Source organism: Pseudomonas monteilii NBRC 103158 = DSM 14164, from assembly GCF_000730605.1.
Taxonomy (GTDB): domain Bacteria; phylum Pseudomonadota; class Gammaproteobacteria; order Pseudomonadales; family Pseudomonadaceae; genus Aquipseudomonas; species Aquipseudomonas monteilii.
Genome location: NZ_BBIS01000052.1, coordinates 1 through 57,154, shown reverse-complemented (window position 1 = coordinate 57,154; position 57,154 = coordinate 1). Strand labels below are relative to the sequence as shown.

At 59.9% G+C, this 57,154-nt stretch carries 51 protein-coding genes and 5 pseudogenes (1 of these 56 cut by a window edge); 20 read left to right on the top strand and 36 right to left on the bottom strand.

What is annotated here, in order from left to right:
* The 4 genes from PM2_RS24470 to PM2_RS24455 all read right to left on the bottom strand — a co-directional run.
* On the bottom strand, positions 1 to 1,123 hold the 5' portion of the coding sequence (locus tag PM2_RS24470) for an aminopeptidase P family protein (RefSeq protein WP_028699814.1). 263 nt of this gene lie to the left of the window's left edge; only the first 1,123 of its 1,386 coding nucleotides appear in the window; its start codon is at positions 1,121 to 1,123; its stop codon lies off the left edge, out of view.
* Positions 1,124 to 1,150: 27 nt separating this feature from the next.
* The gene (locus tag PM2_RS24465; RefSeq protein ID WP_028699813.1) at positions 1,151 to 2,809 is read right to left on the bottom strand and encodes a hydantoinase B/oxoprolinase family protein; all 1,659 of its coding nucleotides are present in this window, start codon (positions 2,807 to 2,809) and stop codon (positions 1,151 to 1,153) included.
* A 13-nt stretch (positions 2,810 to 2,822) separates the two neighbouring features.
* Positions 2,823 to 4,901, bottom strand: a complete 2,079-nt coding sequence (locus tag PM2_RS24460; protein ID WP_028699812.1) for a hydantoinase/oxoprolinase family protein — start codon at positions 4,899 to 4,901, stop codon at positions 2,823 to 2,825.
* 182 nt (positions 4,902 to 5,083) lie between these two features.
* Positions 5,084 to 7,723, bottom strand: coding sequence for a winged helix-turn-helix domain-containing protein (locus PM2_RS24455; RefSeq protein WP_028699811.1), 2,640 nt, complete (start codon positions 7,721 to 7,723; stop codon positions 5,084 to 5,086).
* A 355-nt stretch (positions 7,724 to 8,078) separates the two neighbouring features.
* Here PM2_RS24455 and PM2_RS30315 point away from each other — a divergent pair, with 355 nt between their 5' ends.
* The 4 genes from PM2_RS30315 to PM2_RS24440 all read left to right on the top strand — a co-directional run bounded on the left by PM2_RS30315 (position 8,079) and on the right by PM2_RS24440 (position 10,611).
* On the top strand, positions 8,079 to 8,402 hold the full coding sequence (locus tag PM2_RS30315) for a hypothetical protein (protein WP_071557913.1): 324 nt from the start codon (positions 8,079 to 8,081) through the stop codon (positions 8,400 to 8,402).
* A 92-nt stretch (positions 8,403 to 8,494) separates the two neighbouring features.
* Positions 8,495 to 9,463: a DUF932 domain-containing protein gene (locus PM2_RS24450; RefSeq protein WP_028699810.1), complete on the top strand. Its 969-nt coding sequence runs from the start codon at positions 8,495 to 8,497 to the stop codon at positions 9,461 to 9,463.
* Between the two features lie 30 nt (positions 9,464 to 9,493).
* Positions 9,494 to 10,366 (top strand): recombination directionality factor, encoded by an 873-nt coding sequence (locus tag PM2_RS24445; protein ID WP_028699809.1) that lies wholly within the window; start codon positions 9,494 to 9,496, stop codon positions 10,364 to 10,366.
* 56 nt (positions 10,367 to 10,422) lie between these two features.
* Positions 10,423 to 10,611: a hypothetical protein gene (locus PM2_RS24440; RefSeq protein WP_009683519.1), complete on the top strand. Its 189-nt coding sequence runs from the start codon at positions 10,423 to 10,425 to the stop codon at positions 10,609 to 10,611.
* Positions 10,612 to 10,940: 329 nt separating this feature from the next.
* On the opposite strand, the pseudogene PM2_RS32160 reads toward PM2_RS24440, so the two are convergent.
* Together PM2_RS32160 and PM2_RS24430 are read right to left on the bottom strand one after the other, a co-directional pair.
* Positions 10,941 to 11,125: pseudogene (locus tag PM2_RS32160) on the bottom strand (helix-turn-helix domain-containing protein); the annotation flags it as partial.
* A gap of 151 nt (positions 11,126 to 11,276) precedes the next feature.
* Complete coding sequence (locus tag PM2_RS24430; protein WP_009683518.1) at positions 11,277 to 11,966, bottom strand: isochorismatase family protein; 690 nt, start codon at positions 11,964 to 11,966, stop codon at positions 11,277 to 11,279.
* Between the two features lie 124 nt (positions 11,967 to 12,090).
* Between PM2_RS24430 and PM2_RS24425 the strand changes: the two genes are divergently transcribed.
* Complete coding sequence (locus tag PM2_RS24425) at positions 12,091 to 13,002, top strand: LysR family transcriptional regulator (protein WP_009683517.1); 912 nt, start codon at positions 12,091 to 12,093, stop codon at positions 13,000 to 13,002.
* Here the strand turns inward: PM2_RS24425 and PM2_RS24420 are convergent.
* The 11 genes from PM2_RS24420 to PM2_RS24370 form a co-directional block, all read right to left on the bottom strand.
* Positions 12,993 to 14,474 (bottom strand): NCS1 family transporter, encoded by a 1,482-nt coding sequence (locus PM2_RS24420; RefSeq protein WP_023101486.1) that lies wholly within the window; start codon positions 14,472 to 14,474, stop codon positions 12,993 to 12,995. The genes PM2_RS24425 and PM2_RS24420 overlap by 10 nt on opposite strands.
* Positions 14,475 to 14,616: 142 nt before the next feature.
* Positions 14,617 to 16,377, bottom strand: coding sequence for a hydantoinase B/oxoprolinase family protein (locus PM2_RS24415; RefSeq protein WP_009683515.1), 1,761 nt, complete (start codon positions 16,375 to 16,377; stop codon positions 14,617 to 14,619).
* Between the two features lie 17 nt (positions 16,378 to 16,394).
* Positions 16,395 to 18,485 (bottom strand): hydantoinase/oxoprolinase family protein, encoded by a 2,091-nt coding sequence (locus PM2_RS24410; RefSeq protein WP_023101487.1) that lies wholly within the window; start codon positions 18,483 to 18,485, stop codon positions 16,395 to 16,397.
* Positions 18,486 to 18,602: 117 nt separating this feature from the next.
* Entirely contained in the window at positions 18,603 to 19,928 is a 1,326-nt protein-coding gene (locus PM2_RS24405) for an MFS transporter (protein WP_009683512.1), read from the bottom strand.
* Between the two features lie 120 nt (positions 19,929 to 20,048).
* Positions 20,049 to 21,305: a beta-ketoacyl synthase N-terminal-like domain-containing protein gene (locus tag PM2_RS24400; RefSeq protein WP_009683511.1), complete on the bottom strand. Its 1,257-nt coding sequence runs from the start codon at positions 21,303 to 21,305 to the stop codon at positions 20,049 to 20,051.
* Between the two features lie 210 nt (positions 21,306 to 21,515).
* Complete coding sequence (codA, locus tag PM2_RS24395; RefSeq protein ID WP_023101488.1) at positions 21,516 to 22,757, bottom strand: cytosine deaminase; 1,242 nt, start codon at positions 22,755 to 22,757, stop codon at positions 21,516 to 21,518.
* A gap of 4 nt (positions 22,758 to 22,761) precedes the next feature.
* Positions 22,762 to 23,979, bottom strand: coding sequence for a PucR family transcriptional regulator (locus tag PM2_RS24390; protein ID WP_023101489.1), 1,218 nt, complete (start codon positions 23,977 to 23,979; stop codon positions 22,762 to 22,764).
* The gene (gene codB / locus PM2_RS24385; RefSeq protein ID WP_023101490.1) at positions 23,976 to 25,241 is read right to left on the bottom strand and encodes a cytosine permease; all 1,266 of its coding nucleotides are present in this window, start codon (positions 25,239 to 25,241) and stop codon (positions 23,976 to 23,978) included. The genes PM2_RS24390 and codB overlap by 4 nt, the downstream gene beginning before the upstream one ends.
* A gap of 141 nt (positions 25,242 to 25,382) precedes the next feature.
* Complete coding sequence (locus tag PM2_RS24380; protein ID WP_079279884.1) at positions 25,383 to 26,222, bottom strand: DUF2950 family protein; 840 nt, start codon at positions 26,220 to 26,222, stop codon at positions 25,383 to 25,385.
* Positions 26,223 to 26,289: 67 nt separating this feature from the next.
* Complete coding sequence (locus tag PM2_RS24375) at positions 26,290 to 27,300, bottom strand: YagK/YfjJ domain-containing protein (protein ID WP_028699807.1); 1,011 nt, start codon at positions 27,298 to 27,300, stop codon at positions 26,290 to 26,292.
* A 335-nt stretch (positions 27,301 to 27,635) separates the two neighbouring features.
* Positions 27,636 to 27,869, bottom strand: coding sequence for a helix-turn-helix transcriptional regulator (locus tag PM2_RS24370; protein WP_028699806.1), 234 nt, complete (start codon positions 27,867 to 27,869; stop codon positions 27,636 to 27,638).
* An 814-nt stretch (positions 27,870 to 28,683) separates the two neighbouring features.
* On the opposite strand from PM2_RS24370, the pseudogene PM2_RS30840 reads away from it, so the two are divergent.
* From PM2_RS30840 to PM2_RS31640, 4 genes and pseudogenes are all read left to right on the top strand, one after another.
* Positions 28,684 to 28,818 (top strand): annotated as a pseudogene (locus PM2_RS30840) (IS5/IS1182 family transposase); the annotation flags it as partial.
* Between the two features lie 24 nt (positions 28,819 to 28,842).
* Entirely contained in the window at positions 28,843 to 29,094 is a 252-nt protein-coding gene (locus PM2_RS32180) for a RepB family protein (RefSeq protein WP_500797382.1), read from the top strand.
* 154 nt (positions 29,095 to 29,248) lie between these two features.
* Positions 29,249 to 30,052 (top strand): annotated as a pseudogene (locus tag PM2_RS24360) (tyrosine-type recombinase/integrase); the annotation flags it as partial.
* Between the two features lie 50 nt (positions 30,053 to 30,102).
* A pseudogene (locus PM2_RS31640) lies at positions 30,103 to 30,255 on the top strand (integrase); the annotation flags it as partial.
* Positions 30,256 to 30,370: 115 nt separating this feature from the next.
* On the opposite strand, the gene PM2_RS24355 reads toward PM2_RS31640, so the two are convergent.
* Positions 30,371 to 31,360: a zinc-dependent alcohol dehydrogenase family protein gene (locus tag PM2_RS24355; protein ID WP_028699804.1), complete on the bottom strand. Its 990-nt coding sequence runs from the start codon at positions 31,358 to 31,360 to the stop codon at positions 30,371 to 30,373.
* A gap of 140 nt (positions 31,361 to 31,500) precedes the next feature.
* Here PM2_RS24355 and PM2_RS24350 point away from each other — a divergent pair, with 140 nt between their 5' ends.
* The gene (locus PM2_RS24350; protein ID WP_013970892.1) at positions 31,501 to 32,397 is read left to right on the top strand and encodes a LysR family transcriptional regulator; all 897 of its coding nucleotides are present in this window, start codon (positions 31,501 to 31,503) and stop codon (positions 32,395 to 32,397) included.
* 176 nt (positions 32,398 to 32,573) lie between these two features.
* Positions 32,574 to 32,771, top strand: coding sequence for a hypothetical protein (locus PM2_RS31400; protein ID WP_013970891.1), 198 nt, complete (start codon positions 32,574 to 32,576; stop codon positions 32,769 to 32,771).
* A 620-nt stretch (positions 32,772 to 33,391) separates the two neighbouring features.
* Here the strand turns inward: PM2_RS31400 and PM2_RS24340 are convergent.
* Positions 33,392 to 33,694 (bottom strand): putative quinol monooxygenase, encoded by a 303-nt coding sequence (locus PM2_RS24340; RefSeq protein ID WP_028699803.1) that lies wholly within the window; start codon positions 33,692 to 33,694, stop codon positions 33,392 to 33,394.
* Between the two features lie 63 nt (positions 33,695 to 33,757).
* On the opposite strand from PM2_RS24340, the gene PM2_RS24335 reads away from it, so the two are divergent.
* Complete coding sequence (locus PM2_RS24335; protein ID WP_028699802.1) at positions 33,758 to 34,771, top strand: GlxA family transcriptional regulator; 1,014 nt, start codon at positions 33,758 to 33,760, stop codon at positions 34,769 to 34,771.
* A 274-nt stretch (positions 34,772 to 35,045) separates the two neighbouring features.
* Here the strand turns inward: PM2_RS24335 and PM2_RS24330 are convergent, their stop codons facing one another.
* From PM2_RS24330 to PM2_RS24320, 3 genes are all read right to left on the bottom strand, one after another.
* On the bottom strand, positions 35,046 to 36,158 hold the full coding sequence (locus PM2_RS24330) for an S-(hydroxymethyl)glutathione dehydrogenase/class III alcohol dehydrogenase (RefSeq protein WP_426761253.1): 1,113 nt from the start codon (positions 36,156 to 36,158) through the stop codon (positions 35,046 to 35,048).
* 56 nt (positions 36,159 to 36,214) lie between these two features.
* A complete protein-coding gene (locus tag PM2_RS24325; RefSeq protein ID WP_231098875.1) occupies positions 36,215 to 36,379 on the bottom strand; it encodes a metal-sensing transcriptional repressor in 165 nt (54 codons plus the stop codon).
* A gap of 120 nt (positions 36,380 to 36,499) precedes the next feature.
* The gene (locus PM2_RS24320; protein WP_028699800.1) at positions 36,500 to 37,243 is read right to left on the bottom strand and encodes an SDR family oxidoreductase; all 744 of its coding nucleotides are present in this window, start codon (positions 37,241 to 37,243) and stop codon (positions 36,500 to 36,502) included.
* Positions 37,244 to 37,386: 143 nt separating this feature from the next.
* Between PM2_RS24320 and PM2_RS24315 the strand changes: the two genes are divergently transcribed.
* The 6 genes and pseudogenes from PM2_RS24315 (at position 37,387) to PM2_RS24290 (ending at position 42,488) form a co-directional block, all read left to right on the top strand.
* Positions 37,387 to 38,301 (top strand): LysR family transcriptional regulator, encoded by a 915-nt coding sequence (locus tag PM2_RS24315; protein WP_028699799.1) that lies wholly within the window; start codon positions 37,387 to 37,389, stop codon positions 38,299 to 38,301.
* Positions 38,302 to 38,408: 107 nt separating this feature from the next.
* Positions 38,409 to 38,534, top strand: a pseudogene (locus PM2_RS31635) (hypothetical protein); the annotation flags it as partial.
* Between the two features lie 453 nt (positions 38,535 to 38,987).
* Positions 38,988 to 40,112: an alkene reductase gene (locus PM2_RS24305; protein WP_028699798.1), complete on the top strand. Its 1,125-nt coding sequence runs from the start codon at positions 38,988 to 38,990 to the stop codon at positions 40,110 to 40,112.
* A 66-nt stretch (positions 40,113 to 40,178) separates the two neighbouring features.
* Positions 40,179 to 41,162, top strand: coding sequence for an LLM class oxidoreductase (locus PM2_RS24300; protein ID WP_028699797.1), 984 nt, complete (start codon positions 40,179 to 40,181; stop codon positions 41,160 to 41,162).
* A 138-nt stretch (positions 41,163 to 41,300) separates the two neighbouring features.
* Positions 41,301 to 41,606, top strand: coding sequence for an ArsR/SmtB family transcription factor (locus PM2_RS24295; protein ID WP_010953420.1), 306 nt, complete (start codon positions 41,301 to 41,303; stop codon positions 41,604 to 41,606).
* A 282-nt stretch (positions 41,607 to 41,888) separates the two neighbouring features.
* A complete protein-coding gene (locus PM2_RS24290) occupies positions 41,889 to 42,488 on the top strand; it encodes a nucleotidyltransferase family protein (RefSeq protein WP_028699796.1) in 600 nt (199 codons plus the stop codon).
* On the opposite strand, the gene PM2_RS24285 is transcribed toward PM2_RS24290, so the two are convergent.
* The 9 genes from PM2_RS24285 to curR all read right to left on the bottom strand — a co-directional run bounded on the left by PM2_RS24285 (position 42,466) and on the right by curR (position 51,109).
* Positions 42,466 to 43,434, bottom strand: a complete 969-nt coding sequence (locus PM2_RS24285) for a GTP 3',8-cyclase MoaA (protein WP_028699795.1) — start codon at positions 43,432 to 43,434, stop codon at positions 42,466 to 42,468. The two genes, PM2_RS24290 and PM2_RS24285, sit on opposite strands and share 23 nt — an antisense overlap.
* A complete protein-coding gene (locus PM2_RS24280) occupies positions 43,431 to 43,769 on the bottom strand; it encodes a putative quinol monooxygenase (protein ID WP_004574290.1) in 339 nt (112 codons plus the stop codon). Before PM2_RS24280 ends, PM2_RS24285 begins: the two co-directional genes overlap by 4 nt.
* Positions 43,770 to 43,797: 28 nt before the next feature.
* Positions 43,798 to 45,006, bottom strand: a complete 1,209-nt coding sequence (locus tag PM2_RS24275; RefSeq protein WP_010953417.1) for an XdhC family protein — start codon at positions 45,004 to 45,006, stop codon at positions 43,798 to 43,800.
* 13 nt (positions 45,007 to 45,019) lie between these two features.
* Positions 45,020 to 46,240, bottom strand: coding sequence for a cytochrome c (locus PM2_RS24270; protein ID WP_023464840.1), 1,221 nt, complete (start codon positions 46,238 to 46,240; stop codon positions 45,020 to 45,022).
* A gap of 10 nt (positions 46,241 to 46,250) precedes the next feature.
* Entirely contained in the window at positions 46,251 to 48,443 is a 2,193-nt protein-coding gene (locus tag PM2_RS24265; RefSeq protein WP_028699794.1) for a xanthine dehydrogenase family protein molybdopterin-binding subunit, read from the bottom strand.
* Position 48,444: 1 nt separating this feature from the next.
* Positions 48,445 to 48,906 (bottom strand): (2Fe-2S)-binding protein, encoded by a 462-nt coding sequence (locus PM2_RS24260; protein ID WP_010953414.1) that lies wholly within the window; start codon positions 48,904 to 48,906, stop codon positions 48,445 to 48,447.
* 99 nt (positions 48,907 to 49,005) lie between these two features.
* Positions 49,006 to 49,248 (bottom strand): hypothetical protein, encoded by a 243-nt coding sequence (locus tag PM2_RS30300; RefSeq protein WP_004574300.1) that lies wholly within the window; start codon positions 49,246 to 49,248, stop codon positions 49,006 to 49,008.
* A gap of 120 nt (positions 49,249 to 49,368) precedes the next feature.
* The gene (gene curA / locus PM2_RS24255) at positions 49,369 to 50,403 is read right to left on the bottom strand and encodes an NADPH-dependent curcumin/dihydrocurcumin reductase (protein WP_010953413.1); all 1,035 of its coding nucleotides are present in this window, start codon (positions 50,401 to 50,403) and stop codon (positions 49,369 to 49,371) included.
* 112 nt (positions 50,404 to 50,515) lie between these two features.
* Complete coding sequence (gene curR / locus PM2_RS24250; protein WP_028699793.1) at positions 50,516 to 51,109, bottom strand: TetR family transcriptional repressor CurR; 594 nt, start codon at positions 51,107 to 51,109, stop codon at positions 50,516 to 50,518.
* 388 nt (positions 51,110 to 51,497) lie between these two features.
* Between curR and PM2_RS24245 the strand changes: the two genes are divergently transcribed.
* Entirely contained in the window at positions 51,498 to 52,118 is a 621-nt protein-coding gene (locus PM2_RS24245; protein ID WP_010487132.1) for a glutathione S-transferase family protein, read from the top strand.
* Positions 52,119 to 52,630: 512 nt separating this feature from the next.
* On the opposite strand, the gene PM2_RS24240 is transcribed toward PM2_RS24245, so the two are convergent.
* Positions 52,631 to 53,599, bottom strand: a complete 969-nt coding sequence (locus PM2_RS24240) for a YagK/YfjJ domain-containing protein (RefSeq protein ID WP_028699792.1) — start codon at positions 53,597 to 53,599, stop codon at positions 52,631 to 52,633.
* 326 nt (positions 53,600 to 53,925) lie between these two features.
* Entirely contained in the window at positions 53,926 to 54,180 is a 255-nt protein-coding gene (locus PM2_RS24235) for a helix-turn-helix transcriptional regulator (protein WP_023464843.1), read from the bottom strand.
* 604 nt (positions 54,181 to 54,784) lie between these two features.
* Between PM2_RS24235 and PM2_RS24230 the strand changes: the two genes are divergently transcribed.
* Positions 54,785 to 55,627: a hypothetical protein gene (locus PM2_RS24230; RefSeq protein ID WP_023464844.1), complete on the top strand. Its 843-nt coding sequence runs from the start codon at positions 54,785 to 54,787 to the stop codon at positions 55,625 to 55,627.
* 336 nt (positions 55,628 to 55,963) lie between these two features.
* Here the strand turns inward: PM2_RS24230 and PM2_RS24225 are convergent, their stop codons facing one another.
* From PM2_RS24225 to PM2_RS24215, 3 genes are read right to left on the bottom strand one after another with little or no spacing between them, the layout of a single operon-like run.
* Positions 55,964 to 56,482 carry a DUF2514 family protein gene (locus tag PM2_RS24225; RefSeq protein ID WP_028699791.1) on the bottom strand — a complete coding sequence of 173 codons (519 nt, stop codon included), beginning with the start codon at positions 56,480 to 56,482 and terminating at the stop codon, positions 55,964 to 55,966.
* Complete coding sequence (locus tag PM2_RS24220; protein ID WP_028699790.1) at positions 56,479 to 56,925, bottom strand: structural protein P5; 447 nt, start codon at positions 56,923 to 56,925, stop codon at positions 56,479 to 56,481. The genes PM2_RS24225 and PM2_RS24220 overlap by 4 nt, the downstream gene beginning before the upstream one ends.
* On the bottom strand, positions 56,922 to 57,140 hold the full coding sequence (locus PM2_RS24215) for a hypothetical protein (RefSeq protein WP_028699789.1): 219 nt from the start codon (positions 57,138 to 57,140) through the stop codon (positions 56,922 to 56,924). Before PM2_RS24215 ends, PM2_RS24220 begins: the two co-directional genes overlap by 4 nt.
* Positions 57,141 to 57,154 lie beyond the last annotated feature (14 nt).

The following is a 57,154-nucleotide window of genomic DNA, read 5'->3' as shown; positions in this document are numbered from 1 at the left end:
ACAGACCGAAAAGACGGCTGCGCGAAACGGCCTTGTCATAGCCCACGCAGTCTTCGCCCAAGGCTTCCATGTCATGGACATCCAACCCCAGCTGGTGCCCCAGTCCATGGGGAAAGCACAGAGCGTAAGCGCCCGATTCCACCACCTGCGCCGCGTCGCCCTTGAAGAAGCCCAGCTCGGTCATACCCTCGACCATGCGCAGCGCTGCAAGCCGGTGCACCTCTGCAAACGCAATACCCGGGCGCATCGTCGCAATGGCATCTTCCTGGACCCGTACCAGCAGTTCGTACAACTCACGCTGGTGCGGGAGGAACCGCCCGCTCACCGGCAGTGTGCGGGTAACGTCGCTGGCATAGCCCAGCAAGCTGGATGCCCCGGCATCGTTCACCACCAGGTCGCCGGCCTCCAGACGATTGCCGTACTCAAGGTTATGCAGAATCTCGCCATGTCGGGTGAACACGGGTTGATAGGCCTCCTGCAACCCGTGACGTCCTAACACGCCACGCATTGCCGCAACGATTTCACGCTCCAACACCCCAGGTCGGGTCGTCCTCATCGCGGCCAGGTGCATTTCGTTGGCCACCCCCAGGGCTCGATCGATCTGCTCGATTTCACCGGCGTCCTTGATTTCACGCAGGCCAACCACCGCCGCGATCAACGTTGGCGAGGCGTGGGCGGCGACTTCATCGGCTGAGAGCCCCAGCAGCCGGGCCAGCAACACGGTGGTTTCAGCACGATATGGCGGTAGGTAATGAACGTTGCGACCTTGCTTAAGTGCCTTGCCGACAACCGCCTGCAAGTCGGCCGAGGGTTGCAAGGTACTGCAACCCGCCGCCGCACATTGCTGGGCCAGGGAGATTCCAGTGCCTACCCAAATACTGTCATCAAGGCTGACCTCGTCGGCAAAAACACTTTCGCCACCGTCATCAAGGTCGATGAGCCCATTGAGCCCTGGTCTGCTGACACCAAAAAAGTACGCAAAACTGCTGTCCTGGCGAAACGGATAGACGTTATGGGCGAAGTTGATCGGCGCATCGAGGTTGCCGGGGAGCAACACAAGGCCACCGCTCAAGCGCTCGCGCAACGCTTGCCGACGCTGAATGTAGGTGTGTTTCGAAAACATGGTTCAGGTCTCCCGACTCAAGCCTTTTCAAGCCCGCACGCCATAAACGGCACTGGCGGTCTCGGTGCTGAGGTAGCCGTTCTTCAGATCCTCGATAACCGCCTCGCGACTGCGCAACGCCGGATCGCCATAGCCTCCGCCTGCCCCCGTGCGAACACGAACGATGTCACCGGCGCTCAACATCACCCCGCTGGCCATGGCGTGTCGTTCGCTGCGGCCGTCTTTGCGCACCACTTCGATATAGTTGGGCGAACCCTCGGCGCCCCCTTCAAGTCCCCACGGGGCTACAACGGAGCGGGTGTAACCACAGGTGAGGAATGTCCCCTCGGAACGCACCCGGTAATCGATGCGGATGCCCTGGCCGCCTCGGTACTGGCCATGCCCTCCCGGCTCATCGTTCAGGGTCATGCACTCAACGTACAGTCCATAGCGCGCTTCGCAGACTTCGACCGGACAGTTATAGGTTTCGCCGTGCAGGCCCGAATAAACCGCATTGTTACCATCACGCCCCTGCTCTGCCCCCCAGCCGCCAATCTCCGGTTCAACCAAAGTGAACGTGCGCCCCGTGTCGGGGTGCACACCGCCAATGATGGTGGCGCAAACCGAAGCGAAATTACCCGCCGGCAAGCGCTCAGGCATCTGCCGGGCCAGGCAGCGCAGGATCAGATCATGCACGCGGATCAGGTTCTCGAAGTAAAAACCTTCGGCCGCAGGGGCCTGGGCATCGAACAGCGAACCTGGCCGGGTCAACACCTGCAGCGGGCGGAATGTACCGCCGTTGGTCACGCCCTGCGGTGCTGTGACCGCCTTGAAGGCCATCTGTGCCGCAACCACGGTGCCGTCGCGACTCAAGTTGGTAGGGCCAACCGCCTGCGCCGGGTTGTCACGCAGATCGACGGTCATCTGCGTCTCGGTGATGTCCACCACGACCTTAAATACCTGGCCATCATCCTGGACTTCTTCCATGCTGAAGCGGCCACGCGGCGCGTCCAGCAATGCCCTGAGCGAGACCTTCTCACCCAGAGTCATGAAGTCCTCGACCGCGCTTAGGAACAACTGCGTGCCGTACTTTTTACTCAACTCGACAATCCGCGCAGCGCCACCCCGCGCTGCCGCGATGGCCGCCCACAGATCGCCTTCCATAAAGTCGGGCATACGCGTGTTGGCCCGCAGAATCTGCAGGACCGATCGGATCGGTTGGCCTTTGCCAATCAGTTTCACCGAGGCCAGACGCAAGCCCTCCTGGAAAATCTCCGTCGCCTCGGTGGACAACGAGCCAGGCACCATACCGCCGACATCGTTCCAATGGGCGATGTTCGCGGTCCAGGCAATGATCTGACCGTCGGCGAACACCGGCATGGCCAGCACCACATCGTTGAGGTGAGTGACCCCACCGCTGTGCGGATCGTTGGTGATAAAGACATCGCCGTCCTCGATATCACCCGGCTCGGCGTGCTCGTTGAGGATCTGCCGTACCGCCTTGTCGAGCACCCCGACAAAGGCCGGGATGCCCGCGCCGGAACTCGCGATGTTGCCCTGGGCGTCGGTGATGCCGGTGCCCATATCGAGCACTTCGTAGATCACCGGGCTCATGGCCGCCTTGCGCATGGCCGCAAACATCTCATCAGCAATTGCTTGAAGCGAGTTCTGGATGATCTCCAGGGTAAAAATATCAACGCTGCTCATCGCCCTGCTCCCGTTAGTTGCCGATCGTGATGTGGATGTTGCCGAGGTTGTCGACGCGCACGCTGTTGCGTGGATGCACGACAATCGTCGTCCCCGCATCCTCGATCACCGCTGGGCCGTCAAAGGTCATGCCCGGCTCCAGTTTGGCGTTGTCATAGATGCACGCTTCATGACGGCCTTCCAGTGCATAGTCGACCAGGCGCCGACCTTTGAGGGCTGCTGTCAGCGTCGCACCGGTTACCGGCAGTTCGTCCAGATCAAGCTTGCCGATCTGGGCCACTGCGACGATGTGGAAGCCGACGATTTCCAATGGCGCGTCCAGGCGGTAGCTGTAGTGCTGCTCGTGCAACCCGTGGAAGCGCTGGGCAATGTCCTCCCCGTGCAGCGCGATCTGTTCGTTGGCCAGCAATGGCACTTCGACTGAGTGCTCCTGGTTCTGGTAGCGCAACTTGCAGTGAACCGAGAGCTCGACCTGATCCGCCGCAACCGCCTGCTCTGCAAATTGTTCACGGGCACTCAGTAGCAACTGGTCCAGGAAGGCTTGAGCTTCGGCCAGCGCGCCTTCACGGTTGCACTCAAAGAAGCGGTTGACGAACATGTCCCGGCGCAAGTCCGACATGGTCATGCCCCACGCAGAGAACACCGGGGCACCACGCGGGATGATCACCTTCTTCACGCCCAGTTCCTGGCCGAGCGCCACAGCGTGCATGGCACCACCGCCACCAAAGGCGATCAGGGTGAATTCGCGCGGGTCGTAGCCGCGATTGAGGGACACCAGCTTCAGGGCATTGACCATGTTGTCGTTAGCGATACGCACGATGCCGCGGGCGATTTCGACGCTCGACAACCCCAGCTCTTCGCCCAGCACACCCAGCGCGCGCTCCACCGCTGGCATGTCAGCTTGCAGCTCTCCGCCACAGAAGTAGTCCTTGTTGATGCGCCCCAGCACCAGGTTGGCGTCAGTGGTGGTGGCGCGGGTGCCGCCATTGCCATACGCGGCCGGGCCGGGCTGCGCACCCGCCGATTGCGGGCCAACGTGCAACTTGTCGAACTCGTCGACCCAGGCGATCGAACCACCGCCGTTGCCGATTTCGACCAGGTCCACCACCGGCACCATGATCGGATAGCCGGCGCTGACGCGATCACGCTCGATCCAATAGTCGGTTTTGATCGTGACCTGACCCTCGCGAATCAGCGAGCACTTGGCCGTGGTGCCGCCGATGTCCAAGGCGAGCAAGTTAGGCTCATTGATCAATCGACCCAGTTCGGCGGCGGCCCAAAAGCCGCTGGCCGGGCCGGATTCAACCATGGTGATCGGTATTTCACGGGCGTGGGCGACCGTGTCGACGCCACAGTTCGATTGCATGACGTAGAGCGGTGCCTTGTAACCGCCATCCCGCAGGCTGTGCTCAAGTTCGCTGAGGTAGCGTGCGGCGATGGGCTGCACGTAGGCCGACAGGACCGTCGTGCTGGTGCGCTCATACTCCCGCCATTCGCGGGTGATCTGGTGCGACGCCACGACGGAGACTTCAGGCCATAGACGCCGCACTCGCGCCAGCACGGCCAACTCGTGCTCGGGGTTGGCGTAGGCATGCAGCAGGCACACCGCGATTGCCTCGACCCCTTCGCGGCGGAAATCGTCGAGCAGTTGGGCAAGCCCGCTCAGATCCAGCGGTTCGCGTTCCTGCCCATCGCAATGCATGCGTCCGGCAATTTCACGACGCAGGTGACGCGGCACAAAAGGCTCAGGTTTCACCCATTTCAGATTGAAGAAATCCGGGCGGTTGGCGCGGGCGATTTCGAGGATGTCGCGAAAGCCTTGGGTGGTGATCAAGCCGGTGCGCACACCGCGACGCTCGGTCAAGGCATTGATGACGACGGTCGTGCCATGAGCAAGGAAATCCACCTCGTCCAGGCGCACATCCGCCTTGTTCAGCACATTGATAATGCCCTGCTCGAAATTGGGCGGCGTGGTGTCTGATTTTGCCGTGCGGATCGTCTGCCGGCCGCTGACCGGATCTGTCTCGAAATAGACCAGGTCGGTAAAGGTGCCCCCGACATCGGTCGCTACGCGCACGGTCTTGCCGTTCATACCCACAGTGCATCTCCTAGCATGATTGTTTTTATTGGCAACAGGAGCGTCGAACCCCTTGCCGCTTGGACAACGAATCGCTGTTGAAATCGATGCTAAGAACCCCGCAGGCAGGCTTCAATGCTGCCGAAGGGTAGGTATGGGATGGGTAGCGAGGTTGCCTACCCATATGGGTAGGCGGGTCACCTGCGGGCGTCGAGCAGCCCTTCGCGCAGGGCGGCACTGATGGCCGCTGCACGGTTGTCGACCTCAAGTTTGCGGAAAATCTGCTTGAGGTGGAACTTGACGGTATTTTCAGAAATGTCCAATGCCAGCGCGATGGCCTTGTTGGATTGACCGCCAGCCAACAGCGCCAACAACTGCATCTCCTTGGCACTCAGATGAGCCCGCGGACGTACCGGATGGGCCCGCCAACCGCGCAAGCGGGTGATCACCGTCGACATGCCAGCGAAGGCCTCAGGTAAGCCGTCCAGCAATGGCAGGATCGCCGGCCCCACCTCTAGCAACAGCCCCATCAAGCCCTGGCGTACAACCGGCAACAGCGTGTCACTCACCTCTTGGTGGTCCACTTCACCGCGCAGCTTGAAACGAGCGAGCATGGCCATGATGCGCAAGCGCAACACCGGCAACAGCAGGCCTTTTTCCTGCAACGCCTCGATATCACGCTGCAAGCGCGCAAGCGCCGCAGCCGAAGCACCGCTGGCCAACATCAAGCGCGCGAGGGCCAAACCGACGGCCTCACGATTACGCCAATCCAGTGCTTCGGCAGGCTGGCTGTCGAGGCCATGCAGTTGCAGCTCCTGACGGGCCTGGGACACCTGACCCGACTGCACCAGCAAGTCGATCCGCCAGGCGTACACCAGGCGCACCAGTCGATCAAGCAGCCTGTCGTTGGCGATGCGGGCGAGTTTTTCCAGCTCGGCCAGTGCCGGTTGCACACCCAGCGTACGCAGGGCGGTACGCCAGGACACTTCCGCGGTAGCGGCAAACACGTCAAGCCAGCCGTCGGTATGCTCAAGCGAGTCCCAACCTTCGCGGATCCACGGCTGCGCCTCGGCCCACGCACCTTGCCAATACAAGTGTTGAGCCTTGAAGCAGCCAACCACGGCCTTGAGCGAACTTTCACTGCCGAAGTTTTCCTGGGCCATGTCCAGGGCCTCGTCAATCAGTTGCCCCGCGCCGGCCACCTCCCCGCTCAGCGCCAACGCTTGTGCTTCATGAATCAGGCAATAATTCTCACCCAGCGGGCTTACCACCATCTGCATCTGCAACCGCGCTGCGCGAGCTCCGCGCAAGGCTTGGGGTAAATCGCCATGGGCCAGACAACCTATCGTCTCCACGCATTGCAAGGTCGCCAGAGACAGCGCACTGCCGGACCAGCCTGCGCCGTCCAGCCACCCCTGCATATCGACGAACTGATCGAAATAGGTCTGGGCCAACGCATGGATGACGGCGAAATCACGCTCCAGGCGCTCATCACCCGCTACCGCGACCTGGGCCAAACGCAACAGCTCAGTCGACAGTGCCCGGTTGCCCAGCTTGGCGTGGAGATACGCCTGCATCAGCAACAGATCCGGCTCACTGCTGCGCGCCTGCTCATCGAACTGTTGCAGCAGGCTTTGCGCGTAACTGATGCCCTTGCGCAACACCAACTCCCAGCCCCCGGCACGCACCACCAGATTGACTGCCAACACGGTATCTTTGGCCCGTAAGGCATGGGAGACCGCCAACACCCAGTCGGTTTGCACGGCCAGCCACTGCGCTGCGGCCTGATGGATGCGCTGCGCGCGCGCGCCGTCCAGTCGCGGGCGCAGGAAATCGGCCAACAGCATGTGGTAGCGAAACCAGCTGCGACTGGAGTCCAGCGGTACCAGCAAGGCATCGAATGCTGACAGTTGTGCCAACAGCGCGGCACTGTCCTCGCGTCCACGGACAACATCGGCCAACTCAGCGTTAAAACGCTCCAGCAATGACGTGTCCAGCAAAAAGGCGCGACATTCCTCAGGCAGGTTTTCAAAGATTTGCTCGGTCAAATACTCGGCGACGTCGGCCACACGACCGGAGAACGACTGCAAGCCATACAGCGAGCCATGGGCCCCGGCAAGCCAGTGGTGGGCCAGTTGCACCGCCACGGCCCAGCCTTCTGTCTGCTGGTGCAGACTGGCCAGTGCCGGTTCGCCCAAGTCTGCGCCGAAAATGTGCGCCGTTTCAGCCTGTGACAACGTCAGATCGCCCGCACCCAGTTCATAGACCAGGCCTTGCGATTTGAGCCGCGCCAGCGGCCAGGCGGGACGGGTGCGACTGGCGACGACAAGATGCAGCCATTGGCTACCGCGCTCCAGCAGCGTCAACACCACCTCATCGACGGCACTGCTGGCCGCCCGATGATAGTCATCCATCATCAGCGTCACCCGACGCCCGTCGCGCGCCAGCACCTGCAGCAACGCCGCCACCGTGCGCTGCGGCCGCACATCCAGCGCTTGCGCCTGCGCCAATGCCGCCAGACCACCGACATCCAGCCCTGCCGCCTCCAGCGCCCAGATCAGATAAGCGAGAAAACGGTTTGCCTCGGCATCGGCTTCGTCCAACGACAACCAGGCGGTAGGCGCAGCGGTGTGCTGTTGCAACAGACACGCTCGCCATTGCGCCAACAAAGTCGTCTTGCCGAACCCCGGAGCAGAGGCGACAAGTGTCAAGGGTTTGTGTTGGTTGCACTGTAACGCCGCCAGCAAATCCTTACGGGGCACCGCCTCTAGCTGGGCTTGGGGCGGCGCAAGCTTGCCCATCCACATCCAGACACTGTGGAACTCTGAGTCGTTCATGCTACGAAGCCGAGTGGAATATGGCCGTAAAGATGTTGAATGCCTCAAGCAAAGTCAAGCGACACCGACGATCTACCCTGCTGCTGCCAATTGGTGTTTGCGCAGGCTGGGCCCTCAATGATCGGGGGGCAGCAAGTCGTAAAAGGCGGAGGGCATGAACAAGGTACCGACAAGAACTCCACAGCCGCTCTTTCTTTGCTCAACAGTTGTGGCGACCCAAAACGGAACGCCTACCTGATCATCTTTTAAGAATGCTTAAAATCTACTGAAAGATATTTCAAACCTATATCACCTTCTTGAAGACCTAGCGATAGGTCGGCTCTGTCCATTTACACAGGTTGATATAGGAACTCGCATGAACTGTCCCGCATGTAAATCTGCAAAAATCGTCACGCTCGATATCGGTAAGAAAGCCGGTGGCATTCTTGGTTCTATTGGTGGCGCTGCCAGCGGCGCCTCCAGTGCTTTAACCGGTGCAGAAGTTGGCGCTGCAATTGGCGCATTTGGCGGCCCACTTGGCATCACTCTCGGTTCCGTGTCAGGCGCCGTCCTCGGCGGACTGGCCGGCGGCGTAGGCGGCTGCGCGCTCGGAGCGCAGCTCGGCGAGTCGCTAGATCGCCACGTTCTGGCTCACAACCTCTGTCTGCTCTGCGGTCATCGCTTCAACCTGCCGACTTAATCCGGCTCCTCTCTCCTCATCTCACAACGTCCCGACGGTGCTGCGCCTAGCGCAGCGCTTTAAGCCCTTTTGCACCCAAAGGAATCATTCACATGGCACATCTCGTCGAAACCATGGCCTACGCCGGCGCCACTCCATGGCACGGTCTGGGCAATCAACTCACTCAAAAACAACCCATCGAAGTTTGGCAACGTGAAGCGGGCATGGAGTGGCAGATCCTCGAAAGCCCCGTGCATTTCAAATCAGAGGTCACGGGCCACCTGGGCGCGATCCACTCTTTCCCGGAACAGAAAGTGCTCTACCGCTCAGACACCAAGGCACCACTATCAGTGGTATCCCAGCGTTACCACACCGTGCAGCCTCAAGAAGTTTTGGAGTTCTACCGCGACCTCACCGAAGTTTCCGGATACGAGCTGGAAACTGCTGGCGTGCTCAAAGGAGGTCGCAAGCTCTGGGCACTGGCGCGTACAGGACAAGGCGTCGCGCTCAGGGGCAACGACCAGGTAAATGGGTATCTGCTGCTGGCCACGTCCTGCGACGGCACCCTGGCCACCACGGCAACCCCGACTACCGTGCGCGTGGTCTGCAACAACACCCTGACCATAGCCCTGAACGGCACCAGCCGAGCGATTAAGGTGCCGCACAGCACTCGCTTCGATCCCATGATGGTAAAAAAGCAGCTAGGGATCGCCGTCTCGCAGTGGGATGACTTTATGTACCGTATGCGTGCACTAGCCGAACGCAAGGTTCAGTGGCATGAGGCATTGGGTTTCTTCATGTCCGTGCTATGCGATACCAGACCGACCGGCGTGTTGCCGGAGCAACTGCCCAACGAGCGTGCTCTGCGCAAAGTCCAGGAGCTGTACGAGGGGCGTGGCCAAGGCAGCCAGCTCGAATCGGCGCGCGGCACCGCTTGGGGTTTGCTCAATGCTGTGACGGAATACGTCGATCACGAGCGCCGTGCGCGTAGCAATGAGTACCGTATGGATTCGGCCTGGTTCGGCCAGGGGGCGCTGATTAAGCAACGCGCCTTGGATGCCGCGCTTCAGCTCGCCGCTTAACCCTCGCTTACCTCACCCTCGCGCCCGGTCATCCCTCCCGCACTCGGTCGCATCTCCATTGGCAAGGTCGTCGAGAAAAACGGTAAGCGTCTTCCGGAGAAGGATGACCAGTTCACCATCACGTCCCAAGTGCAGGGCCGGGATGGCTGGCTGTTGCACCCGCTCAACGATGAACTGCGTCAGGGCAAGGACGACAAGCTGCGTAGCATCCCGGTACGTCTGCTGTTCAACGAACCGGAATTGAACTTTCGCGCCGACTACACCCTGTTCGACCGGCAGTCGGGACGGCCACTGTGCGTCGGTAATGGCGAAACCTGCAAGCGCGTCACTCAGGACGGTATGCAATCGCTGCCCTGCCCTTCGCCGGATGCCTGCCCGCTGGCCAAGGGTAATGCCTGCAGGCCCTATGGCCGGCTGAACGTGGTCATTGGCGAGGAGGATGCGCTGGGCACCTTCGTGTTCCGCACCACCGGCTTCAACAGCATCCGCACCCTGGCAGCCCGGCTACATTACTTCCAGGCCATTTCCGGCAATCGCTTGGCCTGCCTGCCGCTGGAGCTGCGCCTACGCGGCAAGTCGACGCGCCAGAGCCACGGCACCCCGATCTTCTACGTCGACCTCACGGTACGCAACGGCATGGGCATGGCTGAAGCTCTGCAGCAGGCGGGCGAGCTCGCGGCGCAACGGCAAACCGCCGGCTTCGATCAAGGGGCGCTGGATGAGGCAGCCCGCCGGGGCTTCGGCAATGGCGCCTTTGAGGACAGCGAAGAAGACAGTCACGCCGTGATCGAGGAGTTCTTCACCGCCCCAGAGCCAGCCAGCTCGACCGCCCCCGTTGATTCACAGGCGGCGCCCAAATTCCTCGCAGACAAACTGGAAGCCCTCGCCTCACAGCCCCACTGAATCCCACCTGCCTGCGCTGCCGTCATCGGCCAGGCAGGTTTTCTTGGAGACTCACTATGCTTCTACTTCGATTTCTACTCCACCTGCTCATCTTCATCGGCGCGCTCGCGGCCGCTGCTACGGTGGTGCTGAGCATCTTGCTCATGCTGCGCTTCCCGCCGCTGCTGCTCGCCGTGGTCCTGGCCTGCTGGATGCTGAATCGCCTGCTCAGATTGCTCTGCCCACGCCCGGGCAATCCCTGCTGAAAACCCCCAGCGACAACCGCCAACCAGTCATCACCAGCGGCTGTGCATTCGGCCGTTATTACCACGAGGAACCATGATCAGATGCTTAATCTGCGAGTCCAAGGCCATTCTGACGCGGGACGTTGCCAAGGGCATCGCCCTGCTGGTCAGCCTGGCCGACAGTGCATTGCAGGGGGCTCAGGAGGCGGACACAGATACCCCAACCCTGGGGTCGCCAAATATCACTTCGGAGGGTTCAGGTATTTGTGCCTGCGCTGTGGATCGCTGTTCGATGAGCCGGGTACAGAGGAGGCGTCCGAGCCCGCCATGTAGTCGCCATGATTCAGCGCTCAGTCCTGGCCGAGCCGGGCAACCAGGCGCTCCACCATGTCCATGACAAGCTCACGGTCTGCCGCTGTCAGCCGGGAAAGAAGGTCATGGAGCCTGCGGGCCTGGTCCTCCGGGCGGGAGCTCCCTCGGTCAGCAGGTCGGCTGTTTCGCAGTTGAAGATAGTTGCCAGCTCGACCAGACGCTCATGATGATTCTTGGGAGGACCGACCTTAACAATCGCTTAGCTTGCAATCAATGAGCCTGGCGTACAGGTGTGTTTCAGCCATGCGGCTGGACAAACGCAACGCGCCATGCTGAAGCCCGGCTTCAGCATGGCGCGGGTCACACCCGGGCGGTCAACGTTTGCCAATGCTAGCCAGGTAATCCAGGCAGCTGTCGACGGTTTCCACGTCGGCGAACTTGGCATCAATGTCAAACAGGTTCCAGGCCACCGCGCCCGGTACCCGGTCGCCGATGCACTCTTTCACGGCGATGGTGCGGAAGCCTTCGGCCAGGCCGTCGCACAGGGTGGTACGCACGCAAGCCGAGGCCGTCACGCCGGTCACCAGGATGGTGTCGACCCCTGCCGAGCGCAGGTACCCGGCCAGCGAGGTGCCGCTGAACGAACTGGCGCGCTTCTTCACCAGCACGAACTCGCCATCGACTGGCGCGATGCGCGAGTCGATCGCCCAGAGGTTCTCATCGGCCTGGTTGACCACGTCCACCGGGATCTTGTTGTGCCACTGGCCCATGTCGGTGTTGGGGTCATGGCGGTCGGTGTTCTGGTAGCAGGTGGTGACGTGGACGATCGGGAAGTGGTTGGCACGGAACACCTTCATCAGGCGCTGCACGCCGGGGATGATTTCGTCGTCGATCTTTTCGCAGGTGAACGGGTTGCCTGGGCGGGTCCAGGCGTTGGCCAGGTCGACGTTGATCAGCGCCGGGCGCTTGCCGAAGCCGATACGGCGCTGGAAGCCACGCTCCTTGTAGAGCTTGGTCGATTCTTCGAAGGCGCGTTCGAGCATGGTCATCAGGTCTTGCGACATAGTGAATCTCCCCAGTGGGTCGTTGTGAGCGGTTCGGCAAGGAAGGTTTGCCTTGACCTGGAACTCACGATAATCTCGGCCACTGATGACATCCAATTCATTGTTGTCGAGCATTGATACCAAAATGAGCATTAATATCCGCTTTGATCTCAAGCAGATAAAAGCCTTCGTCCGCGTCGCGCAACTGCTGCATTTCAAGCGCGCCGCCGATGCCCTGTTCATCACCCAGCCGGCTTTGAGCCGCCTGATCAAGGCGCTGGAAAGCGAGCTGGGGGCGGAGTTGTTCATGCGCACCACGCGCCATGTGGCGCTGACCGAGGCCGGTCGGCTGTTCTTGCAGGAATGCCAGCAGGTGTTCCGCCATATCGAACGCGGTATCGACCTGGCGCGTAGCGCCGCGGCGGGGGACATCGGCCACCTGACCGTGGCCTACAACGACTTCGCCATCAACGGCGCGCTGCCGGGCATTCTCGAGCGCTTCAAGGACCTGCACCCGGATGTGACCGTGGAGTTGCTGTACATGCCCTCTCACGAGCAGTACAAGGCGATCCGCGATTGCCTGATCGACGTGGGGTTCCTGCTGGGGCCAATGACCGAGCCGGACATCGCCTCATTGCCGGTGAACCAGGAACGCATGGTGGCAATTCTGCCGTCACGGCACCCGCTGGCCGGACAGGCCACTTTGCGCATCGAACAGTTGCGCGACGAGCGCTTCATCTTCGGTGCGCCCAGTGGCTGGAGCCTGTTCCGCGACCAGGCGTTTCAGCTGTGCCAGCGCGCCGGTTTCAGCCCGAACATTCACCAGGAGGCCACCACCAGCATCGGTATCCTCGGGCTGGTGGCGGCCAACATGGGGGTGTCGCTGTATTCGGAATGCGCCTACCGGATCCAGCGCGAAGGCGTGGTCATCGTGCCGCTGCAGGACGAGCATGCCCAGGTGCAGACCATCGCCGCGTGGAACGAGGAATACCAGAGCCCTACCGCCGCGCGTTTCAAAGCCCTACTAGGGCACCGAGCTGCGGAGCTTCACGCCTGATCTGATGGCGTAAGGCCGAAGCGATCGGTACTGGCATCGTAGCGCCAGTCGTGGCCGACACTGCTGGCCAGCCACTGCGCGCCATTGCCGGTGAGCTCTTGCTGGGGATAGCGCCGAACGATCCAGAACTTCATCAGCATGGCATGGATCACCAAACCGCTGACGAAACCGACTACAAATGCCCAGTCACCGGAACAGTACGCCAACACGCTGGCCGCAGCCCACGCTAACAAGCCGGCAGGGTTGAAACCGCGCCAATAGTGGAATTGCCCTTGCAGCTCATACAACTGCGGCACGTTCAACCGGCGTCGCCGAATCAGGTAATAGTCAGCCACCATGATCCCGCCAATTGCCGAGAGGAACGATCCATACGAAAACAGGAAGGCGAACAGGTTATCGAGGATGGCCCACGGCATCGAAAGTGTACCGATGACTCCCGCGATCATCACTGCAGTCGGGTATCTGACTCGTGGTGCTCCAGCATTGACGAAGGTCAGCGCCGCCGGGATCAGGTTGGCTGCAGTATTGGTCGACCACTGTGCCAGCACCACCAGGACCATCAGCACGACCAGGCTCAGCCCGGTGCTCTGGGCCTGGATGACATTGATTGGATTCCAGTCTCCGGCGGCGACGAAAGATGCCGCGCCAATGACCGCGATCCAGGTCTGAGTCAGCGGTAATGCGACCAGTTGAGCAAGAAAGATATGCCGGTTACGAGACAGGAACCCCCGAGCATTGACTGGTGTCCGCACGTAACGGGTGATATTGGGAATGTCGATGGCCAAGGTCGACCAGAAAGCCACGTTAGCCAGGAACAGGGTAATGATGGTCAGCTGCTTGTCGCCGACGAACGTCCAGATATTGACCCCTTTGGTGACTGCCAGCACATCGAGGGTCAGGTACATCCAAACCGAGATGGCAATGATCGCCGGCGCTGCGATGGACGAGAGAAACTCTACCGCCTTGATACCCAGCGCGGTATTGATGATTTGCACCACTGCGAAGATCACATACCACAAGGCCCAGTTGTCGAACCCGGTCAAGTACTCGACGATACCGCTCAGGGCCAGGGCGCCGAGGTAGGTCTGGATACCGAACCAGATCGCCGCGACCAGGCCGCGAAACAATGACGGAATGTGTGTGCCATGCACGCCGAACGGCGCTCGCAAATACACCGCGAAAGACAAACCATGTTCGGTACCGATGTCCGCGGTCAGGGTCATCAGTAGCGCCAGGACGATGTTGGCCAGCAGAATGATCGCTACGACCTGTGGCAGCGGCAGGCCGGCAACACCCGTAGCACCCAGCTGGAAGGTGGCGATCATGAACGCGATACCGATCCAGATCCAGGTGAAACCCAGGGTACCGATCGAGCGATGTCGTCGTTGTACCGGAAGAATCGACGGTTCCAACAGGTTGTGACGGGAGACGGCCGGAGTCGGTGAGACAGAAGTCAATTCGGGGCTGTTCATCGAAGCACCTGTGCATGAATGGAAGGCGCAACCTACCTGCCATGGCGATGGCCGCAGGCTCTTGGGGAAAGGAACGAACGTGGGCAACGGCCTTTGCTGGCGAATAGCAACCCAGCAAAGGCTGCGGCGGGCAGACCTGTGGTCAGCCCTGCAGTTGCTGGCGCCGGGCGCGGGTGGCCTCGATGTCCAGGCGCACCTGCTCGTCGAGCACCACTCCGTACACCTCAAAGGCCTGTTCGAGGCTGCAGAAGTCATCCAGCACGTCTTCGCGCACCTGCTCGGCACTGCGTTCTAGCGGGTTGCCATAGCCACCGCCACAGGGCGAGTAGTAGGCCATCACATCCCCCGCCTTGGACGCGTACCCGGAGAACTTCGACGGCATCGACACCACCTGCCCGGGGCTGGCGACATTGTAGATCTCGGTCTTGCCTACCACCCCGTCGCAGCCACCGAACACCCCCCAGGGCACATCGAAATGCCGTTCGCTTTCGTGGGTGATGAAGCCCGCCGTGAGCACCCGCTGGGCCTTTACCACACCGATGCCACCGCGGTACTTGCCAGCGCCTGGCTGCACATCGTCACGCAGCTCGTAGCGGTCGCAGATCATCGGCAGGTGCATCCCCAGGTCTTCGATGGGGTTGTTGCGGGTGTTGGCCATCAGGTTGTCGATGGCATCGGGCCCGTCGGATTTCGGCCGCCCGCCGTATGCCCCTTCGTTGACTTCGAGGAATACCCAATAGTCGCCATCGGCCTTCACCCCGGAATAGGCAGCGAAGGAGATCGACGCCGAGCTGCCGGCGATCACCCGCTCCGGCAGCACCGGGGCCAGGGCCTTGATGATGAGATCGATCATCCGGTTGCACTGGGTGAAGCGCGCCTCGGCAGCGGCTGGGAACACTGGGTTGAAAATCGTGCCCAGCGGCGCCACGACGCTGATCGGGCGGAACGACCCCTCGTTGGACGGCACCGGGCTGGGCAGCGTGGCAGCGTCGAGCAGCAGCTTGCGGAAGGCGGCGTAGGCGGCCACCTTGCACGAACCTTCGAACGGCACGTTATAGGCGGTTTCGGTTTGCAACGCCGAACCGGTCAGGTCCACCTCCAGGGCATCACCGCTCACTTTTACCGTGACCACCACCGGCAGGCGCCGCTCGCGGTTGCGGCCGTCGTCGTCGAGGAAGCCTTCGGCGCGGTAGTCGCCATCGGGAATCTGCGCGATCTGCTGGCGCATGATGGTTTCGGCGTAGTCGATCAACTGGTTGATCGCGGTAAAGCTGAAGTCCTTGCCGTAGCGGGTCAGTAGTTCCTTGAAGCGCCGGGCGCCCAGCTGCGCCGAGGCCACCTGGGCTTCGATGTCGCGAATCAGCTGGTCGGATGCACGGCTGTTGTAACGGAACATCTGCACCAGCGCTTCGTTGCGCACACCGCGCTCATAGAGCTTGAGCCCGGCCATCAGCATGCCTTCGGCGTACACGTCGCCTACGTCGATGATCAACCCCGGCGTAGCTGCGCCGATGTCGATGTGGTGCGCGGTGTTGCCGGAAAAGCCCACCAGCTCGCCTTCATGGAAAATCGGCACGATCACCGCCAGGTCCGGGCTGTGGCTGGAGCCGTGATAGGGATGGTTGTGCACCACCACATCGCCCTCGTGCCAGGCGCCACCTTGCAGGGTGGCCTCGATGCCGCGCAGGTAGGCCGGGATCGAGCCGATGTGCATCGGCGTGGATTCGGACTCGCAGATGGTCTGGTAGCGGGTGTCGAACAGCCCGGCGCCCATGTCCTGGGACTCGCGGATGATCGATGAGAACGACATGCGGTACAGCACGTGGCCCATCTCTTCGGCGATGGTCTTCAAGGCGCCGCTGATGACTTGCAGGGTGATCGGATCGACCGGTTGCGTATTCATGGCTGTGTCCTCTGGCGTTACTGGCGGGAGATGATCAGGTTGCCGTGGGCGCTCACCCTGGCCACCCAACCCGGCGGCACCAGCGAGGTGGAGTCGTGCTGCATGAGCATGGCCGGGCCTTCGATGTACTGGCCGGCGTGCAGCTTGCTGCGGTCATAGCGTGGCGTGGGCAGGCACTGGCCATCGTCGAACCAGGTGTCGCGCTCGTAAAGGAAGGCCTGGCCGGTGTCGCTGTCGACCGCCGCCGGCAGCGGCTGCCAGGCCAGCTTCTCGGACTGGGAATGGCCGATGACACGCAGGCTGACGACTTCCACCGGGGCATCGGCGTAGCAATAGCCGTAGTCCTGCTCATGCACTTGGTGGAAATGCGCCATGACCTGGGCAATGGCCTGGTGGTCCACCCTGCCGCCAGGGATCAGGGCACGCAACTCGAAGCCCTGACCGTCGTAGCGGCATTCGGCGATGCGGGTCAGCTGCATGCAGGCATCGTCCACGCCATCGTTGCGCAGTTGTTGCCGAACATTGGCTTCCAGTTCCTGCAAGGCGCTTTCGAGCCGATTCAATTGCGTGTCGTCGATGGTATTCAGGGTGCACAGCAACGAGCGCAGGGCCTCGTACTGCAGGTCGGTGGTCAGCAGGCCTGCGGCGGCGGTGATGCCCGGCGCTGGCGGGATGAGCACCGACTTGGCATTGACCTCATCGGCCAGCGCCGGACCATGCACCGGCCCTGCCCCGCCGAACGGCATCAGCACGAAATCGCGGGGGTCGATACCACGGGCCACCGAGTTGGAACGAATGGCCAGGGCCATGTTGTTGTTGACCACCCGCAGGATGCCCAGGGCCGCCCGGTGCACGCTAAGGCCCAACGGCTTGGCGATCTTCGCCTCGATGGCCTGGAACGACAGCGCCGGGTCGATCTTCAGGTCGCCGCCCAGCATCTGGTCCGGGTCCAGACGGCCCAACACGATGTTGGCGTCGGTCACGGTGGGCTCCTCGCCACCGCGGCCGTAACAGGCCGGGCCGGGGTTGGAACCGGCCGAGCGTGGGCCGACCTGGAAGCCACCGGCCGGGTCGATGAAGGCCACCGATCCGCCACCGGCACCGATGGTGATCAGGTCGATCATCGGCACCAGCACCGGGTGCCCGGACACGTAGGAGTCGCGCGGGTTCATCACCTTGATCTGGCCATCGACCAAGGTCGAGATGTCCGCCGAGGTACCACCAATGTCGACGGTGATGATGTTGCGCTCACCGTCGAGCCCAGCGAAGTAATGCCCGCCCATCACGCCACCGGCGGGGCCGGACATGAGGATGTTCACCGGCCGCTCGCAGCAGCTTTCAACGGTGGCCACACCGCCGTTGGACTGCATGATGCGCAGGTCGGCCTGGATGCCGTTTTCACGCAGCTGGCTGGCCAGGTGGGTCAGGTAGTGGGCGGTGCGCGGTCCGACGTAGGCGTTCATGGCCGTGGTGGAAAAGCGCTCGTACTCGCGCATCACGTCCACCACATCGGTGGAGCAGCAGACGAACGCCTCGGGCATCACCTTCTGCACGATGGCCTTGGCGCGCAGCTCATGGGAGCGGTCGAGGAAGGCGTACATGAAGCCGATGATTACGGCCTGCACGCCACGGGCCTTGAGCAACTGCGCGGCCTCGCGGACTTCCTGCTCGTCCAGCGGCGTCTCGACCTGGCCATGGGGCGGTAGGATGCGCTCGTTGATGGCGATGCGGTTACGCCGACGCACCAGCGGTGTGCTCTGCCATGGCACATCGAACTGCAGCGAGAAGTTGTAGGGCCGTTTGTGCCGGCCAATGTGCAGAATGTCGCGGAAGCCCCTGGTGGTGAGCATGCCCACCTCGGCGCCATTGTGTTCGATGGAAATGTTGGTCGCCACCGTAGTGCCATGGACGATCAGGTCCACTTCTTCGGCGCCGATTCCGGCCTTGGCACACAGCTCGAGAATCCCGCGCATCACAGCGATGGACTGGTCTTCGAGGGTGGTGGGGACCTTGTGGGAAAAGATCCGCCGGCCGATGGAGTCGCGCTCCGTGGTTTCCAGGATCAGGTCTGTGTTGGTACCGCCGACATCTACGCCTATACGGGCCATTCTGCGTCACTCCTGGTGATCGCGAATGCACTCGGCAACTGCGCCGCCGAGCCGATTCGCACGTGGGTCTTATGGTTGTTGTTGAGGTGCGGGGGCCCCAAGCGGGGCCTGTTTTTTTTATGCCAAGGGGTTGGCGGGTTGATCGGCGGCGTGGCTCAAGGGGCGCCCCGCCGTCTCCGGCAACGACAGCCCGCCCGCCAGGGCGAACAGGGCGATACCGGCCAGGTAATAGGCCGGCGACAGCGGGTCACCGCTGCGCTCGATCAGCCAGGTGGCGATCAGCGGCGCGGTACCGCCGAACAGCGTGTAGGCCATGTTGTAGGTGATGGCCGAGGCGGTGTAGCGACTGCGGGTGGGGAACACTTCCGACAACAGCACGGCCGTGACCACACCGCACAGCACCGCGCCGATGGCCAACAGGAATGCCCCCGCCAATGCTGGGTAGAACAACCCGGAGCGCGCCAGCAGAAACGCCGGGTAAATGGTCAGCACCAGCCAGGCGGCAGCCGTGACCATGGTCGGGCGCCGGCCAACGCGGTCGGAAAAGCGTCCGGCAAAGGGGCAGCAGGCTGCGGCGAACAGCAAGGTCAGCAAAGAGATCAACAGCGCTGTGGGCTGCGGCTGGCCGCCTTGCAGTTGCAGGTAGGTCACGAAGTAGGTGGTGCACATGTAGAACGACAGCGCGGTCAGCGAGATGAACGCCGCCAGGCAGCACATCGCCCCGCCCTGCTCGCGCAATGTCTGGCCCAGCGGTGCATGCACGGCACGCTCGGCGCTAGCCAGCGCCTTGAACGCCGGCGTCTCGTCCAGGCGCCAGCGCAGGTACAGGCCCACCAGCCCGAGGGGCGCGGCGATCAGAAAGGGCAGGCGCCAACCGAAGGTTGCCATCTGCTCGGCTGTCAGCCAGCGGTTCAGGGCATAGGTGACGATGGCGGCGGCCGCGAACGAGGCGAAGGTCGACACCAGCGCGGCACTGCCATAGCGGGCGCGCTGCCCGGCCGGGGCGTGCTCGATGAGGTAAATGCAGGCGCCGGCGTATTCGCCACCGGCGGAAAAACCCTGCACACAGCGGATCAGCGTCAACAGCAACGGGGCGGCCAGGCCGATGCTGGCATAGGTCGGCAGCAGCCCGATCAGGGTGGTGGCTGCGGCCATCAGCAGGATCGTGATCGACAACACCCGGCGCCGCCCGAAATGGTCCCCCAGCATGCCGAACACCAGCCCGCCGAGCGGGCGGAAAGCAAAGGCAACGGCGAACACGGCAAAGGTCTTGAGCAGCGCCGTGGTGCTGTCACCCGAGGGGAAGAACAACTGGGCGATGGTGGTCGCCAGAAAACCATACAGGGCAAAGTCGAACCACTCGACGAAGTTGCCGATGGACGCGGCCCAGACCACGCGTTTCAATTGCTCCGGCGCGACCGGCTGCTGCGACGTACCCGACATATCCACCTCACTGTCTGTTGGAGAACAAGCGATTGGCAGTTCGAAACCTTCACGCAGCGAGTGGGCTGCAGGCGCAGCCCTCAAGCTCAGTCCGGGCGGGCCTCTGGTGGGCCGTCACCGTCAATGTGCGCCCTGCGCCTCCAGCCCCCGACGGCTGAACACCAGCGAGGCATTGGCCCCGCCGAAACCGAAGCTGTTGGACATCACGCAATTCACCTGCTGCCCTTCGCGCACGCTGCGTACCAAGGGCAGCCCCTCGACCTGCGGGTCGAGCTGTTCGATGTTGTGCGAAGCCGCCATGAAACCGTGGCGCATCATCAGCAACGCATAGATCGCCTCGTGCACCCCGGCCGCCCCCAGCGCGTGCCCGCTCAGCGACTTGGTCGAGCTGAACGGCGGCAGTTCACCGTCGAAGGCAGCCAGTGCCGCCTGCAGTTCCACCAGGTCGCCGGCCTGGGTGCTGGTGCCATGGGTATTGAGGTAATCCACCGGTTCGGCGCAACTGGCCAGGGCCATCTGCATGGCGCGCAGTGCGCCGTCGCCGCTGGGGGAAACCATGTCCTGGCCATCGGAGGCAGTGCCATAGCCGATCACTTCGGCGAGGATGGTCGCCCCGCGCGCCTGGGCATGCTCCAGCGCCTCCAGCACCAGCACCCCTGCCCCGCCGCTGATAACGAAGCCATCACGGGCCACGTCATAAGGGCGGCTGGCAGTGGCCGGCCGGTCGTTGTAGCCGGTGGAAAACGCGCCCATGGCGTCGAACATGCAGCTCTGGCTGAAGTGCTCGGCTTCGGCACCGCCAGCAAACACCACATCCTGTTTGCCGAACTGGATCTGCTCGAAGGCGTGGCCGATGCAATGGGCGCTGGTGGCGCAGGCCGAGGCGATGGAATAGTTGAGGCCCTTGATGCCGAAGAAACTGGCCAGGCACGCTGAGACCGTACTGGTCATGGTACGGGGTACACGGTACGGCCCCACCTTGCGTACGCCCTGGCTGTGCAGCAGCTGGTTGGCCTCGACGATGTCTTCGCTGGAGCCGCCACCCGAGCCCATCACGCAGCCGGTGCGGGTGTCGGCCACCTGCTCGGGCGTCAGCCGTGCATCGGCGATGGCATCGGCCATGGCCAGGTAGCCATAGGCTGCGGCATCGCCCATGAAGCGCCGGTGGCGCCGGTCGATGCGCTGAAAGTCGACCTCCAGCCGGCCGCTGACATGGCTGCGCAGCCCCGCTTGCGCATAGGCCAGGTTGAAGGCGATTCCCGAGCGCCCCTGGCGCAATGCCTGGAGGACCTGCGCAGGGCTGTTGCCCAGACATGAGACGATGCCCATGCCGGTCACGACCACGCGGCGTAGCCCGATTGTCTGCTTCGATAACATGCACTGACTCCACAGGTTCAGAACTGTCCGGGCAACCTGGCTGGGTTGCCATGGACTCGAGTCTAAGGGGCGGCTTTGATTCTGATAATTCGTATTTCGTTAGCCATTGATACCGAATTTGGCATCAGTAATTATCCTGCGCCCATGGCAAAGCACCCCGCCCGGCCAAAGCCGGCGGGGCATGATGAATGCCGTTGCTGGAGGGTGGCGTCAGGCAAAGCGTTCGACCTGCGCCGACGTGCGGCGCATCAACACCTTGCCGTTGCGCACCGAAACCAGTGCGTGGCCCTGGCTGCGGACCATCTCGTAATCATCCGGCGCCGACAGCAGCAGCAAGTTGGCCGGCCGCCCGACCTCGATGCCATAACGCTCCCCAAGGTTGAGGGTGCGGGCACTGTTGTCGGTGATCAGATCCAGGCTGCGTTGCAGGTCTTCGTAGCCGAGCATGTGGCAGATGTGCAGCCCGGCTTCGAGAATGCGCAGGATGTTGCCGTTGCCCAGCGGGTACCACGGGTCGACGATGGAGTCCTGGCCGAAGCACACGTTCATCCCGGCGCGGTCGATCTCGGCCACGCGGGTCAGCCCGCGGCGCTTGGGGTAAGTGTCGAAGCGCCCTTGCAGGTGAATGCTCTCGGTCGGGCACGAGATGAAGTTGATGCCCGACATTTTCAGCAGGCGGAACAGCTTGTAGCAGTAAGCGTTGTCATAAGAGCCCATGGCCGTGGTGTGGCTCGCCGTGACCCGAGCGCCCATGCCACGTACCCGGGCCTCTTCGGCCAGCACCTCGAGGAAGCGCGACTGTGGGTCGTCGGTTTCGTCACAGTGCACGTCCACCAGGCAACCGGTGCGCTCAGCCAGCTCCATCAGGAACTTCACCGACGACACACCCTGATCGCGAGTGTTCTCGAAATGCGGAATGCCACCGACCACATCGGCGCCCATGGCCACCGCTTCGGTCATCAGGGCCCGGCCATTGGCGAACGACTCGATGCCCTCCTGGGGGAAGGCGACGATTTGCAGGTCAACCAGGTGGCGTACTTCCTCGCGCACCTCGACCATGGCCTTGAGCGCGGTGAGCTTGGGGTCGGTCACATCCACATGGGTTCGCACGTGCTGAATGCCATGGTCCACCAGCATGTCGATGGTCTTCTTCGAGCGCTGCTTGATGTCGTCGTGGGTGGTGATTTCCTTGCGCTCGGCCCAGCGTTCGATGCCTTCGAACAAGGTGCCGCTCATGTTCCACTTCGGCTCGCCGGCGGTGAGGGTGGCGTCCAGGTGAATGTGCGGCTCGACGAAGGGCGCCACCACCAGGTTCTGTTGGGCGTCCAGGTCGTCGGGGTTGGCCAGCACCGCCACATCGGCCTGGGGCTCGATGGCGGCGATACGGTCGCCGTTCAGTTCGATACGAAACAGGCCCGACTTGCCACGCAGACGGGCGTTGATGATGTTCATGCTGTTACTCCTTGCATTGGGCTTCGCTCATGCGCCATACCAGCATGGCGACCGAAGCGTTCATACGAAATAGCGGGTCGTCGAGTGACTGCCCACTCAGTTGTTCGATACGTTGAATACGTTGGTTGATGGTGTTGCGGTGCAGGCCCAGACGCTGGGCGGCCTTCAGGCCATTGCCGTTTTCCTTGAGCAGGGCGTCGAGGGTATGCACCAGCACATGGGGGTGCTTGCGGCCGGGCGCGATCAGTGGGCCAAGGGTTTCGGCGACGAAGTCGTCGATCAGCGAGCGATCGACGATGCCTTGCAGCAGGCGCAGCACGCCCAACTCGCTGAAGTCGCAGAAACCGGTGGCCGGGCGCAGGTTCTGCGCCACTTCCAAGGCCTGGCGCGCTTCATTGAGCGCCTGGCGGTAGTGGGCGCAATCCTCGGCCAGGCGCGACAGGCCCATGAACAGGCCCAGTTCACCGACCACGCCCGCCAACTGCCGGTGCAGCGCGGCCAGGGTGGCGTGCAGGCCGTGGGCATCGGCCAGTAACAACACGAACAGGTCACCCGGCAATTGCGCGGTCACAGTCCCCGGCCTGCCACGACACCAGGCCTCAAGCTGATCTTCCAGCGCCTGGCGAATGCCCTGCCACACGCGCTCGCCCTGGGCCAGCCCATGGCGCTCGAACAATCCATCGACGCCAGACAGCCGCAGTGTCACCAGGCGCCGTGGCTCGTCCAGCGCCAGCTCAAGGTGCGCGGCCCGCTGCCGAGCGATGGCCAGGCTCGGGTAGTCGCCGGTCAGCAACTGGCCGAGGATGTCATTGCGCGAGCGCCGCACCTGGGTCATCTGCACCAGGGCCGTACCGATCAGGTGAGTGACGACCACCATTTTCAGCGCATACGGCTGCTCGATCAGCGGCAGCCCCAGTTGCTCGGCGCGCTCGATCACTACAGGCGGAATGCCGTGGATGAACGTGCCGCCGGTGAGGATCACCATGCCGGCAATGCCCACGGCGTCGCCATCTTCCACCAGGCTCAGCAGGTTGGCCTCGCCGCGTGGGTGGTTGATGCCGGTGACGAACACCAGCTCGCCGCCCATCACCCACTCGGCAATGCCTTCGTTCTCGGCCACATACGGCCAGCGCACCCGCCGCTGCAGGTTGCGCGCGCCGGCCCGGACGGTCATGTCCTGCAGGCCGGGCAGGTGCAGGATTTCGTCCAGCGCCAGGCTCACGGTTCGACACCCGCCTGGCCCAGCGCCCGGCGCCGGCCGCTCAGTTCAAGCATGACGATGTAGCACAGGGCCGAGGCGCCAATGCCCACCAGCGGCGCGACCCACGGCGAGGCGTAGGCCAGCACCGCACCCAGCGCATAGGACCCGAGGCCCAAGAAGTTGTAGCGCGGCAGCTGCACCGAGGCCAGCGCCGGGTACTTGCCGCGGTGGCGGTACCAGAAGTCGGCCATGATCACCCCACCCACTGGCGGAATGATCGAGCCCAGCAGCACCAGGAACGGGATCAGCATTTCATACATCCCGCCAATCGCCAGCACGATGCCCACCGCTGCCGCGACCAGCGTGGCGATGCGTCGACGCTCGCTGCGCAGCAAGTGGCAGGCCGCTGCCGAGACGTTGTAGATGGTCGGTCCCTGGATGGTCCAGAGGTTCAGGCAGAGCATCACCACCGCCGCGAACGACAGGCCTTGCAGCATCATCACTTCGACGATGTCGGCCTGCTGGTAGACCATCGCGCACCAGGCCCCGGCCACCACCATCAGGCCGTTGCCGAGCAGGAAGGCGACGATGCTGGCCACCACCGCCACCCGCCCGCTGCTCGACAACCGGGTCCAGTTGGTGGCCTGGGTGGCACCGCTGGCGAAGGTGCCGAAGACCATGGTCACCGCTGCCGAGAAGGTCATGGTTTCATGCGGCACCACCGCCGCCAGGCCGGCAAAGCCCCCGGCATCGGCGGTGGCGATATACATCGAAACCAGCAGCAGCGCGAACATCAGCGGCACCGACACCCGCGACAGCAGGTCCAGGCCCTTGAAGCCGATGATCGCGGTAATGCTGAAACCCAGGCCGAACAGCACCATCAGCGGCACGGTGAAACCACCCGCCAGGCCCAGCAACTTGACCAGCACGATCGCCACGGTCGCGGTGCCCCAGGCGTACCAGCCAAGTTCGGCGAAGCCCAGGATGAAGTCGGAAAGCCGGCTGCCCGCCTCGCCGAAACAGAAGCGCCCCATCAGCACGCTGTTCAAGCCGCTGCGCGAGGCGATGAAGGCCAAGGCCGCCGCGTACAACGCCAGCAGCGTGTTGCCGATGGCGGCGACCCACAGCATGTCGACGAAGTTGAAGGCCATGCCCAGCTTGCCACCGGCGAACATGGTGCCGGTGAAGAAGGTAAAGCTGAACAACACCATGGCAATGGGCAGCAGCCCTTTGCGCGAGGATGGCGGGGCTTCGCAAAGCGGGAATTCGGTAGGTGAGCTCATGGCACGGTGCTCCGGGTTGTCGTTGCGACTAGGGGAGCAATATGCGGGCCGCTTTTGCCAAGCGCGAAAAACAGGAAATTTGCGGGCAATCGGCACAACTTTACCTGTTCACCTTGCACACTATTTTGCCGAATTGATGAATTAAACCTGTGCGTTAAGACCTGTTTTGATGCGGGCGCGCACCAACGCGGAACAGCACTGGATAGTTTCCACGCAGCCTGCCGTCGGCGGTGCGCGCCGGCCGTCATTCGCTGGCGCTGACATCCACCTCTTCCAGCTGTCATCCGGATCGAAGCGTTTCATGGCCTTGGCAATCTTGTCGCCCTGTGGCCCCAGATCCTTCTCGAACACCTGGTCGTCGTGGCTGATCATGAAGCTCATGACACCGCTATCGTTGTATTTCGCCGGCCAGGCGACCAGGGCGAAGCCGCGGCTCATCTGGTTGCCGATCAGGTAGCTGTAGGCGCCGCCCGGGGCCGACGAGCCTTGGCCATCAAGGATGCGGAAGTGGTAGCCGTACCAGGCATCGCCCACCACATCCTTGCCGAACAGCGGCCCCAGCGGGCTGATCTCGCCGCCCTCTTCGTCCTCCCAGAACAGGCCGTCATGCTTGCCGGGCGTGCTGAAGATCTGCTGGGCATATTCCAGCGCGCCGTTGCTGTTGCGGTCCTTCGAGGCGTAGTCCATCTGCGCGTCGTGATAGGCTAGGACCGACTGCAATGCAGCCAGCTCGTTACGGCCGATGCGCCGGGCGTGGATTTCGGCGCTGCCGGCCTTGCGGTCGAAGCGCCAGCCGTTGGTAGCCTTGGTCAGCCGAACCAGTTCTGCATCAGATGCACGCTCAGCTAGCTTCCCGACCGTAGCATCCAGTAGCGGCCGAATGCGGCCGACAGTACTTGCCTCAGCGCGAATCGTCTCCAATGACCGTTTCAAAGCGAGTGCAGCCACTGTCCCAGCATCTGTGTCGGACACCTTGCGCATGTCGCGACCATTTAGGCCAGGGTTCAGGTTGGTTTCGCTGAACGGGTGATCGGCCGGCAGGCTGGGCTCATCGACATGTTTGTTCGGCACCTCGCAGGGGAATGGATCGATTAGGAATCCCGGAAACCTTCCTTGCCTGCCCCTTGCGCAAGCAACGAGCTCCTACCGGTTTGAGCCGCAGATGTTGATCATTCTTGACCAGGTAACGCATGGCGCAAAGCACGTTAGCCCGCCCATTCAGGTCCCGCCTGTGGATCAGGCCAAGCCCCAGCCTGTCTTGGTATTTATCTTTTTCGAGGTTGCAGTTGTGGTAGCAGCCCTGACCAAGAGTGATGTGCTCCCACAGCTCGCCAATCTGCTGCGCTCTGTAGATGTCCGCACCCACCTCTGAGCCGTTGAAGAAAAAGGCCGCATGGATGTGGTAGCCACGATCCTCACCCTGCTCAACACTGCAGATGTAGCCGGTCTCATGATCGAAAATCGGGTTGCGTTCACGCCCCTTAATCAACCGCCTCAGATCATCGAACACACGCTCCACACGCAACCTGGCCTGAGCCTCTTTCCGGTAATACAGATCGACCCTGACCACGCAGGTACGGGCGTAACGATCAAGCACAGCATCCACGTAGCGAGTGATCTCAGTCTCCTGCTGAATGGCCTGGTAGCGCTGATCATGATGCTCACGCTGCTTGAACTCCTTCTGGGTAAAGAGGCTACGGATGCATTGGGTTAGCTCGTTCAGTGTCTCGCTGGTGCTCAGGTAGCGAGTTTCATCCTCGCTCAGGCAGGTAATGCCACATGGGCTGAGTTCAACCCCGATGATCTGGCAGGCTTGCTGAAAGAGGCTCAACTGCCAGCTGTACTGATACTCCACATCGCCTTCGAACAGCATGATCATCTGTTCGACACCATTGAAGTACCTGGACAGCCTGGTATCACTGACCAGTTCATATCCCTGCTTCGAGTAGGTGATTCGGTAGGCTTGGCTATCGGTACGCTGGATGGCATTGATGAGACGTTCAATCCGGATGGCGGTATCGGACTGGGATAGATAGGTGTTTGTGCTTCGCTTGGTCATGGGTATGTACCTGTTGATGGTTTCTCATACCAGGTACGCAATGTGTGTTTTTTTAACCTATGACCTACTCACTTACTGGGATATAGGACTGGTGTTGCTATCCATGCCTATACCTATTAAATAGATAGATATTGATAGTCTGTAGCTATATAACTAGATCCCGATCCAGTCTCATGTAGCCTTCCTAGGCTGGCCCGACAATGGGGAGCAGCATTGCCGAGCCAGCCGTCAGATTCGCCGAGGCGCATCTTGGGAGAGTTAGCTGAGAACGATTTTTCCCAGACGGCATAAGCGCCATGACCAGCCGAAGCCAGTCATGGCGCTTATGGTCATGGCTAGCTGGCCACACTCAGGTGGCCGACTGAACGTAGCGCAGCGCCACCCTCTGCAAGGTCGCGCTCCTCAATCCTTGCCAGGATCCAGTCGTGCACTTCACTGTCGACCCAGCCGACGCAGCGATCGCCCAGCGAGACCGGTTTCGGGAAGGTGCCTTCCCCGATGTACTTGTAGATGGTCGACCGAGCAAGACCGGTCGAGTCGATGACTTCTTTCAGTCGGATGATTCGCATGAGCAGGCTCCTCTGTGGCTCAGAGGATCTGCAAGCACCGTTTAAAAAAACTAACCGGCCACAACACTGACCTACCCCGACCAAACCGAACACCCTCTCCCCGCCAGGTCACCCGCCAGCCAGACGCTTGAACTCCTGAGGTGAACAGCATGTCAGCCCTCCGTGCGGATGCTCCTCGCCGTAATCCTTGAAGAGTGACCTAGGCTCAGTCGATAGGGAAACGTGGCACATACAGCCCCGCCTCGCGGCCTTTACGAGGCTCTCCCCTATGCGTTGTTCTGCGTGCTGGCACCACGGATTACCAGCGGTGGTAGGTCGATATTCCAGACAACAAGTCGAGGGCTGGCCGAAGGCATCGATCGAACCGTCATCACTCAGCGATTGCACCGACAGAATGAACCTGCCGCTCACCACAGCGGTGTTTCTTGATCGGCTACAGCATCACTTCACAACACCACCTCCACTGCACCCGCTTGAAGCTGAGGGCCTCGTGAGTGCGGCGGCCAGACCGAAAGACAGACGCAGTTTTTCCACCGCCCTCGTCACTGAACTCGAAACCATTCGAACACCATCAGGAGCTAATCACCTCCACAGCGACACGACCCCGCTACGCCGGCCCAACTACTTGCTCAACGCGCCAGCAACGAGCCGTGGTCGCCCATGACACAGAAAATTCATTCACGGTTACCATCAACTAGATCTGCTGCTAATGCGGATTCTGAAATAGCAGCCCCCTGCAAACCCTTTAAGGAAGGTCTGAAAAAGACTTCCCGCATCTGGTGAAATACGCCGATCCCGCCAGCCGAGTTTTTCCATGAAGCAGATGACCTTCGCCGACGCCGAGTACGCCGGCAAGCGCAAGCAGACCCGTAAGGAATTGTTCCTGATCGAGATGGATCAGGTGGTGCCGTGGAAGAATTACTTGACGCCAATCTCAAGACAGACCCCCATCAGCAACTATCAGGAGCTGCTGATGTTCTTCGACCAAGAGGAGATAGGTTCAAACGAGCGAGTAGCTATCATCGAAAGGATCAGAAGGCTTTGGAGCAAAAGGCAATTCAATGAACGCTCCACTGACAAGAAGCAGGTCAACGTCATGCTCTCGAAAGCAGTAATTGCCCAGCTGGATGCGCTAGCAGAGAAGCATGGCCTGAAACGCGCTCAAGTCATTGAAAGCTTGATTAGGATGGAGGCCGATGCAGGCATGTACCTGGCCGAAAGCTAGGAATAGCCCCTCATCCATTACGGCGCTGCAGGAGCACTACCCCCACCCCCCACGAACTCAAAACAGGGTACAAAACCGGGTACGAAAAATCGCGTTACTCGCACAATCAGCTACGTAACAAGGCCTGCACACCACAACTTCCCGACTAACGTCTGAACGCGTCGTATTTCCCAAAATCGGTGAACTGCCGATCAAAGCCATCACCCCCATGCACATTCTTGAAGTGCTCAGAGCAGCCGCTCAAGATAATGGCCCATCTGTTGCCGCAGAGGCCAAGCGGAGCATGTCCGGAGTTTTCGAACTGGCAATTTCCACGTTGCGAGCCAGCACCGACCCGGTACACCCCGTTCGAAAAGCCCTGCCAGCCAACAAGACTCAGCACAAACGCCCTCTCTCCACCGAAGAAATTGGCCAACTGTTACGCGATGTCGAATCTCACGGCGGACGCCATGAGACCCTCTGCGCTTTCCAGCTCATGTGGCTGACTCTGTGCCGCCCCAATGAAGCTGTAGAGGCTCAGTGGGCAGAATTTGACCTGGAGAAGGCGCTTTGGCGCATTCCCGCCGAGCGGATGAAAAAGCGCAAAGAGCACACGGTGCCACTGCCGCGACAGGCAGTCGAAATACTGCGAGGCCTGCATTCCATCACAGGAAAATACACCCACGTATTTCCTCACCGCGACGTACGCACCCGCCCAATGGTTGCGGCCTCATTCCGCCAGATGCTCAACACCCTTGGCTGGGGAGGTAAATACAGCCCGCATGCCACGAGGACAACGGGCAGCACCAGACTCAATGAGATGGGCTATTCAGCAGACTGGATCGAAAGACAGCTCGCCCATACCGAGCAAAACGCTGTCCGCCGCACCTACAACCATGCCGAGTATTTGAGTGATCGAGCCATGATGATGCAGAGATGGGCGGACATGCTGGACAGCTGGAAAAAGGACTTAGGCTGAATGGAAAGAGACGTCGCTGATTACGAAAACATCGGCTGGCGCTTTCACCCGAATGCACCAACTACCCGAGAGAGGTTTGTGAGCTTGCGCTTGCCCATGATGAACGCGACCAGACCGAGGCGGCCTATTCGCGCTCCGACCTTCTGGAGAAGCGCAGTGCACTGATGGCGGAATGGGCCAAGTTCTGCACGAGCAAGAAGTGACCCACAGCAAGCCCAAAGCAGCCGGTAACAACAGGCAGAAACCGGCCAAAAGCGGTCATCAGGGCTGGCTTGAATCGGGGCCGAAGGATTACGCTCTCAGCCCCATAATTGCTGGTCAGACAGTTACCACGATCTTGCCGATCTGCTGATTGGCTTCAAGGAAACGATGGGCATCCTGGATGTCGCTAAGTGTGAATGTCTTGGCGATGATCGGGCGCAACGCACCGGACTCCAACCCTTGCAGAATAAAAGCCTTTGCTCTCTCCAGGGCTTCAGGGTCGGCCACAATCTCTGCGTAGAGATAGCCCTTCAAAGTCAGGCTTTTGCCCAGCACGGTAAACAGTGGGAATGGTGTCGGTTCAGAGCTAAGTGCGCCGTACTCCAGCAAAATTCCGCCCCGCGCCATGCTCTGCGTGAGAGGTTCCAAGGACGGCCCGCCTACAGGATCGAATACAACGCGAGCGCCTTGACCGGCAGTTATCGTCATAACACGCTCGACGATATCCTCTTCATCGCTGACGATGACATGCGCAGCGCCTGCATCAAGTAGGGCTTGCTTCTTCGCGTGAGTTCGAGTGATCGCAATCGATGTGGCGCCGACCATACGAGCCATTTGGAAGGCGGCCAAGCCAACACTGCTTGACGCGGCGGTAACGATGACAAAATCGCCCTGACGTAGCTTCGCCTGTTCAATCAATCCCCCCCAGGCGGTGACGTACTGCATCCAAGACGCCGCAGCCTCTTCAAAGGACAAGTTCTCAGGGCTCTTTACCACCAGGTGGGCCGGTACATTGGCCAACTCGCCGTAGGTGCCCCAGCGAGCAATATCCAGAGGTGGGATCAGAGCGACCGAGTCACCAATCGTGATCTCGGTTACGTCGCTCCCAACTGCCGTTACGATGCCTGCGGCCTCGTAGCCTAAGCGGCTGGGGAACTCCGCTTCTTGTAGGTATGCGTGATTGCGGAACATCACTTCGGCTCGGTTCAAGCCAAAAGCTTTAACACTAATTTTCACCTCGTTTGCTGCTGGTGCCGATACTTCCAGATCTTCCAGCTTCAGAACGCTGGCGTCACCGTATTCATGAATTCTGACAATGCGTGCCATCATAAATACCTCGTTTATCAATGGGCCTCGACGTACATCCGGAAGGTATCCGGGCACTCGAAAGGTGACAAAAATTTAGTCATTGGTTGGCGCTAGATAAAGGCCTACGATGGCGTATTACTAGAAACAGAGTGTTTATAATGGATCGCCTGACCCAGATGGCCACGTTCGTCAAAACAGTTGAGCTGGGTTCATTCAGCGCCGCTGCGGACGACCTGAATCTGTCCCCTCAATTGGTAGGGAAACAGGTGAAAATGCTCGAACAACATCTGGGTGTTTCCCTGCTGCACCGGACTACGCGCAGGCAAAGCCTCACCGACTTCGGCAGGGCGTTCTACCCGCGAGCAAAACTGATCCTTGCAGACATGCAGTCTGCCGAGAGCCTTGCTGCCCTCACTCGGGGCACACCAAGCGGCCGCCTTCGCATCAACGCGCCGGTCACGTTCGGAATCCGCACGCTTTCGCCACGCCTGCTGGAATACATGGTTCGGTATCCTCAGGTGTCTGTTGACCTAACGTTATCGAACGAACTGGTCGATATCGTTGATGATGGTTACGACGTGGTATTTCGCATCGGCGAGCTGGCGAGCAGTGGGTTGAAGGCATTGCCACTGGAGCCCTATCAGATGGTTTTATGCGCTGCGCCGTCCTATCTTGCACGTCGCCCTCCCATCATCAATCCGTGGGATCTACAGCAGCAGGAATGTCTGGGGTTTACCTATTCTGATGGCCGCTCACACTGGAGCTTCGACAGCCCGGAGGGGCGTATAGATGTTCCTATTACAAGCAAATTAACGATCAATCAAGGTGATCCACTGCTGGCAGCGGCTGTAGCTGGTCTAGGCGTGGTTCTACAGCCGATAGAGTTGGTTAGCGATGCACTGCGCGATGGGACACTGGTGCGTCTGTTGCCGCAGTACCCGGTGCCGAATACCGCAATGCACATCCTCTATGCCCCTGACCGAAGAATGACTCCAAAGCTGCGCAGCTTCTTGGAGTTTGCGCGTGAGGCTTTTGGGCAGCGAGGCCCTCTCTAACGCACGAAAATCAATGTCTGCGCTATCCGGTATTCGTAAAGGACGACGATTACCGTGGCTCACCGGATATGACCAAGCACCCCTTGCTGAGGAAGTACCTGCTGTAGCACTTCGCGGCGGAAGTCGAAGAACTGAAAGATGCCATGTTCGTTGGCTTGGGGCCGTAGGTCCAGAGCGTGCTGGAACGCCTGATCCAGGAGCGGGTTCTGAATCCCGACCGGGTGATTGCCGGCATGCTGCACCCCTCCGGAAACTGCACCTACCGGATCAACGACCTCATCGGCGACAGAAGCGCGCTGGTCCCGCACGCCACCAGCCCTGTGCCTTACGACCAGGTCCGGCGAGCATTTCGGGAGCGGTTCGTCACCGCCTGATCGAACGTCGGATGAGTGGATGCTGACGCGGGTTCAATTCCCAAACGGGAATAGAACTGGCGCCCTGTCTGATGCGCTCGGTTGGTGACCCGACCAGGGCAGAACTGGTAGGATTGCGGGCATCAAGGTCCGGATTCCGCACCTTTCCGCAGGAGTTTGCAGCGGTCGCAAGGCGCTGAGTTACATAGGTTTGGCGCAGGGTTCCACCCCACCGAGCCCCTGCAGGAGTTCGAATCGGTACGCCCCCCCAGAAACCCTCACTAGCCCGAACGACCCGATGCTAGGTCGTTGATTTTCAACAAATCGCTCGATCGATCCGCGCTTGCGGACTGCGGACTTCCAATGGGCCGGAAATCTGGCTCGCCCAGACGGCTCTCGATACCGACACGTTGCAAACAGTCGGTACTTCTCGATAACTACCCGACGAATCGGAACATCACAGCCAGCCCTGATGTTGCCCCTGCTTGCTGACGCAGCTTGGAAGTTCTGGCTGCAATATTGCCCCCCGTCGCTGTGGAAGGTAGCTCCCTGGGCAAGTGCAATCGAGGGGGGGGGGACGCTGCGTAGAGCTTGTGCCCCCCCATCCTGCAGCGCGACCTGATTGGGTCAAGGCCGGGTTGTCATGCAGGCAGTTTGGCTGCAAGCAGTTCGACCTTCTCGATATTGGGCGGAGAACTGAGCAAGGTCGCGGCGTTGGTCATCAAGGCCGCGGCGATCTGGCCGTTCAGATGTGCTTGGCGACCTGCCTCATCGGCAAAGGCATCGAACACACCGAACGTCGAAGGGCCAAACTTCAATGCGAACCAGGCAGTGGTGCCGGACTCGGCGTTGGCGAGCGGCAGTGCGCTGGCCAGGAAGTCGGCAAGCGCAGCCTCCTGGCCGGGTTTGGCTTCGAGGCGAACAAACAGGGCGAGCTTGGTCATACTGTAATCCTTTGGGTGAATGGGTTAGGTGAATGGATCAATGAGCCTGCAGTCTAAGTCGTCATGACAGCCATCTCTATAGACAATAATGACAACATTGATATCATTGTTGCCATGAAACTCCACATCCTTGTTTGTGATGGCGTGTTTGATCTGGGGCTTGCGGCGCTCACCGACACAGTGGGCTTGGCCAATGCGATGGCGGGCTCGCTGCCACAGACTCCCGCGCACATAGAGCTCACGCTGGTGGGCGTGCGGCATCGCATCCGAACTGCGCAAGGCTTGACGGTCCCCGTGGTCCCTGCGCGTAGTGTGCCGAAACCAGACGTCGTGCTCGTGCCCGCGTTTGGCGACAAGATGCCTGACACGCTCTCGGCTCGGCTCACACGCCCCGACGTGCCCGACGCGGTCGCGGCGCTACAGCAGTGGTCCACCGCTGGCGCGCACCTAGGTGCCGCTTGCTCCGGTAGCTTCTTGCTTGCAGAGAGCGGCCTGCTTGATGGGCATCGTGCGACGACGTCATGGTGGCTGGGGCCGATGTTTCGGCAGCGCTATCCGAACGTCAAGCTGGACGAGTCACGCATGATCGTGAACTCGACACGCTTCACCACCGCTGGTGCCGCTTTGGCCCACGTCGACCTGGCCTTGCGCATCATCCGGGAGCGCAGTCCGGCGCTGGCGGCCCTGGTGGCACGCTATCTGCTGGTCGAGGCACGCAGTTCGCAAGCCGAGTTCGTGATTCCCGACCACCTTGCGCATACCGACCCGATGGTGGAGCGCTTCGAGTGCTGGGCCAGAAGTCAGCTCGCGAAGGGGTTCTCCCTGGCCGAGGCGGCCAGCGCCGCGGGCACAAGCGAGCGCACCTTGGCGCGGCGGCTGCAAAGCGTTTTGGGCAAGACACCCCTGTCGTATTTTCAGGACCTGCGCGTGGAGCATGCCGTCCATCTCTTGCGCACCGGAAACGCGAGCGTCGACCAAGTCGCCGCACAGGTCGGGTACTCGGATGGGGTGACCCTGCGGGCCCTGTTGCGCCGCAAGCTGGGCAGAGGTGTCAGGGAGTTGCGACGCGGTGGATGACCAGAGGCGTTTGGTGTATGTACAGCTGGAGACCGCCGGGAAACTGACGCAGGCCAAACGGCGCATTTGGACCTGACAAAACTACTGCGCCACGTTATTTGAACTGGTTTGCTAGGGTCTGTTGCCATTTCGCGCTAACCCATTGATTTATAAGAGCAAGCCCGTATCGTTGAAGCTCTGACCCAACATCGATACGAGCTTGCAATGCCCCGATTACTGCTCAGCGATGAGCATTGGTCGAAGCTGCGGGAAATTCTGCTGCACAAGTGGGCGGTCAGTAGTGGATCACCGTGCGAATCGACTTGCCTTCATGCATCAGGTCGAAGGCCTTGTTGATGTCGTCGAGGCCCATGGTGTGGGTGACGAACGGGGCGAGATCGATCTCGCCTTTCATTGCGTCTTCCACCATGCCCGGGAGTTGGGTGCGCCCCTTGACCCCGCCGAAAGCCGACCCCTTCCAGGTGCGACCGGTGACCAACTGGAACGGGCGGGTCGAAATTTCCTTGCCAGCACCAGCCACGCCGATGACGATCGACTGGCCCCAGCCACGGTGGGCAGCTTCCAGAGCCGAACGCATCACGTCGACGTTGCCGATGCACTCGAAGGTGTGATCGACACCCCAGCCGGTCATCTCGATCAGAACCTCGTGAATCGGCTTGTCGAAGTCCTTCGGATTGAGGCATTCGGTCGCGCCGAAGGTACGAGCCAGATCGAACTTCGCCGGATTGGTATCGATGGCGATGATGCGACCCGCTTTGGCCTGGCGTGCCCCCTGAATCGCAGCGAGACCGATGCCGCCGAGGCCGAAGATGGCCACCGAGTCGCCCGGCTGCACCTTGGCCGTGTTGTGCACGGCGCCGATGCCGGTGGTCACGCCGCAGCCCAGCAGGCAGACATGCTCGGGATTGGCGTCCGGGTTGATCTTGGCCAGCGAGACTTCGGCCACCACCGTGTATTCGCTGAAGGTCGAGCAGCCCATATAGTGGTAGATCGGCTGGCCGTTGTAGCTGAAGCGGGTGGTGCCATCGGGCATCACGCCCTTGCCCTGGGTGGCGCGCACCGCCACGCACAGGTTGGTCTTGCCGCTCTTGCAGAACAGGCACTCACCGCACTCGGCGGTGTACAGCGGGATCACGTGGTCACCCGGCTTGACCGAGGTCACGCCCTCGCCGACCTCGACCACGATGCCGGCGCCCTCATGGCCCAGCACCGCCGGGAACACGCCTTCCGGGTCCTCGCCCGACAGGGTGAAGGCGTCGGTATGGCAAACGCCGGTATTCGTGATCCTGACAAGCACCTCGCCCTTGCGCGGCGGCTCGACGTCGATCTCGACGATTTCCAGTGGCTTTCCAGGCCCGAAGGCAACTGCTGCACGTGATTTCATGATGTCGCTTCCTTTACTAGCTAACTAAACTTTCCCTCACCGAGGGCACCCTGGTGCCTCTACCGCAGGTAGGAGCGGACGATGGAGATGGTCTCGTCAATGGACTTGTTCTGCGAATCGCTCCTGATTTCGCTACTGGGAAACTCTTCCCGTAGATAGCTCTCCATAACCGTTGCCATCAATCCGTTGTCAGCCCCACGAACAGCTGCAAGCTGCTGAAGAATTGCAGGGCATTCAGCACCTGCATCGAGCGCTTGCTTCTTTTCTTCCGGGCCATGTGGCACTCACCGCTTTTCACTCCAGATAAGCGGGGCCTGACGCCGAAGCGACAGGCCCTCAACTCATTAGAATTCCTGCACGGTTGGGCGCAGAACGATCTCGTTAACATCCACGTCAGCAGGCTGTTCAATCGCAAAGGCGATAGCCCGTGCGACGGATTCGGCGGGAATTGCTTGCTTGTAGAAGTCCACCACGAAGTCGCGGCTCTGCTGGTGGGAACTGCCGAATTTCAACTCGGAGTCCACGGCACCCGGTTCGATAGTCGTGGTGCGAATGCTGCCACCGACTTCGTGACGCAGTCCTTCGGAGATGGCCCTCACAGCAAACTTGGTGCCGCTGTACACCGTGCCGCCAGGGCTGAATACCTTCAGGCCTGCAACCGATGCGATGTTGATGAAGTGGCCACTGTTTTGTTTCTGGAAGACCGGCAATGCAGCCGCGACTCCGTACAGCAGCCCCTTGATGTTGATGTCGATCATGCGATCCCACTCGTCAGTGCGAGCATCACTGAGCGGTGCAATCGCCATCAGCCCGGCATTGTTGACCAGTACATCTATGCGCCCGTAGGTGTCCACGGCACCTTGAATGAGCGTTTTGACCTCTTCCTGAGAGGTGACATCGGTCTGATACGCGATTGCCTGACCACCTGCATTGGTCAGCTCAGTCACCAATGCGTCGAGTTTATCTTTGCGGCGTGCGGCCAGCACTACGCGCGCGCCAAGCGCAGCAAGGTGGCGTGCAGTCGCTTCACCCAAGCCACTGCTGGCGCCGGTGATAACGACAACTTTTCCAGAAATGTTATTGCTCATGTTGAGAACCTCATCGGCGGGTTTGTACTTCGCCATGGCTGGTTAACCTGGCAGTGCACAAACCTTAGCCCCATGATTGATCTCAATAAATGGAAATGATTGGATTAAGCTATTCCTGAATATGGAATAAATGGGAGGGCAACATGCTTAACCGCATGGAGATGGTCAGGATTTTTTGCACAGCAGCAGAGGCAGGTAGCTTCCGCGAAGCGGCAACCCGATTAGGTATCTCCCCGCAAGGGGTTACCCGAGCCATTCAAGCCCTGGAAACGGAGCTTGGCGAATCGCTGTTTCACCGTAATACCCGCCAGGTGAGCATCACTGCTTTCGGTCAGGATTACGCCAAAGATGCCAGATCAGCTCTGGAGCATTTCGACACGCTATTCCGGTCGCACAGGATGGAACCTGAGCTGTCAGGGAGGGTGGGGATCACGGCTCCACATGCTATTGGCAGGCGCTTCTTAATACCGTTTCTTCAGCCCTTGGCCGCAGCACATCCAGACCTGCAATTCGATCTCCGCCTGGAAGATCAGATGACCGATGCCGTTGAGGCGCATATCGATATTGGCATCAGGGTGGGTGTTATTCGCGACCGGCGCTACGTCGCACGGGCCTTAGCTCCCGTGCCGTTTTACGTTGTCGCAAGCCCGGCGCTAATAGAGCAAAAGGCAATACCTGGATCTCTGGATGCCTTGGCTCAGCTGCCACTTTCAGTCCTGATCGACCAGAAAAATGGTCGCCCTTGGCCTTGGCTATTTGCCGACGGGCAAACATTCACGCCCAGGCAGCCAGCGCTTATCTGTGATGATCCAGATACGGAATTGGAAGCCACCCTGGCAGGCATGTGTTTTGGCCAAATTCCTGCCTATCTGGCTGAGCCTCATCTGCGGTCAGGAAAGCTGGTTGCCGTTTTGGCTGATCACGCTCCAGCACCATGGGATCTGTTCATATACCGCCCGCAGCAGGGTCCTGTATCGAAGCGGGTGCGATTGGTGTACGACCATCTTAAGCAGGCTTTCTCAAACCCCGAGCTATTTCCCCAAGGCCTGGGGACATAGCGATGCATACCTGCCAGCCAATCGTCCGCTATTGGCCCAGGCTGTGTAAAAACGTTGGCATCGACCTTGCTGTGATTTGAAGGATTCAGACTCAGCAGGGGCGGCCCATGAAGCGCTTTATCCAGGGAGTACATCGAGGCCAAAGCACGCTGCTGCCCGAGAGCCTGGATGACTACGTCGCGGACACCAACCCGGTGCGGGTGGTCGATGTGTTCGTCGATGCAACCAGCCTCCTTGATGAAAAAATCAAGGGAGCTGGCTGCATAGGCAACCCTGGCGCGAAGCACGGCGCGCTCCCAGCTGATCCAGAAGTGAGCTGCAAGGGCGTGGAACCATGCGTACGTGCCGGCATCAATATTAATATATTGACATATATGAATATCGAGAATAGCCTACCGATAACCGCGCTAGAAACCCCAGGAGGTAGTCCCATGAAAGATTCCAGCGATACCCATCCGAATCACCTTCCCGACAGCAGCTACGGCCTGTTTATTGACAACCAGTGAGTTTCGGACGAATACGGTGAAGCCCTCGACATTATCAACGCCACAGCTGCCGACGTCGCCCGCGCGGTGCAGGGCGCACAGCGCGCCTTCGTGACCTGGACCGCTCGGACTCTTCCGACCTCGTTGATCCATATTTTTTGACCCATGACATCGACTATTTTAGATATGCAGGTAAACAAAATGGCACAATCAGAACTTTTCAAAACCACTCAGCTGGGCCCATACACCCTCAAGAACCGTATCGTTCTGCCGCCACTGACGCGTTCACGCAGCTCCCAACCCGGCAATATTGCGAACGACCTGATGGCCACGTATTACCGTCAGCGCAGCGGTGCTGGCTTCATGGTGACCGAGGGCACACAGATCGAACCCCGAGGACAGGGTTATGCCTGGACACCCGGCATTCATAGCCCGGAACAGATACAAGGCTGGCGTAAGGTCACCGACGCTGTTCACGCCGAAGGGGGGGTCATCTTTGCTCAGCTTTGGCATGTGGGTCGCGTGTCGCACACATCGCTGCAACCCGGTGGTGAAGCGCCCATCGCGCCATCAGCCATCCGCGCGGACAACGTCAAGGTGTTCATCGAAACTGGCCCCGGCACGGGTACACTGACCGACCCTTCGACCCCACGAGCTCTGTCCACCGCGGAGGTAAAGGAACTGGTTGCGCTCTACGCCCAAGCAGCCCGAAATGCTTTGGACGCAGGTTTTGACGGGGTGGAGCTTCACTGCGCGAACGGGTACCTGGTAAACCAGTTCATTTCGGCCCATACCAACCAGCGTGATGATGAATATGGCGGTTCGCTGCAGAACCGTCTTCGCTTCCTGCGCGAAATCACCCTCGCCGTTGCTGGTGTTGTCGGCAAGGAGCGCGTTGGCGTTCGCTTCGCCCCGCTGTTCGCGACCACAGACGAAGACCGCGTCTACCTTGGTCTGGTCGAAGATGATCCTCATCAAACCTACATCGAGGCCGTGAAGATCCTCGAGGAAGTGGGCATTGCCTACCTGTCGCTCGCCGAAGCCGATTGGGAAAACGCCCCCGAGCTGCCTGAGACGTTCCGGGAAGATGTTCGTAAGTCCTTCAGCGGCAAGATTCTCTATGCCGGCAAGTACACCGCTGAACGAGGAAATCGCGTGATAAAAGCTGGCTGGGGCGACCTGATCGCTTTTGGTCGCCCCTTCATTGCGAACCCCGACCTGCCCGCTCGTATCGCCAACAACTGGCCGCTTAACCCAGTTGATCCAAGCAGCATGTACGGCGGTACCGATAAGGGCTACACCGACTACCCGACTTACAAATCCTAAACGCTCAATGCCACGCCCCATAACTCAGGGGCGTGGCTCAGCGTTTGCTGACCGAGGAAGTTAAGCATGTACCAACCGAGCACGATCCCCTACCAAGAGCATAGGGGATTCAAACGGACCTTCAGGCAGGGTCATCTAAGCCTTGGGCTGTTCTTTCCCCTGGAGGCTTTCGAGGGTGACACACCGCGCATGCTGGATCAGGTCGCGCTGGCCAAACGTGCAGAGGCACTTGGTTTTTCGGCGCTCTGGTTTCGCGACGTCCCGCTCAGGGACCCAAGCTTCGGTGATGTCGGCCAGGTTTTCGACCCTTGGGTGTATCTGGGCTACATCGCAGCCCATACAACAAAAATCGCACTAGGCACCGCCTCCATCGCCCTTACTTTGCGTAATCCCTTGCACACGGCAAAGGCCGCAGCGAGCATTGATCAGTTGAGCGGAGGTCGCTTGCTCCTGGGAGTAGCCTCTGGCGATCGTCCCGTGGAGTTTCCCGCATTCAGCATTGATCCAGAAAAGCGTGGCGAGACCTTTCAAGAAAACTTCAATGTGATACGCCAAGCCCATCGAACACACTTCGAGCCCATTCGCTGGAGTCACGGCGAGTTACTGGGGGCCGACCTCGTTCCCAAACCTACGACTCGGGAAATACCGCTATTCGTAACCGGACACAGCCGCCAGCCGCTCGATTGGATCGCACGTGAAAGCCATGGATGGATCAACTATCCACGTCCGCCAAAAATACAGCGACTGATCGTGGAGGATTGGAGACAGGAAATAGTTAAACAGTGTGACACTATCTACAAGCCGTTCTTGCAATCGCTTTATATCAACCTGGACGAACACCCATCCACGCCGCCCTCGCATATCCATCTAGGATTCCGACTAGGACGTAACCACCTTCGGACCTTGCTGGATACACTTCAGGAAATCGGTGTAGATCACGTCATCCTGAACCTCAAGTATGGTAAACGCCCCGCAGCAGAGGTTATCGAGGAAATTGGCAAGCATATCGTCCCGCAATTCGGCGCACAGGTGCCCGATAGTTCTACCTGACAGGACAATAGGATTCCAGTCCAGACCAGCCAGTCATTGCGACGGGCAGGCGCGCAGAGATCACGGCGAAGCCTTCCAATTTGATGCGCGAACCAGGAAGATATCTAGATATCGTAAAAAACAGGTATCAAAAAATTCATGACTATTGACGTCAACGAAGCCCTGAAAGCATTGGCGAACCCGATGCGCCTTGCCATCCTCAATTGGCTCAAGGATCCCAGGACAGTCTTTCCTGAGCAGGAGGTCGACCCAGAAACGGTAGGTGTGTGCGTCAGTATCATCCAAGAGCGCACGGGCCTCTCGCAGTCAACGACATCGCTTTATCTCGCAGCTCTACAGCGCGCGCAATTGGTGACATCGCAGCGGATCGGCCCCTGGACCTACTACAAACGCCACGATGGGAATATCGATGCCTTCTTCAAGGCGCTGCAAGAAAGAATCTAGGGCTGCAACCCTTGTATTTCTGACTGATTTCAGTCTTTGCCGATGTCAAAAACAGCAATCTGACCAAATAACGATCAGATCATCCGAAGCTTCGAGTGATCGAAAAGCATTACCAGTGATGCGGTGCGCGGAAAAATCGCTCCTATAGCAAAACTGCCACTTGACAACGCTGAAACCAGGGGCTGTATACGCAAAAGAGAGCACATTCCAGAGAGGGACGCGAAGCCCTTCAAGTGCTCTTCTACGGCCAACCTTCTTTAGGGGGCAGCATAGAATTTCAACATGACAGAACCGCGCCACAACCCTGAGTGTATCGGCCCGGTACTCGCCGCCGGCACCGGGCAGCGCTTCGGCAGCGACAAACGCTGCGCCAAGCTGGCCGACGGCAACAGCCTGCTACGCGCAACAGTGCTGCGCACGCAAGAAGCCTTCAGCGATGTTCGAGTCGTGCTAAAAGCCGAGGACGATGCCCAGGCCCTGGCTATTCCGCCTGGCGTTCAGCTGGTACGTGCGGCCCACGCCAAACAGGGCATGGGCTCAAGCCTGGCTGCCGGCATCCAGAGCCTGGCACACTCGCAGGCCACTGCGGTGGCGGTGCTGCTTGGAGATATGCCGTGGATTTCTGCCGCCACCCTGCGGCAACTGCGAGCGCAGGCCGACGCTGAACATATCGTCGTGGCTTACTGCGAGGGCCAGCGCGGCCACCCGGTGTTGTTCGGCCGGCGCTTCTGGCCGGAGCTGATGCAACTGCAAGGCGAGAATGGGGCCAAGGGTTTGATCGCCAGCCATGCGCAACAGGTGATTGCCGTGACGCTCGATGACCACGGCATTCTGCGGGACGTCGACAGGCCGGACGACCTCAGCCACCCACCGATTTCATAATCAGCGCGCTGCCGGTAAACGTAGCGTCCTGCTTGTCCGCCAGCGCACGGCCGAGCAACGCGGTCAGCTGCGGCTGTGCCTGCTCAGTCGGCAGATCCAACAGCGTGCCCATAAAGTGCCCGCGATTGGATGACAAGCATCCGTATAACCTGCCGGTAGACGACAGGCGCAGACGGCTGCAGCTCCGGCAAAAGGGCGCGCTTTCGTTGGCAATGATGCCGAACGCCCCGCGCTCGCCAACGCTATAACGCAGCGCGGTGGAGTCTACCGGCGCCTCAGCCTGGGTGAAGGCATAACGCTCGCCGATAAGCTCCAGCAGCTCGCGCTGGCCGACGAACTGGGTACGAAAAGCCTGTGCATGCTGGGCCAGATGGCCCATGCGCATAAGTTCGATAAAACGCAACTCGTAGCCCTGCTGAAGGCAGAACGCCAACATGGGCAAAACTTGATCGAGGTTGCTACCACGCATCGGCACCATGTTGATCTTGATGCTCATGCCGGCTTGGCGCGCCTGCTCAATGCCGTTGAGCACCGTCTGCAGGTCGCCGCCCTTGGCGATCGTGCGGAAGGCACTCGGGTCGAGCGTATCGAGGGACACATTGAGCCGCTGGATGCCGGCGCTGCGCAATAACGGCAGTTTGCCGGCCAGCAACTGGCCATTGGTGGTCAGGCTAATGTCCTGCAACGCCAGCTTACCTATGCCCTGCAGAAAGGGCTCCAGCCGGTCACTCAGCAGCGGCTCGCCGCCGGTAATGCGCAGTTCCTCAACCCCTGCAACATCCCTGAGCAACTCGACGGCACGCAGCATCGACGCGGCCGTCAGCTCATCGCGTGCGGCCACCAAGCGACGGCCATCGGCCACACAGTAGGTGCAGGCGTAATTGCATGCGGCAGTCAGGCTCAGACGAAGTTTGCGAAAACGCCGACCATGTCGATCAACTATCACCCGACAACGCCCGTACGGGGATCAATGGCGGGTTCGATGTCCTCCGCCAGCGCTTCAAGCACATAAACCTGACGATCGCTTAGCAGCTCGCCCAAGGCATTGGCCATGGCCGTGTAATGTGGCATCTGCCGATGGCGCGCTATCGCCTCATGGCTGGCCCAGCGCTCGACGAAGACAAAACGCCCGGCCTGTTCAATACAGCGATTCAGGACGTAAGACAGGCAGCCGTCTTCGGCGCGCGATGGCTGCACACAGGCGCGCAGAATCTGCTCGACCTGCGACTCTTTGCCTGCCTTGGCTGTCAGTATCGCTACAACGCGTATGGCTTGACTCATGCTGATGGGTTCCTCGGTTGATAAATTGTTAACGCTGCACGGCCACCAGCCGACAACCTTCTGCCGCAACATCCGTTTGATCCCGGCCAGCCTTCAGCACAGGGTCGCTGTCATGGATGCTCGCAGATCTGAAGCGCAGGCTGCCGCCATTGCGGCCGTTGAGCACTGCCTGAATTTCCGCCAGCACCGCCATGGCCACGCTTTCCGGGGTGTCGCCACCCAGGTCCAGGCCGATCGGATAATGCAAACATTCCAGCCCCGGCAGCTCGTCCTGTGGTTTAGCCAATTGTTCGTGGATGCCGGCCAACAAGCGCTCGGTGCGCTCACGCGGCCCCAACTGACCGACATAGCAGGGTTCACTGTGCAACACACCCTTTAGCCAATGCGCGTCTTGCACCAGGCTGTGGGTCATCACCGCCACCGCAGCCCCGCGCACCAGCTCGTGGTAATCGAAAGGCTGCTCTACATCGCCGACCAGCACCTGGTCAGCCTCGGCAAAACGCTCGGCCCGGGCAAAGTGCGCCCGGCCGTCGATCACCGTCACATGCCAACCCAACAGCTTGGCCATGCGCACCAGCGGCTGGGCATCATGGCCCGCGCCGAAGATCACCAGACGCCGCACCGGCGGCAAGTACTCCAGAAGCACTTCCACTTCGCCGAGACCATTCGGGTAGAGACCACGGGATGACTTGCCGCGCAGCAAGGTCTGCTGCAGGTCGGCGCTGATTTGCTCAACCAGCACCGAGCGCAGCAACTCGCCCGCGGCCTCCTGCCCAGGCATCAAGCACAAACGCTCGCCTAAGCGTGGCGCAGCCGCGCCCGAGCTGACGATTACCGTGGCGATGGCCGCAGGCTGCTGGCGGTCGCGCACGCTGAGCAAAGCATCGACCAAGGCGCAAGGGCCGGCCGGCAGGCGCTCGAACAGCACGTGAACCTTGCCGTTACAGCCCAGGCCGAAGCTCAGCGCTTCCTCGCTGGCGTCATCCGCCTCTGCGGTGCTGTAGCTGCGCAGCGCCGGCCCGGCTTCGGTCAGCCACCAAGCCTTTTTCGCCACTTCCGCCTCCAGGCAGCCGCCACTGATGGTGCCCTCGGGCCGGCCGAAGCGCGACACCAGCATGCGCGCACCGGGCCGCCGATACGCCGAACCTTCGACCTTGACTACAGTCGCAAGCACCGCTTCGCGGCCAGCCTCGCGCTCGGCCAGGAGCGCATCCAGCAATGTGTTCAGGCCCGACATGCAGAACCTCCGCTCAATGCAGGGACTCGGTCCGGCGCTTAGCCACAGCCGGCACCGAAACCTGCGCACCACTCTCGCCGAAACGCTGCAACATAAAGCTGCTCAACGCGGCCAACTCTTGATCGGTATAAATGTTGCCGAACGATGGCATACGCCGATTCACTGGGGCGTCGGCGGCGCCGTGGCCACTCAACAGAATGCCGAGCAAGTTGCTGGCGGCCGGATCGTTGACCGTCTTCAAGCCCAGCAGCATGGCCGTCTGGCTCTGGTTGCCCGTGCCGTCCCAGCGGTGGCAACTGGCGCAGGCTTCGGCGAACAGCTTGTTGCCGAGTGCACTGCCGCTGCCCGGTTCTGCAAGCGTGACCTGCTGCGGGCGAGGCACGCCTTCACTGCGCGGTGGCGAGTCCTTGAGGAACACTGCAATCGCCTGACGGTCAGCGTCAGTCAGGTGGCGCAAGCTGTTTTCCACCACCTCCGCCATGGGCCCTGAAGACAAACCCAGGCCTGGCGCTGCGCCATCCTTCAAATAGCCAGCTAGCACGTCCGTGGGCCAGGCACCAATGCCGTGCACGGGGTCGGCACTGATGTTGTAGGCGTTCCAACCCTGGATCAGATTACCGGCCAGCGAGCGCTCGCTGCTGACAGCCTGAAACAGGTTGCGCGGTGAATGGCATTCGCCGCAGTGACCCGGCCCTTCGACGAGGTATTTGCCGCGATTCCACTCAGCAGAGCGCTGGCTGTCCGCCTGAAATGGCTCATCGTTAAGGAACAGCAAATTCCAGAAAACCATGCCCCAGCGCTGATTGAACGGGAAGCCGATGTGGTTTTCGCGCGGTGCTTGCTCGACCGGTTGCAGGCTGTCGAGATAACCCTTGATCGCGAGGATGTCATCGCGCGACATTTTGCTGTAGGAGGTATAGGGAAACGCCGGGTAGTAGTGCTTGCCGTCACGGCCAATGCCGGTCTGCAGCGCACTGACGAACTCGTCATCGGTCCATGCACCGATGCCGGTTTGCGGGTCCGGGGTAATGTTGGGCGAAAACAGCGAGCCGAACGGCAGCTTGAACTCAACACCACCGGCGAAGGGTTGACCGCCAGGCACGGTATGGCAAGCCACACAGTTGGCAGCGCGCGTCAGGTATTCGCCCTTAGCCAGCAAGTCCTCTTGCGCATAGGCCGCTTGCGCCAGCAGAGCCGCGCTGGCGAGCGTCAGTAGGTTGCTTATTAATTTCATCAAGTGCTCCTTAAACCGGGTAGTAGCCGAAGCGGCTCAGCGGCAGGCGACGGATGCGCTGACCCGAGGCCGCGTACAAGGCATTCACCAGGGCCGGGCCAATCAATGCCGTACCCGCCTCCCCCACGCCACCCGGTGCTTCCAGGCTAGGCAGCAGGTGCACCTCCACCGCCGGCGCTTCGCTGATGCGCAGCTGCCGGTAGTTGTGGAAGTTGGTCTGCTGCACCTGGCCGTTTTCGATGAGGATTTCGTTGAATAGCGAGGCGGACAAGCCGAACAGCGTGCCGCCCTCGATCTGCGCCTTAACCGAGGTCGGGTTAGTCGCAAAGCCGCAATCCACCACACTGACCAGCCGCTTGATGCGTATGCCCAAGTCGCCGTGCATCTCCAGTTCAACCAGGGTCGCCACATAGCTGCCGAACACCGCACTGACCGCCACACCACGGCCCTGCCCTGCGGGCAACGGCTTATTCCAGTCAGTCTTTTCGGCCAGCAAACGCAGCACCGCCTGGGCTCGTGGCTGCTCCGCCATCAGTTCCAGGCGGTAGGCAACCGGGTCGGCTTTGGCGTTGTGCGCCAGCTCATCAATAAAACACTCCAGGGCATAGGTGCCGCGCAGCGGGCCCACGCCGCGCCACCAGGACACGGGCACAACGCTCGGCTCCTGGCGGATATAACGAACCTGCAAATGCACCAGGCTGTAGATAGGGTCTACCGCCACTTCCACGGCATCACTATCCACGCCATTGGGCGGCAAGCTGCCGACATAACGGGCGAGAATCGAGGCGCCGGCGATGCGGTGCTCCCAACCCAGCGGCCGTCCCTGCTCGTCGAGGGCGGCCTGCATACGGTCGGCATACAGCGGCCGGTAGAGGTCGTGGGTCATGTCCTCCTCACGGCTCCAGATCAGCTTGATCGGGTAATCGACCTGGCGTGCGATGGCCACCGCTTGGGTGATGAAATCAAACTCCAGACGCCGGCCGAATGCGCCACCGATCAATTGGTTGTGCACCTGGATTTTTTCCACGGGCAACCCGGTGACTTGGGCGGCCGTCTGCTGGGCAAACACCGGCACTTGGGTGCCGACCCACAGCTCGCAGGCATCTTTGCGCACATGGGCCACACAACTCATGGGTTCAAACGGCGAATGGGACAACAGCGCCTGCTCGTAAACCGCTTCGAACTGGCTAGCCGATTGCTGCTTGGCTTGCTCAATGTCGCCGCTGCGCTTGGCGACCACGCCATCACGGCTACTGGCGACGAGCAGCTCCTGGTCCAACTGCGCTGAACCAATCGCGGCATGTGGGCCGAGGTCCCACTCGATCTTCAGCGCCCTGATGGCCTGCTGACAGGTCCAGAAGTTGCTCGCGGTGACGGCCACGGCATTGTCCAGGCGCACGATGTCGCGCACCCCAGGCACTCGTCGCGCCTGACTGTCATCAACGTTGAGCAGCCGCCCGCCATACACCGGACAGGTGATACTGGAGGCCACCAGCATGCCGGGGATTTGCAGGTCGATGGTAAAGTGCGCCTTGCCGTTGACCTTCGCAGGCGTATCCAGACGCTGCGCGGGGGTGCCCAGCAACTTGAACTGCTCGGGGGTTTTCAGCGGCACTGCGTCGGGCAATGGCAGCGTCGCAGCCGCCTCGACCAAGTCGCCATAGGCCGCCTGCAGGCCATTGGGGCCAAACACCTGGCCGTTCTGCGCATGGCACAGGCTCGGCGCGACGCGCCATTGCAGAGCAGCCGCCTGGATCAACAGGATGCGCGCCGTAGCGCCCGCCCGACGCAGCGGCTCCCAGGTAACACGAGTAGAAGTCGAACCACCGGTGGCCTGAAACTGCATCAGGCTGTCGGTATACAGCGCCGAGTTCGGTGGCGCTTCCTGGATCACCACCTGATCCAGGGGCACTTCCAGCTCCTCGGCGACCATCATGGCAATACCGGTTTGCGCACCCTGGCCCATTTCAATTTTCGGCGAGATCACCGTGACCACGCCATCGGGGCCAATGCGGACAAAGGCACCGTAACCCTCCGCGGAGTGATCACCAAGCCGACCTGCCGCAGCCGCCTCGGCGGCTGCGCTTTTGGCCACCAGCGGCGGTAGCCAGGTACTCAACACCAAGCCACTGAGGGCGATACCGCTGCCCTGCAAGAGGCGGCGACGGGACATATCAACAGTCACTTCGTTAGGCTTTTTCATCTCACGCCTCCTCAACCTGGCCAACACTGTGAATGGCCGTGCGAATCCGGGTGTAAGTGGCGCAGCGGCACAGATTGCCCGCCATGGCGGCGTCAATTGCCTGATCATCGGGCTTCGGCTGGCGCTGCAGCAGCGCCGTGGCGGCCATGATCTGCCCTGATTGGCAGTAACCGCATTGCACCACCTCATGCGCCAGCCAGGCCTGCTGCACGGCTTGGCCCACGACCGTCTCACCGATGGCCTCAATGGTGGTGATAGCGCGGCCCGCCACGGCGGAAATCGGCGTCACGCACGAACGAATCGGCTGGCCATCGAGGTGCACGGTGCACACGCCGCACTGGGCAATGCCGCAGCCATACTTGGTTCCGGTTAGGCCCAGCACATCGCGCAGGACCCATAGCAGAGGCATATCGGGGGCAACGTCAACCTGCTGCGACTGTCCGTTAATGATTAACATTTGCATGGTATTTCCTCTGCTTAAAGTGTTGATGCCGACAACCTTGGTTATCGCTTTGATCATGTGGGTGCGCGACGTGAGGCAGACTTAAACAGCGTCATGCCCTCACGAATCTATTCGCCTTAAACGGGCAACCAGCCACCCGGCCAATGGAAAGGAAATAAGCTGGGTGACAGGCACCAATACCAGCACTTCCACCAGCACCATTACCGGGAAACTCAGATCACGGGTCAGCGGGGCTAATACACTCAGCACCAACAAGAGTGTTGGGTAAAGCCCCAGACAACCAACCACTACACGCCAGAACATGGCGTTTATTTTATGCGAGCGCTTACTGGGTGTATGCATAACTCCCCCTGCAGGCATTGCCTGTAACTTAGCAATCTGGATTTTTTAAATAAAAAAGCCCTACCAGCAAGGAGCTTGAGCTGGCAGAGCAATAACCTGTGTTATCCCAACAAGCGGCAATCAGTCCTCACTGACGCGAACCACTAACTTGCCAAAATTTCGCCCCTCGAGCAGGCCGATAAAGGCCTTAGGCGCCTCCTCCAGACCACTCACTAATTCTTCACGGTATTTAATCCGGCCCTGCGCAAACCAGCTCGACATATCGTTAAAGAACTCGTTGTAGCGGTGGCCGTAATCATCAAAAATAATGAAACCCTGCACATGAATACGCTTGCGCAGAATGCTGCCCATCAAAGCAGGCAAACGATCTGGCCCGTTGGGTAAAGCGGTATCGTTGTAGTGCGCAATAATGCCGCAGACGGGCACTCGGGCCTTGGTATTGAGCAGCGGCAGCACCGCATCGAAGACCTTGCCGCCGACATTCTCGAAGTAGATGTCGATACCTGCCGGGCAGGCCTTGGCCAGTTGCTCGGCGAAGTCCGGCGCACGGTGATCTAGACAGGCATCAAAACCCAGCACCTCGACCGCATGCCGGCATTTTTCCGCGCCACCGGCGACACCGACCACATGGCAGCCCTTGATCTTGCCGATCTGCCCCACAGTCGCGCCGACCGGCCCGGTGGCCGCCGCCACCACCAGGGTTTCACCCGCCTGCGGCCGGCCAATATCGAGCAAGCCCATATAAGCGGTGAAGCCCGGCATGCCAAAGATGCCCAAGGCATAAGAAGGATGCGCCGGCGACTCACCCAACGCGGTCAGATCGCTTCCATCGGACAGCGTGTAGTCCTGCCAGCCAGCAAAGGACAGCACCCAGTCACCGACCTTGTAGGCCGGGTTTTTCGAAGCCTCCACACGGCATACAGTGCCACCCACAATCACTCCACCGATTTCCACCGGCGCAGCATAGGACGGTGCATCACTCATGCGACCACGCATGTAAGGGTCAAGTGAGAGGTAAACGGTACGCAACAGAACCTGCCCTTCTGCTGGCTCAGGAATGGGGCTTTGCTCAATGCGAAAATTCGCTTCGAGAGGCGCACCGTGGGGACGTGAGGCCAGAACGACGCGCCGATTGATTAGCTTTGATTGGGGCATGTGCAAACTCCTGGGGTTGCTGAAGTTGGGCTTGTCTCGATCACCCGAATTAGACCAGTCGACTAGTTGGTCAGTGAAAAAAATGCCCACCAACAGGTGGGCAACCGCGCCATCAGATGTTGTCAGAGGTCAGAATGGTCTGAGTTGTGGCCATGGCGTGTTCCAGCGGCCGACTATTACGGTGTAGCTTGCTCAGCAGACTCGCACCGAGCCACAACTGGTAAAGGGCCGTCGCAGTGTGGAAAGCATCGCCCATTGCCAGAGAACCGTCTCGCTGCCCCTGCTCAATACATTCAGAAATCCGCGCAATGATTTGATCTGCACCATCGCGCAGCGTGAGGCGCATGGGCTCCGAAAGATCAGCTACCTCTGCGCTCAGCTTCACCACCAGGCACTTCTGGTCGTCGCAGGGCTCGCAGTAGCTGTCTAGCCACTTCTGCCAATACCCCATCAGGCGCTCGCGAGCCGTGTTGCCCGTGACGGCAAAACGCTCATCCATGCTCGCCAAATAATTGCGAAAGTAATCCTCAAGCAACGACTGGCCGTACTGCTCTTTGGACTTAAAATAATGGTAAAACGAGCCTTTCGGCACGTTAGCGGCCTGCAAAATCTCGTTAAGGCCCACACCAGTGAAGCCCTTAACCACCATCATGCGGTGGCCGGTATCGAGTAGATGCTGACGCGTATCGTCGTAACGTAGTTTCATCGGATTAATGTATCAATAAATAGACCAGTCGTCTATAGTGAATTTCTGAGAGAATTGTTAGCCATTCTTGATGACACTCAGACAGTATACAGACCAACCCACACACAGCGAGCTCATGGCGGCACAGTACGGCGAAGCACCTACCTGAAGCTAACGGGGAACCTTCAAACCGCCCTTCGCTCGTGCCCAGAAGGAAAGCCGCTGGATAGAGACCTCAGTGGATCCGGAGGGAACCTAAAGGGCATCGCCGCACTCAGCTTGCCATGCCAGTAGACTGGTCGCTTAGTGACAGATAAAATTTTGATCGCCGGTTGCTGCCCCCCCCTGCCGAGATCCCTCATACAAAGCACACCTTCCCTCCCACGATAACTTACAAGGCGTAATAACGATGATAAAACTCCACCATCTAAATGATTCTAGGTCGTTTCGTATTCTGTGGCTACTGGAAGAAATAGGCCAACCATATGAAATCATTCGGTATCAGCGTGATAAAGAAACCCATCTGGCCCCCGAAACCCTGAAGGACATTCACCCGCTAGGCAAATCTCCGGTTATTGAGCTCGACGGCAAGATAATTGCGGAGTCAGGGTCGATTACAGAAGTTTTGATTAAAGAATTCGCCCCCCATCTAGCACCAAACGAAAAAAGTCCAGAATATATTGACTACCTACAATGGATACACTTCTCAGAGAGCTCAGCGATGCTCCCGCTCCTACTTAAAATATTCAATGAGTTCGAAACACGATCCGGAACCGACCTAAAATTCCTCAAGAACTATGCAGAAATTGAATTCAACAAAGTTTTTTCATACCTAAACAATCACTTGAATAATAAAAAATTTTTAGTCGAAGACAGACTCACAGGAGCAGACTTCATGCTGGGTTTTGTAGTGAAAGGCGCACTTAATCTGCTCAAGTCTAGCGGTGCATTTCCACATATCGAAAGCTATATTACTAATATTGAAAATCAGATAAGTTACAAGCGAGCACTGGATATAGATGCCAATTAAACCTGGCTTCGCAAAAAAAAGCCTCCAAGAAACCAACGCCGGTCTGAGAGCAGCATTGCTCAATTCATACCCCAAAAGGACTCAACCGAGTGACTCAACCGAAAACCCGGGTTCGACCCGGGTTTTTGCTTTTTTACAGACGCACTTTCTCTATATCAGCCAGCAAATAGCCCAACTTCTAGCTCACGGACCACCGATCATGGGATATATCTGACCCACGAGGAGAAACTTTCGAACTAACCCCTGGGCATCCCTTCAATAACACCGACGAGCATTTCAACGATATTCTGCGTTGCCACTCAGACCGTAGAATCGACACTGTTGCCCTGAGGCTAGCAGCAATATTTCAAGAACCGAATGGAGAAGGCTGAATAAAATTCTTGCGTCCCAGTTCAACACCTTCGAGGGGTGATATATCAAGCGGAAGCGGCACTAGGGCTATTTTGATGGCACCACGCATAGGTGTCGAGGCCCGTAGCTTTCATACCAGCTCAGCAAGCAGCACCGAACCATCACCGACGAGAACGACTAAGAGTCCCCTTGCGCAGACAGCGAGCCCCCGCAGGCTTCAAGCGCAGGTGCTGATCGTCCTTGACCAGGTACCTCATTGCCTCGTGGGTATTAGGCCGCTTCGACTGATCCTCCCTATGGATCTGGCCGATGCCTAGCTTGTCGCCGTACTGTTCCTTATCATGGTTGCAGCTGTGGGCATAGCCCTGACGACGAGTGATCTCCTCCCACAGCTTGCCAATCCTAGTTGCCTTACAGACATCCCGGCACACTATGTTGCCATTGAAGAAGTAGGCTGCATGGATGTGGTAACCCCTGCCGTCATTTCGATCCCCCTGCTCAACGGCGTAGATGTATCCGATAAGATGCTCGAAGATCGGATGGCGGTGGTGCTTGGTAATCAGGGCATCCAAGTGATTGAACACTTGTTCGATACGTAGCCTGGCTTGTGCCTCAGACCAGTAGTACAGGTTCAACCTGATGATCGCGGTACGCGAGTATCGGCTCATCATCGCATCCGTGTACTCGGTGATTTCCCTATCCTGCTGCTTGGCCAACTGCTGCCGGTCCCACTTCCTACGCCGATACCACTGCTCTCGTGTCAGTTCACGGATCCGTGCGGTCAGGACGTTCATGCTCTGGTGATGACTGAGCCAGTACGTCTCCGTCTCGCTCATGCAGACAGGACCATTGGGTGAACGCTGAAGACCGATGTCGTCACAGGCTTCCCGGAACGCTAACAGGTGCTCGCTGTAGTCGTACGGCACTCGATCATCGAACAGGTTGTACATCTGCTGGACGTTGGTGAAGTACCGGGAGAGTCTGGTCTGCTCGACCTGCTCATAGCCTGAGCGCTTGTGCGTGATCCGGAATGCAGGAGTGTCGCTGTGTTCGATAGCCTGAACGAGTGATTCGATCTGCAGGGCTATGTCGGACTGGGAGAGGTGGGTGTTGTGCTTACGGTTGTTCATCGGTGAGTACCTGATTGGTTGTTGGTGCATACCAGGCACGTGGTGTGTTTCTTTTTACTGGTGTTCTTTCCCTCTGGTGGTAGTCAGTAGTGATGGGTAGTGATGGTTGCTATCGATTAGTAAGAGCTGGTAGTTAATAGCTATATCAATAGATGCAGCCCTGACCAGAGCCGTCCCTCCAGACCTGGGCGGGAAATAGGGAGCAACATTGCCAAGCCTGTCGAGAGATTTTCCGTACTGAGCTTTGGGAGAGTTAGCTGAGAGCAGAGCCCTACCAGAAACGGCATAAGCGCCATGACCAGCGAAGCCGATCATGGCGGAAAAGTTTACTTGGCGACGCTCAAATGGTTGCTTGGACGTGTGGCGGATCCCTCAGCCATATCCCGCTCCTCGATTCTTGCCAGGATCCAATCATCGACCTCTGACTGGATCCACCCCACGCCTCGGGTACTCGGCATATCCATGCCGGCAGGAGCTAAGTTAACCGGTTTCGGGAAGATTCCGTCCGCGATGTATTTGTAGATAGTTGACCTGGCAAGACCAGTCGTATCGATTACTTCTTTCAATCGCATTATACGCATGAGCAGGCACTCCTCTATGGCTCAGAGGATGTGCAAGGGTTTTAAAAAAGAACCGACCCAAAGCCAGCCCTGTAGGCAAGCACGCCCGAGGCAGCCATCCATTGCGGGAAAGTAATCATGGCGGCCTGGCACAGGCGGCAGCCGACGAATCCGAAGCTAAGCCAACCGCAACAGACAAATGCAATACAGGGGCAGCTCACTTGCCCGCCCTCCTGTGAACAGTGAAAGTCCCGCTCGGGCGCCACACATAGCCTCAAGGCACGTGAAGCCTCCGGGGTGCCCCTCCCTAACCAGCAAGAACAAACTGACTGAGCACCACGTCATTGCTAGCAGCAGCTGACTGAAAATCACCCAGCAGCTGAATGCTTGTCGGACGAAGCGCAGCTGCCGAAAAAAGCATGAATTTCAGCCAATGCTTACCGTTCTGCTACTGGCATTTACATGCCTATAGCTACGTTGAAGCCATGTAAAATCTGGGTTATACAAGATTTCATACATCTATAAATCATCTACAGATGTTCTTTCATGATTCATTTCATTGACTATTACCTATCTCCTGATTAACTTAATTTGTACTTTTTATGTGCTAGGAATGAATAGATAAATGGCTGTAAATGAGATGGATTTGCTTTCTGAGGAGCTTCCCGGGTGGGGTCTGACTGAACGGGAGGTAACGTGGCTATGGCTTTTCCTGGAAAGCAGGGAAAGCATTCAGATGGATGAGTGCCAGCTCAACAGCCAAACCATGCGAAACCAAATTGCTAGAGCACTCAGAAGGAATCCTCGCGTCACGAGGGGCCTAGTACGAGCACGGGATAGCGAGCTGCTACCGGAGGAGGCATTCAGCTGGGTCGAAAAAAGCGGACGACAACCAAAATGGCTCGCCGCTCAAGCAGGGAATAAAACAGGACTGCGAATACGTAGCAGTGTCTTCCGCACACTCACTGACAGGGAGCAACTGATTGCACTGTTCGATCTCTGGGACAGAGATTTCGGCCAGAAAGAGAGTGCATTGAAGCGCCTATCAGACGCCTGGACCGAGCACGCGCGGTCAGACAGGATCTTCAGCTGGTTCAAAGACAAGGACGAACGCACAAAATGCGCTCTGGCATGGAGTTGGCTTGAGAAAAACAAGCCCAGGCTAACGTGGCGCGCCGAGCCCTTTACAAAGCTCACTGAGCTGCTGGAGTTCTTCGACCATAGCGGAGCCTCCGACGAGGAAAAGGAACTCTACGTCGACAAAATTAAGAGGCGCTGGAGCACGCAAAAAACGCGCGAGAAGGCTGTCGAGAAGAAGCAATACAACTTTGTGCTCCCCCTGAGCGTCAATGCGCTCCTGGACAAGCTTGCTGAAGAGCACCAGCTATCCAGAACCAAGGTCTTGGAGATGCTTATCCTAGGCGAGGAACAGCACGAGCTGTATCTCCCGAAACAACCCTCCAGATGAGCCATCTGGAGCCACGAAAGCCCAGTGGCACAAAAAGTGGCACAAAATTCGAGCGAGACAGAAAACCATCAGGCATAAAAAAATCCAGTCACCGTTAAGTGACTGGGTTTTCTAGGGTTTTTTGGTCGGGACGGAGTGATTCGAACACTCGACCCCTTGCACCCCATGCATGCCAAGCCTACGTAACGGCATGAAAACACAGGATTTCCGGCCCTGCTTTCGCTGCAACGAAGCCTCACGCGTCCGGACGCATCCGAGCGAAGTCACTTCAAAAGTCACTGGCCAAGGCCAGCCCGCCCACGGCGTTCTGCCGACCGCTTCCCTTCCTTTATATAGCTACTCACCGCCACGGCGGATTCCATCGACTACAGCCTCGCACGCCAGTCCTGCTATTCGGCTTCGCTCAAGCGCTGCTGCGCAGCTGCCCGCCATTCGGTCAGCGTCTTCAAGCAATCCCCCGAGCACCACGACGGCAGAGGTTCCTGCCTTGCGCTGCTGGGCAGCGATGGTGTCGCAGGTGGCTGATCGGCCGGCCCGCAGTCTGTCGATTTCCCCGCGCAGCCCGCCAGCAGCAGACTCAGCAGCAGCGGCGCGGCCCTGGGCCAGTTCCAGTTTCTGTCGTGCACTCTCACCCTCCTCATCCGCCACAGCCTGGCGGCGCTGTTCTTCCTGTCGGGCTTGGGCCGCGGTGCGCCTGTCGCGCTCGGCAACCTGCAGGCGGTAGTCGGCCAACTCGCTCCGGGCAGTGCCGGTTTCGCCTTGGGCAACCACCACCCGGTACTGCTGGCCACCTGCGATCAGTACCAAAGCAGTAAGCCACCAGCACCAGGCCGGAACCGCGCCAAGCCAGGTCATGCCAGCGCCCGCCGAATGCCTTCGTCGATCACCTCTGCCTTGTACGGGTTGCCGCCGTTCTCGTGGACGATGATGCCGACCACGGCTTCGCGCAGCACTTGCGGCTTGGAGATGTCGATGGAATCGCGCACGCCAACGCCCAGGCGCTTGGCAATGGCCTGGGCGTAGGCCAAGGTGTTGTTCTCGCTGGACGGCGCCCACCGGCTGATGAACTCTAGCGGGGTGTCGATACCTGGGCGGCCAACCCCGGGCATACCGTCCTTGCTCCGGTAGTTCAGCAGCAGCTTGCCCAGGGCGCGGATGCCGTTTTCGGCCTGGTCGAATCGAGCGAAGCGCGGCTTAGCCACGCCCTCCTCCAGCCCCAGCTGGCCCTGCCAAGCGTTGCGCGGGTTGTAGTCTATGTTCCCAGGGTTGCAATTGCGTACGCCGCGAGGAGTGCTCATTGAGCTGGCTCCTCTACTGGCAGCGCTTCGGCCTCCTGAACGGTCACGCTGACCTGAGCGGAGTAACGCTTGACCAGGTGGGCGGTGAGCACTTCATTTCCAGGGTTCGCGTTTAGCAGTTCTCGCGCGGCGGCATCTGCTTCAGGTTCGGTGGCGAATTCCACGGTGCGCAGCGGGCCCAGGGCATTGGTGCGGTCGATAACGATGAAAGGCATGGGTTTTCTCCAGG

What these genes read in the sequence shown, in the direction of transcription:
- PM2_RS24465 (WP_028699813.1), bottom strand. Translation starts at nt 2,809, where the DNA reads ATGAGCAGCGTTGATATTTTTACCCTGGAGATCATCCAGAACTCGCTT.
- PM2_RS24460 (WP_028699812.1), bottom strand. Translation starts at nt 4,901, where the DNA reads ATGAACGGCAAGACCGTGCGCGTAGCGACCGATGTCGGGGGCACCTTT.
- PM2_RS24455 (WP_028699811.1), bottom strand. Translation starts at nt 7,723, where the DNA reads ATGAACGACTCAGAGTTCCACAGTGTCTGGATGTGGATGGGCAAGCTT.
- PM2_RS30315 (WP_071557913.1), top strand. Translation starts at nt 8,079, where the DNA reads ATGAACTGTCCCGCATGTAAATCTGCAAAAATCGTCACGCTCGATATC.
- PM2_RS24450 (WP_028699810.1), top strand. Translation starts at nt 8,495, where the DNA reads ATGGCACATCTCGTCGAAACCATGGCCTACGCCGGCGCCACTCCATGG.
- PM2_RS24440 (WP_009683519.1), top strand. Translation starts at nt 10,423, where the DNA reads ATGCTTCTACTTCGATTTCTACTCCACCTGCTCATCTTCATCGGCGCG.
- PM2_RS24430 (WP_009683518.1), bottom strand. Translation starts at nt 11,966, where the DNA reads ATGTCGCAAGACCTGATGACCATGCTCGAACGCGCCTTCGAAGAATCG.
- PM2_RS24425 (WP_009683517.1), top strand. Translation starts at nt 12,091, where the DNA reads ATGAGCATTAATATCCGCTTTGATCTCAAGCAGATAAAAGCCTTCGTC.
- PM2_RS24420 (WP_023101486.1), bottom strand. Translation starts at nt 14,474, where the DNA reads ATGAACAGCCCCGAATTGACTTCTGTCTCACCGACTCCGGCCGTCTCC.
- PM2_RS24415 (WP_009683515.1), bottom strand. Translation starts at nt 16,377, where the DNA reads ATGAATACGCAACCGGTCGATCCGATCACCCTGCAAGTCATCAGCGGC.
- PM2_RS24410 (WP_023101487.1), bottom strand. Translation starts at nt 18,485, where the DNA reads ATGGCCCGTATAGGCGTAGATGTCGGCGGTACCAACACAGACCTGATC.
- PM2_RS24405 (WP_009683512.1), bottom strand. Translation starts at nt 19,928, where the DNA reads ATGTCGGGTACGTCGCAGCAGCCGGTCGCGCCGGAGCAATTGAAACGC.
- PM2_RS24400 (WP_009683511.1), bottom strand. Translation starts at nt 21,305, where the DNA reads ATGTTATCGAAGCAGACAATCGGGCTACGCCGCGTGGTCGTGACCGGC.
- codA (WP_023101488.1), bottom strand. Translation starts at nt 22,757, where the DNA reads ATGAACATCATCAACGCCCGTCTGCGTGGCAAGTCGGGCCTGTTTCGT.
- codB (WP_023101490.1), bottom strand. Translation starts at nt 25,241, where the DNA reads ATGAGCTCACCTACCGAATTCCCGCTTTGCGAAGCCCCGCCATCCTCG.
- PM2_RS24380 (WP_079279884.1), bottom strand. Translation starts at nt 26,222, where the DNA reads ATGCGCAAGGTGTCCGACACAGATGCTGGGACAGTGGCTGCACTCGCT.
- PM2_RS24375 (WP_028699807.1), bottom strand. Translation starts at nt 27,300, where the DNA reads ATGACCAAGCGAAGCACAAACACCTATCTATCCCAGTCCGATACCGCC.
- PM2_RS24370 (WP_028699806.1), bottom strand. Translation starts at nt 27,869, where the DNA reads ATGCGAATCATCCGACTGAAAGAAGTCATCGACTCGACCGGTCTTGCT.
- PM2_RS32180 (WP_500797382.1), top strand. Translation starts at nt 28,843, where the DNA reads ATGTTCTTCGACCAAGAGGAGATAGGTTCAAACGAGCGAGTAGCTATC.
- PM2_RS24355 (WP_028699804.1), bottom strand. Translation starts at nt 31,360, where the DNA reads ATGGCACGCATTGTCAGAATTCATGAATACGGTGACGCCAGCGTTCTG.
- PM2_RS24350 (WP_013970892.1), top strand. Translation starts at nt 31,501, where the DNA reads ATGGATCGCCTGACCCAGATGGCCACGTTCGTCAAAACAGTTGAGCTG.
- PM2_RS24340 (WP_028699803.1), bottom strand. Translation starts at nt 33,694, where the DNA reads ATGACCAAGCTCGCCCTGTTTGTTCGCCTCGAAGCCAAACCCGGCCAG.
- PM2_RS24335 (WP_028699802.1), top strand. Translation starts at nt 33,758, where the DNA reads ATGACAGCCATCTCTATAGACAATAATGACAACATTGATATCATTGTT.
- PM2_RS24320 (WP_028699800.1), bottom strand. Translation starts at nt 37,243, where the DNA reads ATGAGCAATAACATTTCTGGAAAAGTTGTCGTTATCACCGGCGCCAGC.
- PM2_RS24315 (WP_028699799.1), top strand. Translation starts at nt 37,387, where the DNA reads ATGCTTAACCGCATGGAGATGGTCAGGATTTTTTGCACAGCAGCAGAG.
- PM2_RS24305 (WP_028699798.1), top strand. Translation starts at nt 38,988, where the DNA reads ATGGCACAATCAGAACTTTTCAAAACCACTCAGCTGGGCCCATACACC.
- PM2_RS24300 (WP_028699797.1), top strand. Translation starts at nt 40,179, where the DNA reads ATGTACCAACCGAGCACGATCCCCTACCAAGAGCATAGGGGATTCAAA.
- PM2_RS24295 (WP_010953420.1), top strand. Translation starts at nt 41,301, where the DNA reads ATGACTATTGACGTCAACGAAGCCCTGAAAGCATTGGCGAACCCGATG.
- PM2_RS24290 (WP_028699796.1), top strand. Translation starts at nt 41,889, where the DNA reads ATGACAGAACCGCGCCACAACCCTGAGTGTATCGGCCCGGTACTCGCC.
- PM2_RS24280 (WP_004574290.1), bottom strand. Translation starts at nt 43,769, where the DNA reads ATGAGTCAAGCCATACGCGTTGTAGCGATACTGACAGCCAAGGCAGGC.
- PM2_RS24275 (WP_010953417.1), bottom strand. Translation starts at nt 45,006, where the DNA reads ATGTCGGGCCTGAACACATTGCTGGATGCGCTCCTGGCCGAGCGCGAG.
- PM2_RS24270 (WP_023464840.1), bottom strand. Translation starts at nt 46,240, where the DNA reads ATGAAATTAATAAGCAACCTACTGACGCTCGCCAGCGCGGCTCTGCTG.
- PM2_RS24265 (WP_028699794.1), bottom strand. Translation starts at nt 48,443, where the DNA reads ATGAAAAAGCCTAACGAAGTGACTGTTGATATGTCCCGTCGCCGCCTC.
- PM2_RS24260 (WP_010953414.1), bottom strand. Translation starts at nt 48,906, where the DNA reads ATGCAAATGTTAATCATTAACGGACAGTCGCAGCAGGTTGACGTTGCC.
- PM2_RS30300 (WP_004574300.1), bottom strand. Translation starts at nt 49,248, where the DNA reads ATGCATACACCCAGTAAGCGCTCGCATAAAATAAACGCCATGTTCTGG.
- curA (WP_010953413.1), bottom strand. Translation starts at nt 50,403, where the DNA reads ATGCCCCAATCAAAGCTAATCAATCGGCGCGTCGTTCTGGCCTCACGT.
- curR (WP_028699793.1), bottom strand. Translation starts at nt 51,109, where the DNA reads ATGAAACTACGTTACGACGATACGCGTCAGCATCTACTCGATACCGGC.
- PM2_RS24245 (WP_010487132.1), top strand. Translation starts at nt 51,498, where the DNA reads ATGATAAAACTCCACCATCTAAATGATTCTAGGTCGTTTCGTATTCTG.
- PM2_RS24240 (WP_028699792.1), bottom strand. Translation starts at nt 53,599, where the DNA reads ATGAACAACCGTAAGCACAACACCCACCTCTCCCAGTCCGACATAGCC.
- PM2_RS24235 (WP_023464843.1), bottom strand. Translation starts at nt 54,180, where the DNA reads ATGCGTATAATGCGATTGAAAGAAGTAATCGATACGACTGGTCTTGCC.
- PM2_RS24230 (WP_023464844.1), top strand. Translation starts at nt 54,785, where the DNA reads ATGGCTGTAAATGAGATGGATTTGCTTTCTGAGGAGCTTCCCGGGTGG.
- PM2_RS24225 (WP_028699791.1), bottom strand. Translation starts at nt 56,482, where the DNA reads ATGACCTGGCTTGGCGCGGTTCCGGCCTGGTGCTGGTGGCTTACTGCT.
- PM2_RS24220 (WP_028699790.1), bottom strand. Translation starts at nt 56,925, where the DNA reads ATGAGCACTCCTCGCGGCGTACGCAATTGCAACCCTGGGAACATAGAC.
- PM2_RS24215 (WP_028699789.1), bottom strand. Translation starts at nt 57,140, where the DNA reads ATGCCTTTCATCGTTATCGACCGCACCAATGCCCTGGGCCCGCTGCGC.